Raw genomic sequence first — 57,327 nt, forward strand, 5'->3', positions numbered from 1 at the left:
GACACCCGCCAAGCCGCCCGCCGCTACTTCAAAAACGACACCCACTCCATCGTCGCCAAAACCCTCCAACTCCTCGCCGCCAAGGGAGAAGTCGAGGAGGGCGCGCCGTCGTACGCTATTGACCGCTACAAGCTGCACGACGTGAACGCGGGCACCACTGGCGGAGCAGGCGGAGACGCCTAACACCCCAACAACCCAGATAACAGGGCAGAAAAACGGTTGGCGGCAGTGTTCGTGAAGAACACTGCCGCCAACTGTGTTTGCGATGTAACCGGGAGGGCTCAGGTGCCCAGATTCCTCCGGTCTACGACGAATCCGGTTGCCGCGTTTTCGCGGACTGCGTTGATACCGGCCACGACGGCCTTCAAATTGGGAAACTGTGGCGACACTGCCACAACTGTGCCGTCATCGGCTGTGAGTCGGAACCTGAACGTGTTCGTCCCGGCCTTGAGTATCTCGAAACTGCCCGCCATCTTCCCCTTTTCCTCCACGCATCATTGCATTAGAGCTGATTTGAACAATTCCCTACCGACAATAATGGCCGTCGGAACCTACCAACAGACCTACTGAGGAGTAGTTTGCAACCGATTTTGGTAGATGTCCCGGAAAGCTCCGAGGGAGCTACAGACCGCGTGCATGCCCGCGCGTATCGTGAGGATATGACTGGATCCGGCGTGGCGCCCACTACGGGCGTCCTGCTTGCCGCAGGGGCTGGTACGCGCTTGGGCCGCGGACCGAAAGCGCTGCTCCCCTACCGCGGCCGCACGCTGGTTGAGGTGCTGGCCGATACGCTGTTCGACGGCGGCTGCCGCGAGGTGGTGGTGGTTGTTGGGGCCGAGGCGGACCGTGTTCGAAGCACCACAGATCTACGGACGTACACCGTGGTCGAGAACGAAAACTGGGCCAAGGGCATGGCTGGTTCTTTCCGCGCAGGAATCGAGGCGGCCTCGCCGGGACACAGCATCATGGTGGCTCTGGTGGATCAGCCCGGATTAACCCCGACGGCGGTCAGCAGGTTGCTGGGCAGCCACCGTACAGGCCGGGTCACGGCAGCCGCCTACCCTGACGAAGCAGGCCGCCTTAAGCGTCGGCACCCGGTGATTATCGACGTCGCGCTCCGATCCCAAGCGGCGGAAGCCGCGAATGGTGACACGGGGGCGCGATCGTTCCTCAAGGCGCATCCGGGCTTGGTGGACCTTGTGGATTGCAGTGACCTCTGCTCCGGCGAAGACCTGGATACGAAGGATCAGTTGCACCTGCTGGAGGACTGACTGCGAAGCCGACCACTCTAGGGCCGGTAAATTTGAATCCATGATCCAGATTGCCCTTGACGATCCCACGCGCCCGGATGTCCATCAGCTCCTCAGCGAACATCTGGCGGACATGTTTGCGACGTCGCCTGCAGAGAGCGTGCACGCATTGGACCATTCGGCGTTGTCGCATGAAGCCATCACGTTCTGGACGGCCCGCGAAAACGGTGTGCTGCTGGGATGCGGGGCGCTGAAGGAACTGGCCACTTCTGACGGAGACGGCCGGTCCGGCGAGATCAAGTCGATGCGCACCACCGCCGCTGCCCGTGGGCGCGGAGTAGCCACGCTGATGCTCAAGCACATCGTGGCCGAAGCCGGCCGCCGGGGCTACGAGCGGGTGAGCTTGGAAACCGGGACCGAAGAATACTTTGCCCCTGCACGTCGTTTGTATGCCAGGCACGGATTCACCGAATGCCCGCCCTTCGCCGACTACACCCTGGACCCAAACAGCGTGTTCATGGAACTCGCCGTATCCCCCAAGTAGCCGTCCCACCCAAGTAAGTCGCAGTTAAGCGCATTCTGACGGCTCAAAACGCGCTCAACTGCGACTCAGTTGGGGATCAGGGTGCGGTCCCGGAGGGCAAGGTAGATCTTGTCGCGGGCAATGGGCAGCTCGCCGAAACGAACCCCGGTGGCGTTGCGGATTGCGTTGGCCAAGGCAGCTGCCACAGGGTTGAACGGGCTCTCGCTCATGGACTTGGCGCCAAGGGGTCCAGTGGTGTCGTTCGTTGTTGCGAAATAGACCTCGCTCCGTGGAACGTCCGCGAAGGAGGGGATGTGATACTGCCGCAGGATGTCCGTGGTGACGCGTCCGGCGTCGTCCACTTTCACTTCCTCATACAGCACCGCACCGAGCGCCTGGGTGATACCGCCTTCGATCTGCCCACGGCACTGACGCGGGTTCACCACAACTCCAGCATCTGCGGCCTGCACACTCTGCAGGATCCGCAGCTCCCCCGTTCCCGTATTCACAGCAACCCGGAACCCGTGCACGTTGAAGGCAACTGACCGCGGAGTTCCGCCCCAGTTGCCATCGGTGGCGAGCCGAACGCCCTGCAGGCGGGCGGCGTCGACAATTTCCGTCAGTGGCACCGTACGGTCGCCGCACTGAACAGCCCCGTCCACCAAACGGCAATCGGCCAGCGGTGCCCCCGTCAGCGAAGCCGCAACGGTCTGGATCCTCGTGGCGAGTTCAAGGGCTGCGCCGAGCGTCGCCTTGCCGGCAACCACGGTTCCGGCCGAACCGAACGCGCCGGTATCGTGCTCCACGAGGTCGGTATCGGACTGGCGAACGGTCACCTTTGATGCCGTGGTGGCCAACGCTGTTGCAGCCAACTGCGCATGGACAGTTGTGGTGCCGTTCCCGAACTCCGCTGTACCGACGTCGACGGCGAACCTTCCGTCCGCTTCCAGGCTCACCCTGGTGTGGGCGAAGTGGCCTCGCGGCGGAACGGTATCGATCATGGAGAGCGCCGAGCCCTCACCGACGACCCAGTCGGGGCCGAGGTCCTCCAGCCCAGCGGCCCGGTAACGCTCCTTGCCCCGGTCCAGGGCATCCCGGACCAAGGCCACGCACTGGTCCAAGCCGTAGCTACCGTAGTGGACGTCCTCCTCAGGCTCGGGTGTAGTAGACAACATGTGATCGCCCGGACGGACCATGTTCTTGAGCCGGAACTCCAAGGGGTCCATCCCGATACCGATCGCAAGTTCGTCGATGGCGGACTCGATCGCGAAGATCATCTGGCTCAACCCATACCCCCGGAAAGCACCGGCGGGAACCGTGTTGGTGTAGACGGCCTGGGCGTCCACTTTCTTGTTGACGCATTTATAGACGGCCAACGATTCCCCACAACCGTGGAACATCACGCCGGGCGCATGGTTTCCGTAGGCGCCAGTGTTGGTGATGACGTCCAGTTGAAGGGCGGTCAGGTATCCATCCCGGCTGGCTCCCGCCTTGAGATTGATGGTGAAGGGGTGGCGCGTTGTGGTGGACGTGAACTGTTCGGTCCGGGTGAACTCCACCTGGACCGGCCTACGCAAAGCCAGTGCCGCGAGGGCCACAAGATCCTCGGTGAGGACCTCCTGCTTGCTGCCGAAACCACCCCCGACGCGGCCAGCCACCACGCGAACAGTCTCCTCCGGCAGATTGAACAACCTCATCAGGGTGCGCTTTACCAGGAAAGGAACCTGAGTGGAGGAACGGACAACCAGCCTGCCGTCCTCGTCCAGCCAGGCGATGGACGCGTGCGTTTCCATCGCGACGTGCTGAACCCTTTGCGTCTTGTACGTGTACTCATGGACGAAGTCGGCTGCCGCGAAGCCGTCGGCCACGCTGCCCAGCTCGGCGTGGACCTCTGCCACCACGTTCTCCAGGGGCCGGGAGATTCTGGAGTAAACGCCATCCTTGTCGCCATGGATTGCGGGGGCACCGGTAAGAATGGCCTCCTGGGGCGTGAACACGGGCTCCAAGAGCTCGTACTCCACAGCAAGCGCCCGGGTTCCGGCCTCGGCAGCACCAACGGACTCGGCCACCACAGCAGCAACGCGCTGCCCGATGAACCGCACCACGTTGTCCAGCACGCGGGTGTCATCAGGATCGTCCGTGAAGTGTTCGTGCTGGGCAGTGGAGAACAACTGCGCAGGTGCGTCTTCGTGCGTGAAGACGGCGACGACGCCAGGAACCGCCAATGCCGCGGTCTTGTCAATGGCGACGATCCGCGCGTGTGGATGCGGCGACCTCACGAGCTTGAGATGCAGCAGTCCGGGCAGTTGCTCAGCCGGGACATCCAGGGTGTACCGGGCAGTTCCGGTAACCACGGCTTGACCGGCGGGTGCGGGCACGTTGTCCCCGAGCTGGCCGGGCGTGGCTTCCACAGCCACGGGATGTCCTGCGGCAGGCTGTCCGGCGGCAGGCGATTGTGCCCCGGAAACGTCAGCTCCGGCGTCGTGCTTGTGCCCGCCGCCGTGACCATCAGCATGACCACACACGGCGTCAGCGATGGAGCGGTAACCGGTGCAGCGGCACAGATTTCCCTTGAGGTTGCGGGGCAGGTTGGCACGTTGTTCGTCGTCAAAAGTGGCTGCGGTCATGACCATGCCGGCGGTGCAGAAACCGCATTGGAAACCCTGGGCTTCGAGGAACTGCTCCTGCACAGGGTGAAGGTTTTCGCCGGTGGAGAGACCTTCGATCGTGGTGACGGCTTTGCCCTCGGCGCGGACAGCCGGATAGATACAGCTGTGGACGGGAGTGCCGTCGACGTGCACAGTGCAGGCGCCACAGTCACCGCCGTCGCAGCCCTTCTTAACGCCGAAGTTTCCCTGTTCCCGGAGGAAAGTGCGCAGGCATTGGCCCGGGCGGGGTGTGGCCTGAGAGGCAGCGCCGTTGATCTCAATTGCCATGGGAGGCCTCCTTCTGCGGGTTGTTGTGTGCGGGTTGCGTGGATGGTTGCTGCGAGGTGGCGTGCGGTGGCCAGAAGTCGCCTGACACAACCATCGACTCGCCCAGCAGCTCGGCCCGGATCTCCTCGGCCAGTTTGAACGTCATATCGCGGCGCCACGCGGGGAGCCCATGGATGTCATCGTGGTACAGCGGCCAGGGAATGGAATCCCCGACGGCGTCAGCCAGCATCCCGGCGTCGGGAACCTGCCCGGCGGGGAACCGTAGCTGTACGGGCCTTTTGGTGGAGGCAGTGACGGTGATGATCAAACCGCCATCGGCGTCGAGGCGTCCGATGAGCAGCACGCCGGATCGTCCAAGGTTACTCAGCGACAGACGCCGGAAGGCAACGCGGGCCGAGAGTGCCGCGGCCGGAAGGTGGATGCTCCGGAGCAACTCCCCCGCGGCCAGGACATTCTCCATGTCCCCTACTACGAAATCGGCCACAGGTACACTGCGGCTGCTACCGTCGGGGCTCTGGATGGTTGCCAAGGCGTCGAGCCCGGCACACAACGAAATCATGGGGCCGGCCGGCAAGGATGTGCAGAGGTTGCCGCCCACCGTGGACATGTTCCAAATCTTGAAGGACGCCACAAACGAGTCGCAGCAAGGACGGATCACTGCCAGGCCGGGCCACTCGCGGTTGGCTGTTTCCGCGGACGCCGGCAATGCGTAGAGCTCGGCAACGGTGCAGGTTGCGGCCAACTCGATACCGTCATCGGTTACTGTAATGGCCGGCCAATCCGCTTGGCCCAAATCAAGGAGCCGTTTAAGGACAGTGCTTCCGTAGGAGAAGAGGACAGTCCCTCCGGCAAGCCAGGCATCGCCATCGCGCCATTGCGAAGGATCCGTGGTGGGAACCACGGCCTCGATGGTGTTCATGTCCATGGGTCCTCCTGAGTGAGGTGTTGAGGTGCTGGGTGGATCGGCGCTGGGTGAATGGGTGCCGCGTGAATCGGGCCGGTGCCGTCCTTCAGCGAGGGGAAACCGGTGGCTGTGCGGCCGGGGGCCTTGTGGCCGGGTGCCTTGCGGCCCGTGACTTTGCCGCTGGGGGTTCCCCGCTCGGCGATGATTTCTGCCGTGATGGAGACTGCGACTTCGGCTGGTGTCACTGCGCCAAGGTCTAATCCGATCGGGGAATGCAGGCGTTCGAGCGCTTCGGAGGTCGTGCCCGCCTCGAACAGGGCGTCAACCCGATGTCGGTGGCTGCGACGCGAGCCCATTGCGCCGACGTAAGCCAGGTTTAAGCGAAGCGCTGTTTCAAGCAGGGGAATGTCGAACTTTGGATCGTGGGTCAGGACGCACACGACGGTCCGGGCATCGATTCGCCCCGCCGCTGCTTCGGCTTCCAGGTAGCGGTGCGGCCAGTCTGTGACCACCTGGTCCGCTCCGGCGAAGCGGGTCTGCTTGGCAAACGCAGGGCGGGCATCACACAGGGTGACGTTGTAACCAAGCAACTGTCCGGCCGGGAGCAATGCGGCACCGAAATCGTTGGCACCGAAGATGAGCATTCGCGCGGCCGGCAAACGGCTTTCCACGAACAAGGTGATGGGTTCGGGCTGGGTTATTTCTTCCGGGCCCGCCGACTCCCACCTGTCCACTGTTACCCAGCCATCGATGCAGCCTTCGGGTGCTGCCAGCCGGACCAACCCCGTGCGTCCGCCTTGGAGCAGCGGCTCAACTTGGGCCGCCGCAGCCATCAGGGTGGCGGGATGATCGCCCACCAACCGGGCCAGTTGCGTTGATTCCATGGCGCGGAACCGAACAGGATCATCAACGACCACCGCTCCCCCTCCTCCACCGAGCCTGCGGATGAGGGCCAAGGCCGTGGGTTCGTTTGATACAGCGATGTCCAACAAGGCCATTTCGCCGGAATCGCTACCCAGTGGCTGGATATGGACTTCCAGTTCTCCTCCACAGGTGAGTCCGACGGCGAACGCGTCCTCGGCACTGTAGCCAAAAGACTCAAGGCGTGGGCCGCCGTCGCGCATTGCTTCCAAGGCTGCCTCAACGACGGCCCCTTCCACGCAACCGCCGGACAGGCTGCCCAGGATTTCGCCATGTTCGGAGACCATCATGGAAGTCCCCATGGGGCGCGGGACTGAGCCGCCGGTCCCTACGATCGTGGCCACAGCGCATCGTTGGCCAGAGACCGCAGTCCGCCAGCTGCCCAGTGAAGGCATCAGATCCAGCATGGCAACACGTCCTTTTTCCAGGTGTCCCGGCCAGGTGGCCCCGGCCGGAGCAGTGCGCGATCTTGCCCTCATAATCTCATTTCCAGAAGGTGTTGAGGGGTAGTCGCGGTTATTGAATAAGAGTTCATAGGAACGGGGGCAAGGGCTTCATCTCCCTGCCCCCGTTCCCTGACGGAGCATCAGCACCCGTTCCTGAATCAACAGGGCCGCCGCCCGCCGTCGTGCCTGTTCCGGTGGTGCTGTTCGATCAGGGACCACGACGACGGACGCCTATTCGTGCGGTGGGTGCGGATGGACCGCCGTTCGAAATGCCGGATGTGGACCCGCCGGCGCGGGGTGGGGCTCCGGGCTAGACGCCCATCAAGGCGTTGATCGGGCCACGGGCGAAGTAGATGATGAAGCCCACCGTGACCACCCACATAAGCGGATGGACTTTCTTGGCCTTGCCCGATGCCGCGCTGATCACCGCGAAGGAGATGAACCCGACGCCGATGCCGTTGGCAATGGAATAGGTCAGCGGCATGGTCACAATGGTGAGGAACGCCGGCAACGCGATGGCGAACTTGGTGAACTTGATCTCGCGGATCTGAGCCATCATCATCGCGCCCACCACCACCAGCGCTGCGGCAGCCACTTCCAATGGGACAACCGAAGTAAGCGGCGTAAAGAACATCGAGCCCAGGAACAGCAGGCCAGTGACGACCGAGGCCAGGCCGGTGCGGGCGCCCTCGCCGATTCCTGCTGCGGAGTCGATGTAGACGGTGTTGGATGAACCGGAGGTCCCGCCACCCACCACTGCGCCCATGCCTTCAACGATGAAGGCCGACTTCAGCTTGGGGAACGTACCGTCCTTATGTGCCACGCCTGCGCTCTTGGCCAAGCCCGTCATGGTGCCCATGGCGTCGAAGAAGTTGGTGAACACCAGGGTGAAGACAAGCATGGTCGCAGCCAGTCCGCCAATCCTGGCGAACGAACCAAAGAGGTCGAACTGGCCTACCAGGCTAAGATCCGGGACGGACATCAACTGGCTGGACAGGATCGGCACGTTGAGGTGCCAGCCGCCGGGGTTATCGGCGGTGCCCGGACCAATGTGGAACACGGCCTCGGCTGCAGCGGCGAGGACTGTTGTGGCGACGATGCCAATCAACAGGCCGCCCTGAATCTTGCGTGCCACGAGGATACCCATGACCAGCAATCCGATGATGAAGACGAGAGTTGGGATGGAGGTAATGGAACCATCCGTGCCGAGCTGGACCGGCGGGCCGCCCTTGGTGGGGCGGACAAAGCCGGAGTCGACGAAGCCGATGAAGGCGATGAACAGGCCGATGCCAACGGTGATTGCGGCTTTGAGTTCCTTGGGGACTGCCTTGAAGATCGCCGTCCGGGCACCGGTGGCGCCGAAGAGGACGATCAGGATGCCGTTGATGACCACCAGGCCCATGGCTTCTGGCCATGTGACTTCCTGGATGACCGCGACGGCGAGGAAGGAATTGATGCCCAGACCGGCTGCGAGGCCGAAGGGCAGGTTGGCGACGAGTCCGAAGACGATGGTCATGACGCCGGCGGTCAGGCCAGTAACTGCGCCTACCTGTGCTGCCGAGAGCCAGCCGCCCGCCACATCCACCGGGGCGTTGTCTGCCGAGAATCCGCCCAGGATGAGCGGGTTGAGGATGACGATGTACGCCATGGTGAAGAACGTGACCAAGCCGCCGCGGAATTCACGGGCCAGCGTGGAGCCACGTTTGGTGATCTGGAAGAACTTATCCAGGAAGGAGTTCGACACCGGCGGCTTGCTGTTGCCGGTCGCCGTGTGCTTTGCGTTTGCCGCTGTGGGCTCTGCGCTCTTGCCTCCGTTGGGGAGGAGCGCAGCCTGCTTTTCAGCTGCGGTCTGCATTTCTGCGGGATCCAGAATTGTCATGTCAGCCACCGGGCCCTAGTAGTCGATCCTGGAATCAAGCGTGTTCCATGTGGTGAACGGCTGGAGGGCCGCCGGAGCCTGGGGGTCGCCCAGTTCCAGCTTGGCTACCGGCATCAGCGCGTCCCGGTTGTCGTTCTCGAAGAACTCGTAGAAGACGGCGTCGTCAAAGCCAACGGATGCGGCGTCGTGACGGTCTGCAGCAAAGAACACGCGGTCAACGCGTGCCCAGAGTGCGGAGGCCAGGCACATGGGGCATGGCTCGCAACTGGTGTAGAGGGTTGCTCCGCTCAAATCGAAGGTTCCCAGTTCGTGGCAGGCGTTACGGATGGCCGTGACTTCTGCGTGTGCGGTGGGATCGTTCGTGGCGGTGACGCGGTTGACGCCTTGGAAGGCTTGTCCATCCGCGGTAACAATGACGGCGCCGAAGGGGCCACCACTGTTGAGGACATTGGCTGTTGCCAGCTCAATGGTTGTGGCCAGGAATTGCTCGGCCGTGACGGTTGTACTCATGTTGCGACTTCCTTAGTGCTGAGGAAGCCAGGTGACCTGTTGGGGGCGCTACGGAGCAGAGCTCCAGTTAGCTTGGTTACCAGGCTTCAGCATGTGCGATGAAGGTTAAGTTGCGCCTGGTAGATAGCTTCCCGAAGTCCGGGTGCCCGCCTTTGGCAGTTAGAGCGTAGCACCAGGCTTGTGAGCCGCGCCATAGTTTTTTGAAAATTTAATTTCGTCATACGAAATTGGGGTTGCTGGCCAGATGTGACCGGACGACGCCTGCGAACGTTGACTGCCGCCGTCGTGCATCTTACGCTTTTCGGACCGGACGCACTTGGTGGCTTCCGGCTCCTGGATCAGCAGACAGGGCCTAACTGAGCTGGAACGCGTACACGCCGACCAGACAAGGAACCTGCCATGACCCCTCTTTGGATCAAGAACCCGCTGGGTATCTTCACCGCAAACGACCTCAACGCCGGTGGCGGCCTGGTGGTCTCCGACGGGAAAATCGTGGAGCTCGTGTCTACGGGCGGGCAGCCTTCGTTGCCTTGTTCTGTCTTTGATGCCTCCGCCCACGTGGTTCTGCCTGGGCTCATCAACACCCACCACCACTTCTACCAAACCCTCACCCGCGCCTGGGGTCCGGTGGCCAACGCTCCGCTGTTCCCGTGGCTGCAGAATTTGTACCCCGTGTGGGCACGGTTGACGCCCCGGAGCCTTGAGCTTGCAGTGCAGGTTGCACTGGCGGAGCTTTTGTTGTCCGGCTGCACCACCGCCGCAGACCACCACTACCTCTTCCCCGACGGCATGGAAGACGCCATTGATATTGAAGCAGGCGCGGTGCGCTCCATGGGCATGCGGGCAACACTGACCCGCGGGTCCATGACATTGGGAGAGGACGACGGCGGGCTGCCGCCCCGGACCACGGTCCAGTCACCCGGGACGATCCTTGCGGACAGCGAACGGCTGATTCGTCAGTACCACGAAACCGGTGATGGGGCTTCAATACAGATTGCCCTCGCCCCCTGCTCGCCATTCTCCGTGACCAAAGAGATCATGGCCGAGAGCGCAGCCATGGCCGAACGCTTCGATGTCCGGCTACACACGCACCTTGCAGAGACCATCGACGAGGAAGACTTCTGCCGCTCCATGTTTGGGCTGCGGACCGTGGATTACCTGGAGTCAGTTGGCTGGTTGGGATCCCGCACGTGGCTTGGACACGGCATCCACTTCAACGACGACGAGATCGCCAGGCTGGGAGCCGCGGGCACCGCCGTCGCGCATTGCCCAACCTCCAACATGCGCCTCGCATCCGGGACAGCCCGAGTGCTGGAACTTGAAGCCGCGGGCGTTCCCGTGGGGCTGGGAGTGGACGGATCGGCGTCGAACGATGCTTCCAACATGATCCTCGAGGCCCGCCAAGCGCTGTATTTGCAACGGCTCCGGTACGGGGCTTCCGTCCCTGTGGAGAGAGCACTCGGTTGGGCGACACGCGGGTCCGCCGCCGTTTTGGGCCGCTCGGACATCGGGCAGTTGGCTCCGGGCCTTCAGGCAGACCTTGCCCTGTTCAAGCCCGACGAACTGCGCTTCTCCGGCAGCCATGACCCCGTCGCCGCCTTGCTGCTCTGTGGGGCGGACCGGGCAGACCGCGTCATGGTGGGTGGCCAGTGGCGGGTGGTGGACGGGGAGATCCCCGGGCTCGACGTTGCAGGGCTCATCGCTGAGCACTCGGCTGCGGCCCGGAAGTTGGTGGCGGGGTAGGTTCTGCCCCCCCTTGCGCGAAATCGCCGGAACGCTGCCACTTCACAGGGAACGTTCCGGCGATTTCGCACTTTTCCAGCGATCTCATTGCGGGCCGCAGCAAACGGCCGGAGTCCGCACCCCTTGGATGCAGAAAAGATCCTAGGGGCGCTGGCGGCCGAACACCGGGAGCGCGCGGAGCCAACGGGAGAATCCGCCGGCATTGCGGTCGCAGTCGGCCGGAATGTAGAAGTCCGGATCTGTTGCACCGAAGGGCAGGTACAGCTCCTGACCCGGTGCCGGGAATTCCACGACGTTGTTCGTATCCTTCGAGTCCATCTGTTCCTCCTCTTTCCAGTGCAGCACTTTTCCGTATTTCGGAAAATCTTTATTGCTATGTGAAAAGAATAGGCAGGGCGCCGAGTAGCCGTCAAGACCTGTCCAAGAGGGAACCGGAGTTGCTCCGGTCACATTTGGCTGCTTCATAACGATCACCGGAAACCCATATACACAAGCCGAAATCATGCGCTACTCTCGAATGAGTTCGTGGCGTACGTCACGTAACCTGAGAGCAGCAGGCAGGGTCGTAATGAGCTGGCATCAATGGATGCCGGCTCTTTTTTGTTGGGTCGGCTCCACCAGAAACGCGGTGGAAACACGCGCTTAATTTCATTGATGGAACGTAGGTTCCACCTCACAGAAGTTGGGATATGACCATGAGCAACAACATCGTCCTCGGCGAAAACCAGTACGGCAAAGCGGAAGTCCGCGTCGTCAAGGTCACTCGGGATACTGACCGCCACCACATCGAAGATCTGAATGTCACCTCGCAACTGCGCGGCGATTTCCAGGCGGCACACCTCGAAGGCGACAACGGCCACGTCGTTGCCACCGATACCCAGAAGAACACTGTCTACGCTTTTGCCCGTGACGGCATCGGCTCACCGGAGTCCTTCCTGCTGCGTCTCGCGGACCACTTCACCGGCGAGTTCGAATGGGTAACCGGCGGCCGTTGGGAAGCCGAGGCCTACAGCTGGGATCGCATCCAGGCACACGGCGCGGGACACGATCACAGCTTCGTCCGCAACGGACAAGAGGTGCGTACCGCCGTCGTCGTCCGTGATGGCGCAACCACGCACGTGATTTCCGGCCTCAAGGACCTGACCGTCCTCAAGACCACGCAGTCAGGGTTCGTCGGCTACCCGCGCGACAAATACACCACCCTGCCGGAAACCACGGACCGCATCCTTGCCACCGACGTTTCTGCCCGCTGGCGCTACAACACCAACGTGGACTTGGCAGGCACGGACTTCAACAAGAGCTACGAGGACATCAAGGCCCTCCTGCTGGAAGGCTTCACAGAGAACTACTCGCACGCCCTGCAGCAGACGCTGTTCGACATGGGCAAGAAGGTCCTGGAAGCACACAGCGAAGTGGATGAAATCAAGTTCTCCATGCCCAACAAGCACCACTTCCTGGTTGACCTGAGCCCGTTCGGCCTGGACAACCCCAACGAGGTCTTCTTCGCCGCGGACCGCCCGTACGGCCTCATCGAAGCAACCGTCCAGCGCGACAACACCACGGCCGCGCCCGTTGCATGGAGCGGCATCGCCGGCTTCTGCTAAGCACCGCCCCTAACAAGGCACCACTAACAACGCACCACTAACAACGCACCATCCAGGAGTTTGTGTGCAGGTCCCCCAACGGCCCCCCGCCAAGGCCGGACCTGCACACAAACCCCACCCCAAAACCCAAGATTTTGTTAGCCAGACACAGTTAGCCAGACGAAGACGTCTGCCATGAACCCAGAAAGTCTGCCATGAACACGAAGAAGAAAACCCGCCCTGCGAATACCACCCCTTCGCAGAAGCATCAGCCAGAACGCCCCGAGGACAAGCGCCTCTCCATCGGAAGCACGTTCGCGTACGGCTTCCAGCACGTCCTCACCATGTACGGCGGAATCATTGCCCCTCCGCTGATCATCGGCGCCGCCGCAGGCATGTCCTCGCAGGATATCGGCCTCCTCATCGCAGCCTGCCTGTTCGTTGGCGGCCTGGCCACAATCCTCCAGACGGTGGGCATCCCGTTCTTCGGCTCACAGCTACCCCTGGTTCAGGGCGTCTCCTTCGCCGGCGTCTCAACGATGGTTGCGATTGTCCAAGGCGGCGGGGGCATCCAAGCCGTGTTCGGTTCGGTCATTGTGGCCTCCCTGATCGGCCTGGCCATCACTCCCTTGTTCTCCAAGATCATCAAGTTCTTCCCGCCAGTGGTCACCGGCACGGTCATCACCACCATTGGGCTCACGCTCATGCCGGTCGCAGCAAACTGGGCCATGGGTGGAAACGCCAAGGCCGATAATTACGGCAGCATGGCCAACATCGGCCTCGCCGCAGCAACCATGGGCGTCGTCCTGCTCCTGAGCAAGGTGGGCAACGCCGCGATCTCCCGGCTCTCCATCCTGCTGGCCATGGTCATTGGCACCATCATCGCGTTCGTTGCAGGAATGGCAGACTTCTCCAAGGTTGGCCAGGGCGACATCGTCGCTTTCCCCACGCCCTTCGCTTTCGGTGCTCCAACGTTCGAAATCGCAGCAATCATTTCCATGCTCATCGTCATCCTGGTAACACTGACCGAGACCTCCGCAGACATCATTGCAGTGGGCGAGATCGTCGATACCAAGGTTGACTCCCGCCGCATCGGCGACGGCCTCCGCGCGGACATGCTCTCCAGCGCCATCTCACCGCTGTTCAACTCCTTCACGCAGAGCGCCTTCGCCCAGAACGTTGGACTCGTGGCCATCACAGGCATCAAGAGCCGCTTCGTTGTCAGCGCCGGCGGCCTCATCCTGGTGGTCCTTGGCCTCCTGCCGATCCTGGGCCGAGTGGTCGCAGCGGTTCCGACGCCCGTCCTGGGCGGTGCCGGCGTCGTGCTTTTCGGCACGGTGGCAGCCAGCGGTATCCGCACCCTGGCCAAGGTTGAGTACAAGAACAACATGAACCTGATCATCGTGGCCGCTTCGATCGGTTTCGGCATGATTCCCATTGCCGCTCCGAAGTTCTACGACCAGTTCCCATCCTGGTTCTCCACGATCTTCCACTCCGGCATCAGCTCCGCCGCAGTCATGGCGATCCTGCTGAACATCCTGTTCAACCACTTCAAGGCAGGCAACACGGACAACCAGTCTGTGTTCGTCGCTGGTACGGACCGCATCGTCAGCGAGGAAGACATCAAGTGCCTGAGCGAAGGCGACCGCTTCGAGAACGGCAAGCTGATCGACGCCGACGGCAAGGAAGTCCCGCTCAAGACCTCCAGCGCCTCGGAGCACTAGCTCCCGCCAAAAATGGCAGATGACGGCAGCGTTTCCTTGGGGGACGCTGCCGTCATTTGTCGCCTTGCTTGGAAATCGCCCCGCGCAGAATGTACGACGGCGGCGCTCACCACCGGGCAACACTCACCGTAGGATCAGCCCATGACCGAACAGCTCCCCTGCTTCCGTTCCCTCGCCCTCCGCAAGATACCGGAGCCGGACTACGCGGACGTTTGCCTGGCCACCCTCCCTGAGGGCGCCGGCACGGATCCCAGGGAATGGGCGGAGCGAGTGTTCTCCATCGAGTCGATGCCGCGCTGGGTTGCTTGGGCAATGGGCTTAAGGCAGGCGATCGTGCCCTTGATCGGCATACCCAAAGCACCTAAGAACACCTTCACGGTGAGCGAACAGTCGGGCGAGGAAGCCCTGATCTTTGTCCGGGACAGGCACTTGGATTTCGCGGTGGCGGTTGGAGTCGATCCGGTGACCCGACTGATCAGGGTGACTACCGCCGTCGAGCTTAAGGGGTGGCGCGGAAAGCTGTACTTCGGCGTCGTGCGGCCGGCTCACCCGCTGGTGGTGGACTCGATGCTGCGGAAGGCCACCGGCAAGAAACCTAGTTCTGGTTGAGCTCAGCGGAGATCGCCAACGCTGCCTCGCGCAGCATCGGCACAGCACGGTCGGCAAAGCTCTGGTCCACACGGGTGATGGGCCCGGAAACGGAGATAGCCGTGGGAGTGGGAGCGTTGGGCACGGCCATCGCGAAGCAGCGTACGCCGAGCTCCTGCTCTTCCTCGTCAATGGAGTAGCCGCGCTCACGGATCAGCTTGAGGTCCGCCAGAAGGGAGTCGATGTCGCCGATGCTCTTGGCCGTGGGCGTGGGCATGCCGGTGCGGGCAACAATGCCACGGACCTGTTCGTCGTCGAGCTGCGCCAGGATCGCTTTGCCAACGCCGGTGTCATGCGTGTGGGCGCGGCGGCCAACCTCGGTGAACATGCGCATGGAGTGCATGGACGGTACCTGGGCCACATAAATGACCATGTCGGAATCCAACACGGCCATGTTGGAGGTCTCGCCGAGGCGTTCAACGAGGGTCTTCAGCTGCGGACGCGCCACGGCGCCGAGCTGCTTGCTGGCACCCTCGCCAAGCCGGATGAGCCGGGGGCCCAAAGCGTAGCGGCGATTGGGCAGTTGGCGGATGTAGCCCAATGCCACAAGCGTGCGCAACAGGCGGTGGATGGTGGGCAAGGGCAGGTCCGTGGACGACGACAGCTCGCTCAGAGTGACGTCGCCACCCGCATCCGTGATCAGTTCCAGCAGTTCAAAGACGCGCTCAACGGACTGCACGCCTCCGGAGGCTTTTTCAGCCATTCCCTTGTCTCCAATGACTCAGATTCCGACAACTCTTATCCGCATCGTGAAAAGAATTGCTTAGAACACCCAAGATACAGCACAGCGGGCAAGTGCGCGACGAGACGCAAGATGACCGAGTAAGGGGTTGTGTTTCCACTTGGTAGATAATAATATCCATAATACGAAAACATTCAGTTTGGAACGGCGGCCCGGGAACGGGCCTAACAGGAGGAATTTCAATGGCGAATCCGAGCCCCGGAAACTCGATCACCCTGCGCGTCGCCGCACCGTCCAGCTTCACCGCTACGAGCGAACTGGCAGCAGCCGTCGGCGCAGCCGGTGCCGCAATCACCGCACTGGACGTCACGGAATCCCACCACGAGACGATCGTTGTGGACGTCACCTGCAACACCACTGATGACGACCACGCTGCACGCGTCAAAGATGCCCTGAACGCCCTCGACGGCGTCACCGTCCAGCACGTCTCGGACCGCACCTTCCTCATGCACCTCGGCGGCAAGCTCGAGGTGGTCCCCAAAGTAGCCCTGCGCAACCGTGACGATTTGTCCCGCGCCTACACTCCCGGCGTCGCGCGCGTTTGCCTGGCCATTGCAGAAGACCCAGCCGCTGCCCGCAACCTGACGGTTAAGCGCAACACCATCGCAGTCCTCACCGACGGTTCGGCCGTGCTGGGCCTGGGCAACATTGGCCCCGCCGCCGCCCTGCCCGTCATGGAAGGCAAGGCCGCCCTCTTCAAGCAGTTCGCCAACGTTGACGCCTGGCCGGTCTGCCTGGACACGCAGGACACCGAAGAAATCATCATGATCGCCAAGGCCATGGCCCCCGTCTACGGCGGCATCAACCTCGAAGACATCGCCGCACCGCGTTGCTTCGAAATCGAGAACCGTCTCCGCGAAGAACTGGACATCCCGGTGTTCCACGACGACCAGCACGGCACCGCGATCGTTACCCTGGCCGCCTTGGTCAACGCCCTGCGCGTGGTGGACAAGAAGCTGTCCGAGGTCAAGATCGTTGTCTCGGGTGTCGGCGCTGCCGGCTCCGCCATCATCCAGCTCCTCAAGGCCCAAGGCGCGCAGCACATCATCGCCGCCGGCCGCTCCGGAGCCATCCACTCCGGCGAAAAGTACGGCGACGAGCACCGCAGCTGGATTGCCGCGAACACCAACGAAGAGGGCTTCTCCGGAACCCTGCATGACGCCCTCAAGGGAGCAGACGTCTTCATCGGCGTCAGCGCCCCGCACGTGATCGGCGAGGAGCAGGTTGCTTCCATGGCCGAGAATGCAATCGTGTTCGCCATGGCCAACCCGACGCCGGAAATCGACCCCGTCATCGCTTCCAAGCATGCAGCCGTGGTTGCCACCGGCCGCAGCGACTTCCCGAACCAGATCAACAACGTGCTGGCCTTCCCCGGCTTCTTCCGCGGACTGCTGGATGCTGGAGCATCTGACATCACGCCGAACATGCTGGTGGCCGCCGCCGAGGCAATTGCCAACCGGGTGGCTGACGACGAGCTGAACGCGAGTTACATTATCCCCAGCGTCTTCGATCCCCATGTTGCCGCGGACGTCGCTTCTGCAGTGGCAAATGCTGCGCACGCAAACGCCGCCAGCGCTCTCTAGAAAAGGACACCGCCCCATGGCTATTACAGTCACTGACCCCCGGCCGATCGATCGCGCCGAGGAGATCCTCACGCCCAAGGCACTGGGCTTCATCGAGGAACTGCACAAGCGCTTCGCCGGCACCCGTGCCGAGCTGCTGGAGGCACGCAAGGTCAAGCGCCAGCAGGTTGCGGACACCAGCCGCCTGGACTTCCTCCCGGAGACCCAGGAAATCCGCGATGGCGACTGGAAGGTTGCCGAGGCACCGGCGGCTCTTCGGGACCGCCGCGTTGAGATGACCGGCCCGGCAACCCCGGCCAAGATGGCCATCAACGCGCTCAATTCCGGCGCCAAGGTCTGGCTCGCGGACCTCGAGGATGCCAGCACGCCAACCTGGCCCAACGTCATTGACGCCATCCTTAACCTCCGCGATGCTGCCCAGGGCACCCTGAGCTACACCTCGCCCGAGGGCAAGGAGTACCGTCTGCGCACGGATGCTCCTTTGGCTGTTGTTGTTGCCCGCCCGCGCGGCTGGCACATGGAAGAGAACCACCTGCTGATCGACGGCGAACCTGCGGTGGGCGCGCTGGTGGACTTTGGTTTGCACTTCTTCCACATCGCCAAGCAGCTGCTCCTGAACGGCCACGGCCCGTACTACTACCTGCCCAAGATGGAGAGCCACCTGGAGGCCCGCCTCTGGAACGACGTCTTCGTCTTCGCCCAGGACTTCCTCGGCATTCCGCAGGGCAGCATCCGCGCCACCGTGCTCATCGAGACCATCCCGGCCGCGTTTGAAATGGACGAGATCCTTTACGAGCTGCGCGATCACGCCTCGGGCCTGAACGCCGGCCGTTGGGACTACCTGTTCAGTATCATCAAGTACTTCCGTGATGCCGGCGAAGAGTTCGTCCTCCCGGACCGCGCCACCGTTGCCATGACGGCTCCGTTCATGCGCGCCTACACCGAGCTCCTGGTCAAAACCTGCCACAAGCGCGGCGCCTTCGCCATGGGTGGCATGGCCGCCGTCATCCCGAACCGGAAGCAGCCCGACGTCACCGCTGCGGCCTTCGACAAGGTCCGTGCCGACAAGACGCGTGAGGCAAACGATGGCTTCGACGGCTCCTGGGTTGCGCACCCGGACCTCGTGTCCACCTGCCGCGAAGTGTTCGATTCGGTCCTCGGTGACCCCGCCAACGGTGGAAAGCCCAACCAGCTGGACAAGCAGCGCCCCGAGGTGAGCGTCACGGCTGAGCAGCTGATCGACGTCGCCTCTGCCGGCGGCACCGTCACGGAAGCCGGACTGCGGCTGAACCTCTATGTCGCCGTCGCCTACACGGGTGTCTGGATTTCCGGCAGCGGCGCAGTTGCCATCCACAACCTCATGGAAGATGCCGCGACCGCGGAAATCTCCCGCTCGCAGGTGTGGCAGCAGATCCGCAACAAGTCAGTCCTGGCGGACACGGGCAACACCGTGACCCGCGAACTCGTCACCCGCATCCTCGGCGAAGAGACCGAGCGCCTGCGCATCGAGTTCGGCGACGAGAATTTCAAGGCATACTACGAGCCGGCCTCCAAACTGATCGAGGACATCTGCCTGTCAGACGATTACACCGACTTCCTGACAACACCCGCTTACGAACTGGTGGGCTGAGATGGGCTCATTCTCTTCCTCTGATCTGGCCCACATCGAGTCCCAGCTAGCCGCGACGGACCAGTTGCTTGACCGCAACTACCCCGGCGACGACGGCTCACGCCAACCCATCCACACCGTCTATGTCCCGGCGGACCGCTTCACACCGTCATTTGCGGCGGAGTGGGGCGCCCAGGCGCTCGCGACGGCGGACGCTCACGGTGGCCTGGAAAAGCTCGGCCAGCTGTTGGGCCAGGAGCCTCAACTGGCTGCCGCTGTTGCGGAGCGTGTGGCGGCGAAGCTCTCCTCCGAGCCGATCGAGGACCTGCGCCTGGACTTCGAAGACGGCTACGGGGACCGCGGCGATGAGGCAGAAGACGCCGACGCCGTTGCTGCCGCCAACGCTGTTGCTTCTGCGGTTGCAGCGGGAACCGCTCCTCCGTTCATCGGCATCCGCTTCAAGTGCTTCGAGGCAGCCACCCGTGCCCGCGGATTGAAGACGCTGGACTTGTTTGTGTCCACACTGGCTGAGGCGGGCGAACTGCCTGCGGGGTTGATCCTGACCCTGCCTAAAGTCACCACGGTGGCACAGGTGCAGGCCATGGACTTCGCGGTCTCGCGCCTTGAGGAAGTCCACGGGCTTCCCACGGGGAGGCTCCGGTTCGAGGTGCAGGTGGAAACGCCGCAGCTCATTCTGGGCGCCGATGGAACGTCCCCCGTGGCGCAGCTCCCCCACGTTGTTCCGGGCCGCATCAGCGCCCTGCACTACGGGACCTACGATTACAGCGCTTCACTGGGAATCTCAGCGGAATACCAATCCATGGAGCACCCAGTGGCCGACTTCGCCAAGGAAGTCATGCAGCTCGCCGTCGCCGGAACGGGTATCCGCCTCTCTGACGGTTCCACTAACATCATCCCCGTGGGCGACGCGGTTGAAGACGCCTGGAAGCTTCACGGCCGGCTGGTCCGCCGCTCCCTGGAGAACGGCTATTACCAGGGATGGGACCTCCACGCAGCCCAGCTGCCCAGCCGGTTCTCGGCGTCGTACGCTTTCTACCGTGAAGGCCTGCCCGCCGCGGCTCTCCGCCTCCGCAACTACGTGGAACGCACCGAAGGCGGCGTCATGGACGAACCCGCCACCGCCCGCGCGCTTGCCGGCTTCGTCCTCCGTGGCGTCCAGTGCGGCGCAGTGGGGACCGACGAGGTCAAGGCGCTTGCCGGCGTCGAACTTTCACAGCTGACCGCATTGGCGCACCCGCGGCTCGCGCAACCGACTTCCCACTGATAAGGAGCATTGCCATGGGTAAGTACTACTACCCCCAGGGCGGCCTGCCGCCGCAGACCCACCTCACCACGGAACGGGCGATCGTCACCGAGGCCTACACCGTGATCCCCAAGGGCGTGATGACGGACATCGTCACCAGCAACCTGCCGGGTTTCTCCAACACGCGTTCGTGGATCATCGCGCGGCCGATCTCAGGCTTTGCCACCACGTTCTCCCAGCTGATCGTGGAGATCGGCCCGGGCGGCGGGGCTCCCAAGGCCGAGTTTGAGTCCGGCGTTGAAGGCGTCATCTTCGTCACCAAGGGCCAGGTCAACCTGACCTTGGACGGGGAACTGCACCACCTCGAAGAGGGCGGCTACGCCTACCTCGCTGCCGGCGCGGAGTGGGGCCTGGAGAACGTCTCCGACGACATCGTCTCCTTCCACTGGATCCGCAAGGCCTACGAACGCCTTGAGGGCTTCGAAGCCAAGTCCTTCGTCACCAACGAAAAGGACGTGGAGCCCACCTCCATGCCGGACACCAACGACGTCTGGAAGACCACCCGCTTCACGGACTCCAGCGACCTCGCCCACGACATGCAGGTCAACATCGTCACGTTCCAGCCAGGCGGCGTGATCCCCTTCCCGGAGACCCACGTCATGGAGCACGGCCTGTACGTCCTGGAGGGCAAGGCCATGTACCTGCTCAACAACGACTGGGTGGAAGTGGAAGCCGGCGACTTCATGTGGCTCCGCGCGTTCTGCCCGCAGGCCTGCTACGCGGGCGGTCCGGGCGAGTTCCGTTACCTGCTGTACAAGGACATGAACCGCCAGGTGAAGCTCACCTAGTCCTTGCCTTCGCCGAGATCGCCGGAAAGCTGCCAGTTCGCTGGAGTTTTCCGGCGATTTTGCGTGTGTGGGGCGGTCTCGCGCATGTCCCGCGAACAGGGGCGCGTAAGCAAACCAGCCCGTGGTCTCGTTCAGGCCATTCCATGCCAGGACGCATCCCATAATCACCGCGATCAGGCCAAGCAAAGGCACGACGGCGGCAAAGACTCTGCGGGCAGGCTGCGGTGAGTTGCGTTCCCCAACTTCGCAGTGCTCCCGCATGCGGGCGAGTCTAGCGTGAGCTCGCGCACCCAACTAGGTCGCAGTTAAGCGCGTTTTGAGCTCTCTAAACGCGCTCTGCTGCGACCTAGTTGGGTTTTGCTTTGCCCGGGGCGCCGGAGATTCTGTACGACTCCTGGAGAAGTTCGTCGAGCTCCTCTGCGTCGATGTTCTCCAGCCGGACCAGCAGCAACTTCGGTGATCGTTCGTGATGAGGAGTCCAGAAGTAGGTGTCGGGATCCATCGCTGCCAGAGCTTCGCGCTCATCCGTTTTGACCGTGACAACTCCGGCTTCCCAGATCCGGGCCATGAGGGTCTTGCCAAACCAGGCAGGCTGCCCCCAACTTGGGCGTTCCGTGATGCCGGGCATCCCAAGGCAGATACGCCTGACGTCCTCTTCGGTTGCCATGGTTCACTGTGACACTGGCGTCCGGCAACGGCAAGGAAGGCGTGGACTCCCGCAGACTAGCCTAGGCACATGTTGACCATCGGCAGCACCGTTCTCGGCGTCAATGACATCACCCGCGCCACTGCGTTCTGGCACGCCGCCCTGGGCTATGTTCCACGCGAGCCGGGCGATGACACCTGGGTGATCCTCGTTCCGTCCGCCGGTCCAGGCCCACAGCTCGCGTTGATGCTGAGCGAAACGCCCGTGCAGGAACATCCACGTACGCATCTGGACCTCTATGCGGATGACCAAGCTGCCGAGGTAGAACGGCTGATCTCCCTCGGCGCTCAACGCGTTGACTGGGACCTGTATCCAGAGAATCCGGATTTCGTGGTCCTCGCCGACCCTGACGGCAACCGCTTCTGCGTTATCGACAAAAGTCCGCGATAGCGCCGTCGTCGACTCCTTCGGTGGGGTCTCAAGTCGCCGGAAACATGCACGGTCGGCCGGAATGCTGCCAAGCCGCCGGAGCGTTCCGGCGATCCGGCACAGTTCCCGCGAAGTCGCGGTCGCGCCTTTGGGTAGAGTGCAAGCCATGGACGACAAAGCGACATTGCTCGGTTATTTGCGCCTTCGTAGGGCGGACCTGCTCGGGAAACTTGACGGCTTGGGTGAATACGATGCCCGAAGGCCCCTGACGCCCACGGGCACCAATCTGTTAGGGCTCGTGAAGCACGTGGCGAGCGTGGAGTTGGGGTATTTCGGGGAGACTTTCGGGCGTCCGAGTGGGCGCGAATTGCCGTGGCTTGCCGATGACGCAGAACCGGATTCCGACATGTGGGTCCGGGCATCGGAGAGCCGTGCGGAAATCCTGGAGTTGCACCACTTCTCGGCAGCGCACAGTGATGCCACCATCCATTCCCTCCCGTTGGATGCTCCCGGCGTTGTGCCCTGGTGGTCCGAAGAGAAGCGGAATGTGACGCTCCATCAGATCCTGGTCCACATGTGTGTGGAAACCGCACGGCATGCCGGCCACGCGGACATCATCCGCGAACTGATTGACGGCTCGGCCGGGCAGAGACCTGGGGATCCCAACATGCCTGCCCGCAACTCCGAAGAATGGGCGGGGCACCGCTTCCGCATCGAAGAAGCAGCATTGGAGGCAGATCTCCGCCGCTGAAGACCCAAGCACCGCTCAGCACGCCCCGATGGCATACTACCTAGCCGTCGGGGCGTGCTTTGTCGTTCGGGGGCTGGTGAGGTTGGTCGGGAGCTTGACCGTGGTTTCCTGACCTGGCTGCATGGGAATTTGCCCAAAAACAACGTTATTCAGTTGTAAACATGGAGCTAGAGCGGCAAAGGTGGTCACGAAGCCACCCGCGCCCAGCCCCTCCATGAGCCTCCGGTCACATTTTGTTTACGCGCCAGCCATGGCCTTTTGGTATCCCAAAGCGTAATCTACATCACATTCCTTCATGTGATATTCGCATTCCGCATGATGGAACCATTCACGTGGCAATGAATGAACCTTCAGAGCTCAGTAAGGAGCGCACTGTGGAAAAAGACCTTGCCCAGGGGGCTGCAACACCGCGGACCGGATCCCTGGCGAAACAAATTGAAGGCGCGTACCAGCGGATCGGGGTGACTGGCGCGCACCGCCAGATCGTTTTCATGATCCTGCTGGGAGTGTTCTTCGACGCCCTCGAGCAAAACGCCGTGGGTATCACCGGACCCATCCTGCGCCAGTCGTGGGGACTTGGGGCCACCGAAATCGGCTTGCTGAACACAATGACGTTTACGGCAACCGCGCTCGGACGGCTGGCGACGGGCCTGATCGTCGATAAATATGGCCGGCGGCACATGCTGGTCATCAACCTCATGATCTTCGCCGGCGGTTCATTGCTCTGTGCCGTTGCCCCCAACTACCCCATCCTGGCCGCTGGCCGGTTCGTGGTGGGCTTTGGCCTGGGCGGCGAAATCGCGGTGGCCGTGATCATGATGGCGGAGTTCTTCGCCGCGAAACACCGCGGGACCGCCGTCGGACTTATCAACGTTACGGCAGCTGGCTTGGGCAACATGCTTGCGCCGGCTTTCGGCATTCTTGTCTTCACGCTCTTCGATGGTCCGGACAAGTGGCGCTGGGTGTTCGGCCTGCTCTTCATCCCCGCCCTTTTGGTGATGTTCTTCCGACGCTTCGTCCCCGAAACGCCCCGTTTCCTGGCGTCCCAGGGCAAGATCGACGAAGCAAACATGGTGATCACCCGGCTGGCCCGCAACAAGCTCTCCGGACGCATCAACGATCCCGAAACGTACATCACCGCAGTGCCTGACCCCGTGGTGGCCACGTCATCCGGGCATTGGAAGGACGCGCTGCGCGGCAAACTCCTCAAGCGGACTGTCCTGCTGTGCATCGCCGTCTGCATGTCCTACGCCGCCCAGATTTCGATGCTGACGCTCATGCCCACCATCCTGGTTTCCCGCGGATATGCCGTGAACACCAGCCTCTGGTTCACCCTCATCATGCAGTCCGGCTCTCTGCTGGGCGCGGCCACCGCGGCATATTTGGCCAGCCGTTTGCCGCGCAAAAAGGTACTCACGGCTGCTGCCATCCTCGGTTGCTTGTCGGGGCTGTCCATGGCCTTCCTTGCCAACGAGATTGTGCTGGTGGTGATCTTCGGTGTCCTCTTCAACTTCTCCGTCATCATCCTGAACACCACCATCTGGCTGTTCGCCCCGGAGCTCTACCCCACCCGCACCCGAGGCTTCGGAACGTCGATTATCCTCGCTGCAGGCTCGTTGTCCGGTGGCCTGTTCCCGCTCATCTCCGGAGCAGTCTTTGACTCAGCGGGCCTGCCAGGCATGTTCACCACACTGGCCGTGCTCTTCTGCATCCTCGCAATCGTGGTTCAATTCCCGCCCGAAACCTTCGGCAAGCCGCTTGAAGAAGATACAGAACCCGGCAACGACGAGGAGGCGGCAATTTATGGGCACTGATACTCACCAACCTTCAGCACGGATCGTCCTCCTGGTAAACCCGAACACCAACAGCAGCACCACAGCGATGATGGTGGACCTCGCCAAGGAGACCCTGGAACCTCACGGCCTCGAGGTAATTGGCATCACCGCACCGGCCGGGCCATCCATGATTGTGGATCCCGTCTCGCTGGCTGAGTCGGAGGTACACGTGGCCGAGGCTGTGCACGGGTATCTTTCAGGGCCCGACGGCGGCAGGGTCGCCGGCGTGATTGTCGGCGCCATCGGTGATCCTGGACGCGCACAACTGGCCGGGCAACTGAACATCCCGGTGATCGGCATCGGTCAAGGCTCCGTGCACGCCGCGGCCCACACCGAGGATGGCAAGCTGCGACCTTTTGGCATGGCGACCAGTACTCCATTGCTGGTGGACGCACTGGGCAAGCTCGTGGCGACCCATGGACTATCGGAGCACTTCGCCGGTGTTCGTCTGACGAAGTCCGAGCCACTGACCCTCGCTGCCGATCCTGAAAGGCAATTCCAGGAGTTGGCCGAAGCAGTCAAAACTGCCACTGAGACTGACGGCGCCCAGGCGGTCATCATTGCGGGCGGACCACTGAGTGCCACTGCCCGGCGCCTTGCCGACACGACCGCCGTCGAGATCATCCAACCGATCCCCAGCGCCTGCCAGCTTCTGCTCGGGGAGCTTCCACAGGAAAGTTAGACCCCGCAAACAGGGCCCGACGGCGGTACGCAAGTGCCGTCGTCGGGCACCCCGCATGCGGTGGGCCCACTCCGCAAGGCCGCCGCGCAAACTTGATGGGAAATTGAGCCAAACAAACAGAGTCCTTGATTTTGCCGCGCCACGCTGGAAGCAGACGAAGCACCAATCCAAACGGGTTTCGGCGACGAATATCCAGCAAGAATCACAATGATGTGGGGGAACCAATGGAACAGGCAGCAGCGCTAACCGAGGTGATCGCCGTCAAGGGCATCATCCAGGACCAACACCCCGTGGATTTCCACGCACTGGGTGTCGCAGGATGCATCGACAGGCTTGCTGCGCCGCTTCGACGCTCCGGCGTGACCGTCCACTGGAGCACACCCCACCACGGCATCGAGATCTCGTCCGCATCCGCCGCGCTGCTGTACCACGTAGCCCAGGAGACTTTCAGCAACACCCTGAACTATGCCGACGCCAGCGAACTGACCATCCGCCTCAATGCCGTCTACCACGGAATCCAACTGACGATCATGGACAACGGCAAAGGCTTCGTAATCCACGCCGCCCCCAGCGGCCGCCGCCACGGCTTCGGCCTGCTGCTCATGTCCATTGCAGTACACGACGCCGGAGGGACAGTTGAGATCGACTCCGAGGTTGGGCGGGGCACCAGTGTGAGGGTCACACTGCCACTGGATTGAGTCCAATTTGGGACCTTTTTCAGGCCCCAAAACCATGGATCGGCGGCGTCCGCAGACGTATTCTGTAGCTACTTTTCAGCCTGACATCTCGACGGAATGGCACGAAATGGCGCGGAACAGGGGTCCACGGTTAGGTCTTGGCAAGGTCCTTCTGAGGATCTTCGGGTTTTTCTTCGTGAGCGCCCTCTGCGGGGTGCTGATCTGCGGCTTTATGGTGCCGGTGGTTCAGTTCACCAGCACAACCATGGGCGGTTCCATCGGCTTTTACGAAAGCCTTCCCAGCCAACTGGACGTTGATTCGCCGTCCCTTTCCAGCACCGTGCTTAGTGCCGATGGCCAGCACATCGCCACGTTTTACGCAGAGAACCGGGTCAAGGTACCCCTGGACCAGATGTCCCCCTTCATTCGCCAGGCGATCGTGGCCATCGAAGACAGCCGCTTTTACGAGCATCCGGGAGTGGACGCCCAAGGCATCATCCGGGCGCTGACATCCAACGTGACCAAGGGGACCCGACAGGGCGCGTCCACCCTGACCCAGCAATACGTCACCAACGTGCTGAACGAATCCCGCCTTTCGAAGGGCCGGCCCGAGGATGTGGTGCTCAGCGGGGACAAGACCATGGGTGACAAACTCCGTGAGATCAAGCTGGCCCTGGAGCTTGAGAAACGCTTCAGCAAAGACCAGATCCTTGAGGGGTACCTGAACATCGTGTTCTTCAACCGGAACGCGTATGGCATCGAAGCAGCTTCACGCTACTTCTTCAGCACGTCAGCGAAGGACCTCACTTTGCCACAGGCCGCGCTCTTGGCGGGACTCGTGAACGGGCCAAGCGTCTATGACCCCACGACCGCGCCCGAATCAGCGTTCAGCCGACGAAACATGGTGCTGGACAGAATGCTGGAACAAGGCAAGATCGCCCAAGCCGATCATGACGCGGCAGTCGCTACCCCAGTCGAGCTGAAAATCACTCCTTCCCTTCAGGGCTGCGCTGGCGCCTCCATTGCCATCTACTTCTGCGACTACGTCTCCCACCTGATCCTGAACAATGAGGCCTACGGCGCAACTGTGGAGGACCGCGAACGGCTCCTCTACCGTGGCGGCCTCACCATCACCACCACGTTGGACAGCCGGTTGCAGGCAGCGGCCCAAGTACAAGTGGATGCCTCAGCCGGCGCCAACCCGGACAAGTGGGGCGCTGCCATGACCACCGTGCAGCCGGGCACAGGCAAGATCCTGTCCATGGCCCAAAACACGGTGTTCGTTCCACAGGACGGGAAGTTCGATACCCAGCTGAACTTCAGCGTGGATGCCAAGGACGAAAACGGCAATGACCTCAACGGTGCAGGCGGGTTCCAACCCGGTTCCACCATGAAGCCCTTCATCTTCGCGGAGTGGCTCAACGAGGGCAAGTCGCCCACTGCCGTGGTGGATGCTTCCCGGCGTGTTTACCCGGTTGGCTTCCCCTGGCGATCCAGTTGCGGCAAGGTGCTGGGTGGCTACAGCACGGCGCAGAAGGCGCAAAACCTGGGCGCGGATGATGACCTGCAGAACAACGACGAGGGCTACTACCGCCCCATGCCCATCAACTACGGCCTCTACAACTCCATTAACACCGCCACATTCGCTACCGCAGCTCAGTTGGATTTCTGCGGCATCCAGAAAATGGTGGACGCGGTTGGTTTGCACAGCGGCCTGGACAACGCCCCGATCAACATGCACCAGATCGGCAACCTCCTTGGCTCCATCGGCGTCGCTCCCGTGATCCTGGCGAGCGCCTTCGCAACGTTCGCCAACGATGGCACCTACTGCAAGCCCATCGCCATCACCGACATCAGCGACTCACAAGGCAGGAAATACCCAGCGCAAACCCCTGAATGCAAGGAGACTGTGAAACCGGCCGTGGCCCGGGGAGTGACAGCGGTGCTGCAGGATGTGCTCAAGCTCGGATCCGGCGTCTACATCGAACCCAAGGTCCAGAACCAGGTCCCCGTTGCGGCCAAGACAGGCACCTCCAACAACAACGGCGCAACCTGGGTGGCGGGTTACACCACCCGGCTCGCCACAGCCTCCTTCTTTGGGGATACGACGGCGGGACAACAGCGGGCGGGACAAAACGTCACCATCAATGGCAAGTTCTACAAGTCACTGGACGGCTACATGATTGCCGGCCCACAATGGGCCAACTACATGATGCAGGCCACCGCCCTCTACCCGAGCGGTGCCTTCAACCCGCCGGCGCCCCCGCCTTCACCTGGCCCCAGCACGTCGCCTGCAGCACCTCGCTGAGTGGGTCTGCGTTGCGGGGCCCGATCTGCACGCGCCATTCCCGCGGCCCAGCTGGCAGAAAGACTTTGAAAGCCAGTGATTCCTCCCGCAGACTGGGCCTGTGAAGCCCTTCCTTTTGTTGGCCACCCGAGCTGAAGACGCAGCAGCGGATGACGAGTACCAGGCCTACCTCCGGTACTGCGGGCTCCGGGCTGAGGAATTGGTCCGCGTCAGGTTGGAGGCGGCACCATTGCCAGCAGTTGACTTGGCCGATTATTCCGGTGTGATTGTGGGCGGCAGTCCTTACACCTCCAGCGACCCTTTGGAGGAGAAGAGTCAGGCCCAGCTTCGCGTCGAAGCTGAACTCTCAGCACTCCTGGATCGCATCGTGGCCGAGGACTTCCCCTTCCTGGGTGCCTGCTACGGCGTTGGAACCTTGGGTGTTCATCAGGGAGCCATCATTGACCGTCGCTACGGCGAACCGGTCGGTGCTACGGAGATCAAACTGACCGCAGACGGCGAGCGCGATCCCCTGCTCAAAGGCCTGCCTCACACTTTCGAAGCATTCGTTGGACATAAGGAAGCCTGCAGCCAACTGCCGGACAACGCGGTGTTGCTCGCGAGTTCCGCGGCCTGCCCTGTGCACATGTTCCGCATCAAGAAGAATCTCTACGCCACACAGTTCCACCCCGAACTGGATGTCGATGGCCTCATCACCAGGATTAATATCTACAAGAACGCAGGCTATTTTCCGCCGGACGCTGCCGATGAGCTCATCGAAACCGCCAGGCAAGCATCCGTGACGGAACCGATGAGGGTGTTGAGGAATTTCACGGAACTCTACGCTCGCTAGGGATCTTGCGGGGCCCACTCCGCGCCCCAAGAAAGGGGTTTCTATCAGAGCCTCCCTCGCGCTGCCGTGGCTGGGTAGCGTTGTGATTACTCAGCACATGCCCCCAAACATGATTCATCAATGAGGAGCAATCTTTTGAACCAGGACCCTTTGGCGGTCGAAACCCAGATGTACGCGACACCAGATGAAGGAAAGACCAAGCCAACACCAGCGAAAACCCGGCCAGCGAGCAAGATCCCTTGGGGTGGCCTTTTGGTGCTTGCTGCCGCGGGCTTCACGGCTGTCACCACAGAGCTGCTTCCGTCCGGGCTGCTTCCCCAGATCAGCCGGGACCTGGGCGTGGAGGAATCGGCTGTAGGTTCCCTCACCGCAGCATATGCAGCCGTCATCGTTTTCACGGCCCTTCCCTTGTCCCGGCTCCTGGGCGGGCGGGTCCCACGGAAGACCTTGTTGATCGGGACCGTGCTTGCCTTTGCACTTAGCAACGTCTTGCTGGCCTTGAGCCCAAATCTTGAAGTGGCCATCGTCGCAAGGCTTCTGGGCGGAATTGCCCATGGCATGTTGTGGTCGAGCATGGCGCCCTATGTGGCGCGCATCGTTCCGGCCCACTCGGTGGGCAAGTCCATGGCGGTTGTGTTCAGTGGTACCAGCATCGCGTTGGCCGTCGGGGCCCCGATTGGCACACTCATGGGCACACTCATGACATGGCGGGTTTCTTTCGTGGTCCTGGCCGGGGTTGGAGTCCTTCTGGCGGTTTTGGCGTTCTGGCTCCTGCCTGGAGCGCATGATCCGGGCACCCACAAGACGCCGTCGATCCGGGCAGCGCTCAAGCTACCTGGAGTGATCGCCGTGGCCACCGCTTGGCCACTCTTGCTGCTGGCACACTTCACACTCTTTACTTATGTTGCCCCTTTCCTGCTCGCCTCCGGATTGCCCGAAGCCCTCACTGGCATTTCCCTGTCTGTGGTGGGAATCTCGGGCTTGGTCGGGATCTGGATTGCTGGCCTGACCGCCGATTCCCATCCCCGGCGTTCGGTGATTACCGCCGTCGGGCTTCTTTTGCTTGCCTTCGCGCTGCTGCCGGTTCTGGGCGGCACGTGGGTGGGGGTTTTCGCGCTGATGGTTGCCTGGGGCGTTTCCTTCGGAGCGATCGGCATCTACAACCAGGCGGCGATCCTTCGCGCCGGCGGGGAGCACAAGGACGCAGCCAACGGCCTCACGGTAGTGACCATCCAACTGGGGATCGCCGTCGGCGCCGGGTATGGTGCTTTGGCGCTGACCACTGTTGGGGCTCAGTTGGTGCCGCTGGCCGCAGCGCTGCCAACAGCAATAGCCTTGGCGATCATCATCTCCAGCAAGCGTGGCGGATACCCGGCAGGGCCGCGCGAAAAATGATCGCGCGAGAAGCGCCGGTAACATCCCTGAAACATGCCAGTCACGTGATCTTCACGAACGTGGGGTTTCTGTAACTTACCTGCAACTTAGCTCTTCTGAGTCGGAAACATAGCTCACCGAATATTGATCGGGGGGTAGTGAGGGCCGCGCAACACCGGGCCCGTTTCGGACAGGCTTGATCAGAAGGGAACGCAGTGGAGATCTCTGCGCAACACGTCTGGCTGATGTTGTCATCGGCAATGGTGCTTTTCATGACTCCGGGCCTTGGCCTGTTCTATGGCGGCATGACCCGCGCCAAAGCAGCGCTCAACATGATCATGATGAGCTTTATCTCTGCAGGCATTGTGGGCGTCGTATGGGTCCTGTGGGGTTACTCGATGACCACCGGCGACGGTTTCCTGGGCCTGTTCGGCAACCCTTTCGCGCACTTTGGCCTTCAGGACCTCATGGGTTCGCCCGACCTCCTCAAGGTAGTCTTCGCCGCTACCTTCGCCATCATCACCGTGGCACTCATCAGCGGCGCCATCGCCGACCGCGCCAAGTTCAGCGCCTGGGCACTCTTCGTCCCCATCTGGGTCACCGTGGTCTACTGCCCGCTGGCTTACATGATCTGGGGCGGGGGCTTGATGAGCCCAGGTGGAGCCGTCACGCAGATCTTCGGCCAGGTGATCGACTTCGCTGGCGGTGCCGTAGTTGAGGTCAGTTCAGGTACCGCCGCTTTCGTCCTCGCATTGATCGTGGGAAAGCGTCACGGATTCGCCAAGGACCCCAACCACCGCCCCCACAACGTCCCGTTCATCATGATCGGCGCAGCAATCCTCTGGTTCGGGTGGTTTGGCTTCAATGGCGGTGCCGCAACCACTGTTGAGCAGGCAGGCCTGATCTGGGTCAACACCCTGGTGGCTCCGGCCGCGGCGATGCTGAGCTGGTTGGTCACGGAGAAGATCCGCCACGGACACCCGACATCGTTGGGCGCAGCTTCCGGTGTCGTTGCCGGCCTGGTGGCCATCACCCCTTCCTGCGCCAACATCACCCCGCTCGCGGCCCTTGGCCTGGGACTCGTTGCTGGTGCCGCCTGTGCCGTGTTTGTGGATCTGAAGTACAAGTTCGGTTTCGATGATTCCCTTGACGTCGTGGGCGTGCACTTCGGCGCCGGCGTGATCGGCACGCTTTCCCTTGGCTTCGTTGCCTTCCCCACGGAAGGCGCGGCCGGTGGCCTCTTTTACGGCGGCGGCGTGCAGCAGCTCGTGGCACAGACAGTTGCCGTACTGCTCACCATCGCCCTCTCGGGCTTGGGCACCCTGCTGATCGGCCGCGCTATTCACAAGACCATCGGCTTCCGCGTGGCCCACGAACACGAAGTCACCGGAGTGGACCTCACCCAGCACGCAGAATCGGCCTACGAGTTTGGCCTCACGGCCCATGGGCACTTCCGCCAGCAGCAGGCACACCTGTCGTCGCTGATCAAGGGTGGACGCAAAGAGTCGGAGCAGGCAAAGGAAGACAGCTTCGCCTAGCCGCATTGATTGGGTGGGTGATGCAGCAGAAATCCATCGTCCTTGTCAGCCGAAACCGTTCCAGAGCCGCTGCCACCACGTTCGCTTGATTGGTTCCTCCGGCTCCGGCTCAGGTGGAGCCGCAGCCCGCCGCTCGCGCCAACGTTCCAGATCGGCGTCAACATCCCGCAGCTTGGTGATCACTGGAGGCCCACCCTGAAGTTGGCGTCTGGCCTCAATGACGCGCTTGTTGAAGTCCTCAAGGATGTCGCGGGCTTGCTTCTCCGTGTACTGCTGATCCAGCTTCGCGTCGAGTTCAGCGTCCTCGATCCGTAGGAGAATGGCTGGCGGGCCGATCCCGCTGAGTCGCTCACGCTGGATCAGACCTTTGACCCACCAGTCCGGGTCATAGTGCTCCCCCAGGCCCGGGATCGGCTTGCCAGCGTATTTGAGGTTGTCGAATTTGCCCTGGTTCATGGCGTCCCGGATCAAATATTCGACCCGCGCGGCATCGTCCACCTTCCGGCGTTTCTCCCGCTCCTCCGCCTCGGCCGCCTCGAGCTCTGCGTCTTCCTCGGCATTACCGCCCCACGAGCGGACGGCCCGCAATTCCGCGCCCCGCTCGAGTTTCCGCCTGAAGGCATTGTTCTCGGCGTTCACGTTTCGCCACCTCCTCGCACGGCAGTCCTCTCCTGCCGGAAATCGTGGTTCCGGCTCCAGTATTCCGCACTTTGCTGGGACACGGGGAGGGCTGAGCGCTACTCTCGATCCAAATACCCACACACGAAGGGCCGCGCGTGACTACCGTTTCCAATGCATTCATTCCGGTCTCGGACCCGGGCCGGGCCGCCAAGTGGTATTCGGAACACCTGATGCTTCGGACTGTCACCGTTTCGGAGTGGTCGGCAGTTCTAACGGGCGACGGCGGTGCCACAGTTACGCTGATGGGTCCGCTCAGCGGGATCGCGGCTGAGCCCGGGCTGGCATGGGCGACCTGCGGTTTCCTGGTGGAGGACCTCACAGGCATGCGGGATAGCTTGCTCAGGAATGGACACGGCGTGTCAGTGGTGGAGGGCGATCCGGACACCTGCCTGTTCTTCACAGTCCGGGACCTCGACGGGAACGTCCTGCTGCTCACGGACAGATAGGCTCCCTCGTTCCAGGAACGCCGCAGCCCGGTGGGTCCAGGAACGCCCCAACCTCGTAGGTCCACGAGCCCCTTTGAAAACCGGACGCCCCGACACGCCGCAGGTAAACGGCGTGTCGGGGCCAGTGCCACCTCAAAGCAGGTCATGAAGCAACGCAGGCAACAACGCAGGCTAGTGAACGGCCATGCTCGGATCCAGCTGCTCGATGCCCTCTGGAGTAACAAGGACCACCCGGGCCGTGCAAATGTCGTAGAACAAGCCCGTGGCCTGCACTTGCCCGGATACCAAGGCCGGCCCAGTGACTGGGTGCTCTTGGAGTTTCTGGAGCTGGACAGCGACGTTCACCATGCTTAGCTGGTCGAGGCGGCTGTAGCCTTCAGCTTCGGCAGCAAGGGCAACCGGATGACCGTCCAACAGGGTGCGGTAGCTCGGCCGGGCGTGCTCCAGCCAGGCATCGAAGCCCCCGCCCAAGGCTGCGGGCGCACCCTCAGCGTCGGCAATAACGGCCTTCATCGCGCCACAGTTGGAGTGGCCGCAGATCACGATCGAGTCCACGGACAAGCCCTTGACGGCGAATGCCAGTGCCGAGTCGATCGAGGCATCCCGGCCGTCAGGGCACACTACGTTGCCAATATTCCGCAGTGTCAGAAGGTCCCCGGGGCCGCTGCTGGTGATGAGGTTTGGGTTGACCCTCGAGTCGACGCACGCAACAAACAGTGTGTCCGGGTTCTGCCCCTCGGTCAGATCCTGCACCAGCGGGCGAACCTTATCCGCGTAGCGTCGATGGTATTTGTCGACGCCAAGGAGGATCGACCGCAGCGGAAGCTGCCCGCCGTCGTCGTGCTGCCAGGAGGTCCTGGGCGGCAGCGGGAATTCGCGTGGATCCTGACGCTGGGGAGTGTTATCCGCGGCGTCGGTGAAAGCGGTGGTTCCGTGTTCCTCCAAAACCACCGACGCGCCGGTGGAACGGTGTTGCGTCTGCCAGGCGACCAGCGCCTCGCGGAAAGCGTGATCGAGGTAATCGGCGTTGAGTTCAACCACTGCGTCCTGGCCTTCGGGCACGGAGTGCAGGACGCGGTTCAGTCGAGGGAGGGCGAAGAAGCTGCAGGACCCGGCGATCGTGACGCGCCACGGCAGCTGCTCCCCGGCAGGAGCATGGGCATGGATCTGGGCACGGAGTACCCGCCACAACACGCAGAGCGCCGCGAGTGCGAGGCCGATAATGACGCCTTCGAGCAGGTTGAGTACAACTACGCACGTCAGCGTGACCACGTAGACCAGGAGGTCGCCGGTGCGGAGGCTGGTTTTGATGTCGGCGACCTTGATGAGCTTGGCGCCGATGACGAGCAACAGGCCTGCGAGCACGGACAGCGGAATCAGCTGGATGAGACCGGCGAACAGTGCCGAGAACACCAGAACCCACACGCCGTGCAGGATGGCGGACGCCCGGCTCGCGGCGCCGGCCTCAACGTTGGTGGCGCTGCGGACGATCACGCCCGTCACCGGGAGGCCACCGAGCATTCCCGAGACCATGTTGGCCGAGCCTTGTCCCACGAGTTCGCGGTTGAGGTTGGTGCGCGTGCCTGCGTGCATCTTGTCCACCGCGACCGCAGACAGCAGCGATTCGATGCTTGCGATCAGAGCTACCGTGATGACTGCCATGGCGGCGGCGCGCCAGTTGCCGTCGGGCAAGCTCGGCAGGGCAACGGCGTCGAACAGCGAACCGCTGAAGCTGATGCGCTCGACGCTGGGCGCAACTGCTGCAGACAAAGCGGTGACAGCGACCACCGCCGCAAGCGGGCCGGGAATCTTCTGCACTGCGGTGGGCAGGTATTTCCAGGCAAGGAGGATGGCCACGACTGCGAGGCCGAGAAGGGCGGAGTGCAGCTCGACATTGGTGATGGCCGCAGGAAGTGCGGTCAGATTTTCGACGGCGGACCCAGCCGCTTGGCCGCCGAGCAGCACATGCAACTGCTGCAGGATGATCGTGATGCCGATGCCGGCCAGCATCGCTTTGACCACCACCGGCGAAACTGCCAGCGCGGCCCTGCCTACGCGGCTGATACCCAGCAACAACTGCACGACGCCGGCGGCCGCGGTAATAGCGCACGTCACCTGCCAGCCGAACTCATCAACGAGGCCGGCGACGACGACGGTCAGTCCGGCGGCGGGGCCGCTCACCTGCAGTGGCGAGCCGCCCAGGCTGCCAGCGACAATGCCTCCGACGGCTGCTGCGATAAGTCCGGCCATGACGGGCGCTCCGGAGGCGGCGGCGATGCCGAGCGAGAGTGGAAGTGCAACGAGGAAGACGACGAGGGATGCGGGGAGGTCGGCTCCGAGGTTGCTGAGGAAGCTGGGTTTGGTTGCTTTGCCCCGGCTTCCGGGCGGGCTGTGGGAGTCCGTGGAGATGGAAGCGGAGTCGTTTGGCTGCGGCACTGGAATTTCCTAAGGTTCGGGAACACTGACTTCTCCAGCGTAGGAATGTTGTCACGTGCAATGACAAGATGATGTGATTCTTGTGACAAAAGTTGTGAACAGGCAGCGTCATGTGGCGACCAATGGGAACTTCTGCAGGGAGTGGGATCGTTGAGGACTCCATGTGCGCGGACATAGTCTGAAGCAATGGATGAAGAAACCCGCACAGTGGACGAACACAGCACACGGGGCTCGTAAGTCACCGGCAACGAGTTCAATCGGGATACCAACTACATCGAGGACCGGATCACCCGCGACGGCACTCCCGGACCCAACGGTGAACCCGGCTGGCCGGTAGAGCCAGGCAGATACCGGCTGATAGCAGCCCGGGCCTGCCCGTGGGCCAGCCGTTCGGTCATCGTCCGCAGGCTTCTGGGCCTGGAGCACGTCATCAACCTCGGACAGCCGGGCCCTATTCACGACGCCAGGTCCTGGACCTTTGACTTGGATCGTGAGGGAAAAGATCCAGTACTGGGAATCGAGCGGCTACAGGAGGCGTACTTCCGCCGCTTTCCGGACTATCCCCGCGGCAGAGATACCTCGTGGGTGATTCCATCACCGAGGCGGACGTCAGGCGGTGCACCACCCTGGCTCGCTTTGATGCGGTCTACCACGGGCACTTCAAATGCAATCGAAACAAGCTCAGCGAAATGCCGGTGCTATGGGCATATGCCAGGGATCTGTTCCAAACGCCGGGTTTCGGGGACACGATCGACTTCGTCCAGATCAAGCAGCACTACTACATAGTGCATGATGACATTAATCTCACACGCATCGTCCCTGTGGGCCCGGACCTCTCCGGTTGGCTGACCCCGCACGGAAGGGAATCGCTTGGCGGGCACCCGTTCGGTGACAGAACTCCGCCAGGGCCGGTCAAGGCCGGCGAGGAAGTGGCTGCCGGCCACGGTGCCGCCTAACCGGCGGCAGCCTTCGGCCCATCTGATCGGAACCCACCTGACCCCGTCACTGACGAAGGCCAGCCAGCGCCCCTTCCACCGCAGCAATCGCCGCAGCCGTGATCTGCTCCCGCTCACCTGAGCCGTCCACCATCACCAGGATTCCGCGTTGCGTGTACGCCGTCACCACAGGCTGCGTCTCGTCCCGGTACAGCTCCAGCCGGCGCTGGATCACGGGTTCAGTGTCGTCGCTGCGGCCCTGTTCCTGGGCCCTTTGAAGCATGCGGGCAACGAGCTCGGCATCCTCCACTGTCAGCACAACAACCACTTCGAGCGTCTGTTGTTTTGCGGCCAGAATCTCATCAAGGGCGCCGATTTGGATGACAGTCCGCGGGTAGCCGTCCAGTAGAAACCCGTTCCCTGTATCGGCGTCCTCCAGTCGCTGACGGAGCATAGCCGTAGTGACGTGGTCAGGAACAAACTCGCCCCGGTCCATGTACTCGCCGGCTTCTGCACCGAGCTCCGTCTTGTCCCGAACATGTGCACGGAAAAGGTCTCCCGTAGAGATCGCGGGGATCGAGAAATGCCTGGCGATCACTTCCGCCTGCGTGCCTTTGCCGGAACCTGGAGGGCCCATGATGATCAATCGCGCCATGACACAAGTCCGTTTCAAGAGGCGGCCGGGACTTAAACGATACGCCGACGACGGCGCGACACTCCCGCCGTCGCCGGTTTTTCTTGCCGACCGCTCCTGGCGTCAGGCGTTGACTGGCTCGGCCAGCAGCGAGTCGATCTGGCCGATCGCTTCCCGCAGCCCTTCCTCCATGCCCATGTCCGACATCTTCTGAAGCTGTTCTTCAGAGTCAAAGCGCGTGGACATGGTCATGCGGGTGCGGTCACCAACGGGCTCGAGCTTGACGGTGGCGTGGGCAGCTCCGTGCTCCTCCACGGGGACGCCCTGTTCGTCGGCAAATCCGTAGTCGAATTCCAGGCGGTCCGGGGCGTTGATGGTGGTGAACTGCCACCAGCCGCGGGCCTTTGTGCCGTCGGGCACCGTCATGTAATAGGCGGCCTTGCCTCCGGGGGTGAAATCGTGGGTTTCGAATGTGGCCGGCACAGTGGGCGGTCCCCACCACCGTTCGAGCTGGCGCGGATCCTCCCAGATTTTCCAAACGCGCTGGACGCCGGCATCGAACTCGGCAACGACCGTGAGGCTCAGGGCCTCGGCATTCTTGTCCACGCTGACAACAGTCATGGCAGATCCCTTCCTAATCTTCAGCGAGAATTTCGGCGATCCGGCTGGCACGCTGCCGCCAGATCATTTCGTATTGATCCAACAGACGCCGGGCTTTTTGCAGTCCATCACGATTCCCCCGCACGATCTGCTCCCTCCCACGCTTCTCCTTGGTCACCAGGGAGGCCCGTTCCAGGACCGCGACATGCTTCTGCACGGCCGCGAAACTCATGATGTAGAGCGCAGCCAACCCGGACACCGAATACTCCCCGGACGTCACCCTGGCCACGATGTCCCGCCGAGTGCCATCTGCCAACGCTTGGAACAATCGGTCGAGTTCCACCTCGTCGGAGGGTGCTGAACTGAGCTGATCTACAACCATTTGGTTGTACGATATCGCCGGGATGGAGCGATGTCAACGGTTTTCAGTGATCATCCCGCGGTCACCTCTTGCGACGGAGGACCCCCGGAGGTAAGTTTTTGAAACGTACCAAAGAAAGCGCTTTCCGGACCTTTAGGTGGAACCGAACATGACTCAGCACGCCCCGATCACGTGGCTCGACGGCGAACCGCCCGCCACACTAAGCGGCGGGACAACGTGGGGGATGCCCTTTCCACGGGGTACCGTACAAGGCCCGGAAGAGCTGTCCGTTTTCGATGCCACCGGCGAGGCCATCAACGCCCAAACCTGGCCGCTCGCCACTTGGCCGGACGGCTCGCTCAAGTGGGCGGGCGTCGCGATCGGCGCCACCGATCAGCCGTCGCCGGCCTACAGCGTCACCACCAATAGCAGCACCGCGCACCCACCGGAAGAGCACGACGGCGGCCCGGCAGCCGCCGTCGAACGCTCACCTGAGGTGACAGTCACCGAAACGGAAGAGTCCGTAACGGTCTCCACCGCGACCTTGGAGATGGTGCTCCCCCGGTCGGGCCCCACCCTGTTCAGTACGCTGACACGCAACAGTTCCGTGGTGGCGAAGGACGGCAGACTCGTGAGTCTGCTCCAGACCGGGTTGAGCGAGGGAGTCGGCAGCACAACTCGCGGAGGTTTCACTGGCCACGTCACGTCCGTAACGGTGGAGCAGCACGGCCCTGTTCGGGCAGTCGTGCGTCTGGATGGCCGCCATCGGGCTGACCTGAGCGAAAGGGAATGGCTTCCGTTCACCGTCCGCTTCTACTTCCATGCCGGCGCGCGGAGCATCCGGATGATGCATTCGTTCATTTGGGACGGCGAGGCTGACAAGGACTTCCTCGGCGGGCTGGGCGTCCAGTTCAGCGTCCCACTCGAAAGCGAACTACACGATCGTCACGTTCGGATCGCCGGTGCGGACGCAGGCTTTCTCGTGGAAGCGGTCCGCGGTTTGACGGGCCTGCGACGGGATCCGGGCCAGGCCGTACGCCAAGCCCAAATTGCCGGGGAACCCACGCCGCCGCTCAACGAATGGAGCCCGCTGGTTTCCGAACGGCTGCATCTCATCCCGTCCTGGAACGACTACACCCTCACGCAGCTGAGCGCCGACGGCTTTGAGTTGCGGAAACGTACCGCTCCCGGCCACGGCTGGGTGGGCATTTCCGGCGGCACCCGTTCCGCGGGCTTCTGCTCCCTGACTGACCTGCGGGGCGGATTCGGGATTGGCGTGCGGGATTTCTGGCAGTCGCATCCGGGCCAGCTGGACATCCGCGGCGCAGCAACGTCCGAGGCCACGATGACGGCTTGGCTCTACTCCCCTGAGGCCCAGCCAATGGACCTCCGTTTCTACCACGATGGCCTCGGTCAGGACACCTTTGAGGAACAACTCGAGGGCTTGGAGATCACCTACGAGGATTACGAGCCCGGCTTCGGCAACCCCACCGGCATCGCCCGCACCCATGAGCTGACCCTGTTCGCCTACGATGCAACACCCTCTACTGAAGGCCTCGCCGCCGATGCCCTGTCGGCGTCCACTCCCCCGCTTCTGCAACCATCCCCCGAGTACCTGCACGCCGCCGGTGTCTTCGGCGACTGGTCACCCGTGAACCGCAGCACTCCGGCCCGGGCAGAGCTGGAAGACAAGCTGGATTTCCTGTTCGACTTCTACCATGGCCAAACGGAACAGCGCCGCTGGTACGGGTTCTGGAACTACGGCGACGTCATGCACACCTACGACTCGGACCGGCATGTCTGGCGGTACGACGTCGGCGGTTACGCCTGGGACAACTCGGAACTCTCGCCCGATCTGTGGCTCTGGTACATGTATCTCCGCTCCGGCCGCGCCGACGTTTTCCGCTTCGCTGAGGTCATGACCCGCCACACCGGTGAAGTGGACGTCTACCACCTCGGCCCTTGGCGCGGTCTGGGCTCGCGGCACAACGTGCAGCACTGGGGTTGCAGCGCCAAGCAGTTGCGCATCAGCACCCCGACCTACCGACGCTTCTACTATTACCTGACCGCGGATGAGCGCACCGGCGATCTCCTCACCGAACTCGTGGACAGCGACCAGAACTTCCTGGGACTGGACCCCGTCCGCAAAGTACGTCCCGACGCCGATACCTACCGCCCCGACCGCGGCGCCTTGGGCGTCGGGCTCGGCACAGACTGGGGCTCGCTCGCGGCCACCTGGCTCACGGACTGGGAACGCACCGGAAACCCCCGCTCACGCGACCGCCTCTTGGGAACCATGGCCGATATCGGCGCCCTGAAATATGGATTCCTCACAGGCGAGGCGCTCTACGACCTCGACAAGGGAAGGTTCGACGCCGGCAGGGAAGTCATCAGCGTCTCGCACCTGAGTGCCGTGTTCGGTTTGGTGGAAATCTGCAGCGAACTGATCAGCCTGGTGCCGGATGCTTCATTCGAGAAAGCCTGGATGCAATACTGCCGGCTGTTCCTGGCTTCACCGGAGGAGCAAGCCGCCGAAGTGGGGCAGCCCTTGACAGGCATCTACTTGACACAGGCGCACAGCCGGCTCACGGCCTACGCCGCAGCCCGATTGGGGGCACCGGACTTGGCGGAGCTGGCGTGGGAGAGCTTTGCCCAAGGCGGGGAGAACCTGAACCATGCCGAAGCCTTCACCTTGAAAAAGATCCTCCCGCCGCATGTCCTTCAACCAGTGGACGAGGCCCCCACTGTTTCCACCAACGACACCGCCCAGTTCGGCCTGGCCGTCATCCAGAACCTGGCCCTCATCGGAAGTGCGTTGCCCGGGGAGGAGGTCCCGGCGTCGTAAGTCCTGTGGTTTATAACCCGCGTTACCGCCGCAAGCGGGCGATGATCACCCCGCAAACCAGGTCAGGAAGCCCGGCCTTAGGAGCTCGACCGCGGATGCATGATCCGCATCTGGTCCCATGTGCGCTCGGAGGCAGCGATGTTCTGGTTCGAGCGTTCGCGGTCCAGGGAGGCAAGTTCGACGGCGATCGCCTGGACCGCGGCCACCGCACCTGTCAGGGACGGGAAGAAGCCGGCACCTTCGGTGGGCACGACGATCCGGTGCTGGGCGTGCACGGCCACAGGTGAGCCGGCGCTGTCAGTGATGGAAACGATCGGCGCCCCTATGTTGTGGGCAATATCGACGGCGCGAATGGTGCTGTCGTAAACCCTCCAAAGGCTAATGGCGATGACGAGGTCCTCGGCACCCAACCGCGCGATGGCATTTGTCAGGGCAGCGACGTCGGCATCGAGGAGTCGGACGTTGTAGCCGGCGATGATTGCGTTGTGCTCCAAGGCCTTGCCCGGGATGGCGTAGCTTCCTGCCGCCACAATGAAGGTTTGCCGCGCGCTGGCGATGGCCTTCGCAATCTGGTGGATTGCATCTGCGTCCAACGTCCGTTCAAAATGGACCAAATTCGCGCGATCCGTGGAGACCGCAGCCTGTGCAGGACTACTGATGTGCCCGTTGTGCTCAGCGGCAACTTCCACTGCGCTCAGCGATGCCAGGAAGCGTGACCTGAGCTCGAACTGGAAGTCTGCCCAGCCCTTGAACCCCAGTGTTTGAGCGGTTCTTGTCACCGTGGAGGCGTTCGAAGCGGCTGCTGCAGCAATGTCACTCACAGACCCGTAGGAGGCAAGGCGCGGCTGCGAGCGCAGGATTCCAACCACCTGCATCTGGCGTGCTGCAAGCTTCCGGCCCTGGACACGGCTATCGAGCCACTCGGTCAACGTTGACGAGTCGAAATCTTCTTCCACCTATTGACCTACCTCACACTTTCGCCGTACCTTCGATACATCGCATCTGCACAGACTTGTGCATATTCCTAAAAATGTACAACTTGGCCCACTTTGGCAGGAATCACCATGTCTCTCACAGCACGCCTGGATCGTCTGGCTCTCAGTCGACCACACTACAAGCTTCTCCTCATCGGAGGCCTCGGCTACTCATTCGACGGCATGGACGGCGCCGTGGTCGCGTTCCTGCTCCCTCGAATCCAGGAATTGTGGGGCCTCAGCAATGCCAGCCTCGGCCTGGTAGGTTCGGCCGCCCCGTTGGGCTTCTTCTTCGGCGCGATCCTCTCGGGATGGATGGGCGATCGATTTGGCCGTAAGAAGGTCATGTTGTGGGCACTCGCCTTCTACTGCCTGATGTCAGTGGTTGCAGCCATGGCTCCCAGCTTCGAGGTCTTCCTGATTGCACGGATCTTTGCAGGATTGGGGGCAGGCGCAGAGAGCGTCATCATCGCTCCGTTCCTGTCAGAGTTCATTCCCCCGAAGCGTCGCGGTTGGTTCATTGGAACCCTTGCCGGCTTCTTCTCCTTCGGCTTCGTGGGCGCTGCGTTGATTGGCCGGTTCATCGTGCCGATGGGCGAGGACGGTTGGCGCTGGGCCCAGGTTGTCACGGCCATACCTATCCTTCTCCTGCTGTGGTGGCGCCGCAGCCTGCCTGAATCGCCGCGCTTCCTTATCAGCCGTGGCCGCGTAGCCGAAGCAACAGAGGTGGTGGAGCGCTTTGAACAGAGCGTCGTCAAGGCCACCGGCAAAGACCTCGCTTCCTTGCCTCCGGCCCAGGAGGAGATCGCCAAGCATGAGCAGAAGATCAGCATCTGGAACGCCCTGAAGTTCATGTGGTCAAAGGCCATGCGCCGTCGGACGGCCGTCATCTGGCTGATCTGGTTCGTGATCACCTTCTCCTATTACGGCTTCTTCTCGTGGATTCCCACGCTGCTGGTGGGCCGCGGCATCACTGTAACCAAGAGCTTTGAATACTCGATCATCATTTACCTGGCGCAGATTCCGGGCTACTTCTCGGCAGCATGGCTGTGCGACCGGATCGACCGCAAGAACACCATCGCCCTGTATCTGGCAGGATCAGCCCTCAGCGCGTTCTGGCTGAGCCAGTCCAATGATTCCGGCATGATCCTGGTGGCCGCCGCAACGTTATCCTTCTTCCTGAACGGTACGTATGCCGGTGTTTACGCCTACACTCCGGAGCTCTTCCCCACCTGGATGCGAGCCACTGGCGTTGGCCTGGCCAGCGCCGTTGGTCGCATCGGCAGCATCCTCGCACCATCCATCATCGGCATCTTCTCAGTGGCCCTCGGTTTCGGCGGGGTGTTCACCATGACCACGGTGGTGTTGACCATCGGAGTGCTGGGCGTCGTGATCTTCGGAGCCTCGACCGCGGGCAAGTCTTTGGAGGACATCAACGCGCGTGCTGAACATGATCCGGCTCCGGCAGGAAAGGGACAGCAATGAGTTTCCTGGCAACGGACGCAGTATTTCGGCAAACATTCGACGCCATGCGCCAGGATCCGGGCGTCATTCTCTTCACCGCCCTCCAATGGGTCCCGCAGCGATCCGGCCTCCGGCGCCTTTTCACAAGCCATCCCGACGAGTATCCAGTGGGCGCCGAGAAAACCGTGGAGATCTCGCCAGGGTGGCTGGGAACGGTTATCGACGACAAGAAGCCCTTCCTCGCCCCGGATCTTAGGGGCCTCCGGGAAGTTTTCACGGACTCCGGACTCATCCAACAACTCGGCTGTGGTGCGGTCATCAACGTTCCCGTCCTCGGCCCCGACGGCAACGTGGTGGGTGTCCTCGCCATGTTGGACGCAGAAGGCCGGTATACACCGCAAAGTGTGGAAACCGCCGTCGAGGTCGTCAACCGTAACCTTGCTGACCTCGTTGAGGCCTTTGCAGCCCACCCCACCGAAGTCCCCGCAGCCACCGAAGTCCCCGGGAAGGACACCGTCTAAATGAGTACCACCCCAGAAACCGAAGCCACCGACCAGCAGGCGCCCGCCCTTGTCATTCGCAACGCAAGCGTCCTTGATGTCCAGACAGGCACGTACTCCACAGCCGACGTCGTGAGTGTTGAGGGGAAGATCAGCAGCGTCAGCCCCGACGCCGAGACGCCTTCCGGCGCCCGCGTGATTGATGGAACCGGAAAGTTTGTCATCCCGGGGCTCATTGACGCGCACGTCCACGTGGTTGCGTCCAGCGCTGACTTCCGCTCGCTGACCTGGACACCGGCATCGTATGTGTACGCACAGACGGCCCGGATCATGGGACAGATGCTGCGCCGCGGTTTCACCACCGTCCGGGACCTATCCGGCGCCGATTTTGGCCTGGCGATGGCTCAGCAGGAAGGACTGCTCGAGGGTCCGAAGATCCACTTCTGCGGCCACGCCCTGAGCCAGACCGGCGGACACGGCGACATGCGGCTTCCCGGCGAAGACCACGATCCCAATGGCCGCGGGTGTTGCGGAATCGGTCGCGTGGCCGACGGCGTTGACGCAGTCCGGGCAGCCGCTCGCGACGAGATCCGCAAGGGCGCCCACCACATCAAGATCATGGCGTCCGGTGGAGTCTCCTCCCCCACGGACCGCATCGATTCCACTCAGTACTCCATGGAAGAAATGCGTGCCGCAGTGGAAGAAGCCGAAGCCGCCAACCGCTACGTCGCCGCCCACGCCTACACGGCCCGCGCCATCAACCGCGCACTCGAAGCCGGCGTCCGCTCGATCGAACACGGAAACCTCCTCGACGACGAGAGCCTCAAGCTCTTCATCGAGAAGGACGCCTTCCTGGTTCCCACGCTCGTCACCTACTGGGCGCTTAAGGAAGAGGGAAAGGAATTCGGGCTCACCGAGGAGATGTGGGCCAAGGTGGATTCAGTATTAACCAGCGGACTGGAAGCCATCTCCCGAGCACATGAAGCCGGCGTGAAAATGGCATTCGGCTCGGACCTCCTGGGCGGCATGCACCGCCATCAGAACGAGCAGTTCAGGTTGCTCGGCAAGGTTCAACCAGCCATCGACGCCATCCGCTCAGCAACCACGACGGCGGCCCTGCTGCTTGACCGCGAAGGTGAACTAGGCGTGATCGCGCCTGGCGCGGACGCGGACATGCTGGTGTTGGGCGCCGACCCTGTGTCGGACATCGCGGTACTGGCAGACATCTCGGAACATTTGGAGTTCCTGATCCAGAACGGTCGGGTGATCTCGTAGCACTCCGGCAGGTATTGGGAACCTCTGGTTACCACGCTCAAAGCTCGATATTGTAAGTGTGCTGACAATATCGGTAGCGAGTCAGAGGAGGACATTGTGACCACGAAAGTCAACAAAACCATCATGGTCAACGTTCCGGTGAGTACGGCATACAGACAGTGGACGCAGTTCGAGGAATTCCCCCGCTTCATGGGTGGAGTGGAACGCGTGACGCGGCTGAGCGATGACCGCCTGGAATGGGTAGCCGAAATCGCTGGCGTCCATCGCCGCTGGGAAGCAAAGATCGTTCAGCAGGACGTGGACCGTGCTGTGGCATGGGCCGCCGTCGAAGGTGCCAAGAATGCCGGCTGGGTGGACTTCAAGGAAGCCGGGCCAAGCCAGACGTCCTTGCATCTCTCACTCGAATACGAGCCTCACGGCGTCCTTGAATTCCTCGGCGACAAACTGCATGTGGTTGAAAGGCAGGCGGAGTCGGACTTGAAGAAGTTCAAGGAGTACATCGAGAAGAAAGCACCGGAACCGGATGCTGATATGGGCACCACGGGGACTTCGACTACAACGGGGGCCACAGGCACAGCGGCCAGCACCAGCGCGGCAACCGGGGCCGCAACAGGACCCACAACCGGCGCTGGCACTGATACACCCGGCGACGTCCCGATCGTAGATCCCATCACGCACGCCTTCGATCAGACCAATGGCCTGGCAGATCTGGACGGCGATTCCGACGAGACAGCGGACAGCGATACGCGCAGCGCCGAGGAACGGAAGGACGACAACGGCTTCGGCCCGGGCTACATCCCACCGATGGGTGGGCTGCCCGGCCAGCGGTAGAGGCCACCCGCACGAAACAAACAACCAGTGCCGCCCGGATCACCACGATCCGGGCGGCACTGCTGTTTAGGCGGCGTTCCTGTTAATCGGCGCCGTTACTTCTGGCCGACATAGACGACGGCGGGCATCGCCGGAGTCTGCATACCCTCGCCGATGTAGAAGCTCGGGTGCGGCGGCTGGTTGTAGGCCACGTTCTCTCGGGCGACGGCAGTGCGGTACACGGTGTCGTGCATCAGGGTCCGCAGCCGGACCTCGGTGGGAGCCGTGGTGGTGTAGATGCGCAGCTCGGTGCTGTCCGCGGACGGCCAGGCAATCTCTTCACGCCAGTCCCCCAGGATGTCGGCCTGGATGGACGGGTTTCCCTTGGTGGTGTTGTTGCTGCGGGCCCCGTCGGCCGTCAGGAGCCGGTCACTCTGCTCAGTTTCCCAATTCCACTTTGAGATGGTGGGTACGCCACGGGATACCGTTGCGTCGTAGTCGTGGTCCACAATCCCGCGCAGGAGATCGCCATCCCACCAGGCCAGGAAGTTCGCGGCTGGAATCTTCTCCGCGATCAGCTCTCCCTTGGCGGACATTAGCTGGCCCACGGGCGAATCCCAGGCAGCGCTGCCGCCGACGGCCCAACCTTCAGCGCCGGCGTACCGGGGATCAATGTCCCCTGCAGCTCCGCGCCCTGTGTCCTTGATGGCCGGGATGCTCCAGAGGACCTCACCTGTAGCAGCGTCCCGGAAAGTGGCGCCCCTGTTTCCGCTCTGGCTCATGCTTTCGTGGACAGCGAAGGTTTCAAGGCCGGGCCGGGATGGATCAAGGTCGCTGGTATGAATCGCGTCGCCGTGGCCCAACTTCGTGTTGTAGAGCGCCTGGCCGTTGTCATCGATGGTCATGGAGCCAAAGACGAACTCGTCCTTGCCATCCTGGTCCACGTCAGCGACGGAGAGGTTATGGTTGCCCTGCCCCTTGTACTCGTCACCGGCCAAGTTGGAATCGAACGTCCACCGTTTTACAAGCTTCCCGTCCACGAAGTCGTACGTCACCAGGACAGTGCGGGTGTAGTAGCCCCGGCTGAACATCATGGAGGGGTGTTCGCCGTCGAGGTAAGCCACGCCAGCAAGGAACCGGTCCACGCGGTTGCCGTAGTTGTCGCCCCAGCTGGAGACGGTACCGCGCTCGGGCGCGTACGCAACGGTATCCATGATGGTTCCGGTTTCGCCCTTGAAGACTGTCAGGAATTCCGGACCGGACAGGACATAACCGGCGCTGTTGCGGAAGTCGGCGTCGGCGTTTCCGATCACCGTGCCCGCCGCGTCGCGGGTGCCGTCTGCCGTCTTGAACGAGACCTCGGACTTGCCATCGCCGTCGAAGTCGTACGCCAAAACCTGGGTGTAATGAGCACCGGCGCGGATGTTCCGTCCGAGGTCGATGCGCCACAGCTTGGTGCCGTCCAGCTTGTAGGCATCGACGTAAACGTTGCCCGTGTAGCCGGACTGTGAGTTGTCCTTGGCGTTGGACGGCGCCCACGTCTGAATGACCTCATACTTGCCCTCGCCATCGAGGTCGGCCACCGTCGCATCGTTGGCCGAGTAGGTGTAGGCCTTGCCGTCCGGGGTCACACCGTCGGCGGGCTTATCGAGTTTGATGGCCAGGTAGTTCTGCGCCAGCGGCTTGACCGACTCGGTCAATTTGTCCTGCCCCTGGCCATCTCCAACTGTCTTAATGACGTAACTGGATTCCGCCGTTCCGTCCGGGTCCACGAACATCGTGGCATTGCGGATGGGCTCGTCGGTGATGCTGACGCCGTCGCGCAGCACCTGGAAACCGATGCTGTCCTGGTCCAGGCCGAGCATGCGCCAGCTCAGGGTGACGCCCTGGTCCGTCAAGACAGCGACAGGTGCGCGGTCCAGGTTTTCGACCTGACGCTTGAGTGTCGGGGCGGCCTTTTCGGCAGGCACGACGGCGGGAAGGCCGGTTTGCTGTGACAGGTCGGCCTGGGCTGGAGCTGCCTGAGCCAGCGGAAGACCCGTCAGCGCGATGGCTGCCGCCGCCAGGGAAGCCGAGGCCGCCAAGGGGACCGCCCTGAGCGTACGGCCGCTGGCACTGCGAAAGGAACACTTCATGGGGTAAACCAAAGAACATCTCCTTTGATGCTGGGCGGCAGGGGATCTGCCGCCTTCCAATTTGGAACGTTTCACTCAATGGCAAAGCGCGTGGCTTTCTCATTGAGTTTGGGGTGAGAAAACGCTTTCCGCCTCAAGGTTTACCAGCGGCAAAACAGGTCAGTCAAGAGTTTGACAGAAGTTGACTGCCCAGAGCCCTTGGTTCCTGACCTTCTTTGGTCGAGCGGTACTCCCACAGCAGCAAGGGGTAGCGTTCCAATGGAGTGGTCCACCCATGAAAGGAACATCATGAATACCTGGCTCATCACTGGCTGCTCCACCGGACTCGGCCGCGCGCTGGCCCAAGCCGTGCTCGCAGGGGGCGATAACGCCGTCGTCACCGCCCGCGACGTCTCCAAGCTGCAGGAGTTGACCGCTGAATTTCCGACGACGGCCCTGGCCGTAGCGCTCGATGTCACCGAGCAGTCGCAGGTAGAAGCCGCCGTGAAGCAGGCCGAGGACCGGTTTGGCGCGGTGGACGTTCTGGTCAACAATGCCGGTTACGGTTACCGCGCAGCCATTGAAGAAGGCGACGACGGCGACGTCCGGGCGCTGTTCGACACCAACGTTTTTGGTCCGGTCGCCATGATCAAGGCTGTCCTGCCTGGAATGCGCTCCCGCCGATCCGGTGCGATCGTGAATATTTCCTCCATCGGCGCCCGGATCTGCCCGCCCGGTTCGGGCTACTACTCAGCGTCGAAGGCTGCGTTGGAGGGCCTGTCCGGTTCGTTGCAGAAAGAACTGAAGCCTCTGGGGATCTCCGTGACAGTGGTGGAGCCCGGGGCGTTCCGGACCGACTTTGCCGGGCGTTCGCTCACCCAGTCGGCGCAGGCAATTGAGGACTACGCCGAGACGGCCGGTAAACGTCGCAAGGAAAATGACACCGTCCACGGCACCCAGCCCGGCGACCCGGACAAAGCAGCAGAGGTGATCATCGCCGCCGTCGAAGCAGCTGAGACGCCCGCCTTCCTGCTGCTGGGTGCCGATGCCGTTTACGCATACGGTGCGGTGGAGGAAGCCCAGCGCGCCGAGGTGGATCGTTGGCGCGAGCAAAGCATCAGCACGGGTTACACGGAGTAACGTCCAACGTGTAATCGGTCACACTTGGCCGGATCAGCTTGTCAATCGCGGTAGGCAGCATGAACCATGAATGAGGGAATTCGTTCCCATACAAGCTGAATCAGCAATCCTCACCGACGAGGATGCGGCCCCTGCGAAGAAGCTTGGGGCTGTTAACGGCCTGAGTGAAAGTACTGACAATGACGACACATACTGACTCCATCACGCTGAAAATCTGGGACAAGTCGGCAATCGACCACACCATCGACGCCGCCATCCGGGATCTTTCCCCTCGCGCCGCTGCAGAAAACTGCGGCATTGCAGTAACGCTCAGCGGACCGAAAACCTTCACCGTCAGCCTGAGCCGCTAAGCAGCTCAGGCTAACCACAAGAGGACGACGCCGGGACCTCCCGGCGTCGTCCTCTTGCGTTTTCTGCATCCTGAGGCGCCATCAGGGAACTCCTGATCAAACCTTGAGACTTCCTTGATGCTTTGCGGGCAGGTTTCTTGCGCTTGCGTTGGAACTCTAAGTGAAACACCACTTCTAGTTTCGAACGGAGGGATCCCAGCATGCATCGGGGCGTCAATTCAGCGACAACTCCTGCACCACGAGGATCCCACCGTGCCCCTGGTGGTGTGGTCACGGTCCTGGTCCCGGCACACAACGAATCCGCAGGCATTACCGAAACCCTTATCTCGCTGAACAACCAGACCCGCCGCCCTGATCGCGTGATCGTGGTGGCCGATAACTGCACTGACGACACTGAAGATCTCGCTTTGGCCCAAGGCGTCGAAGTCTTCCACACGGTCGGCAACAAGGATAAGAAGGCCGGTGCCCTGAACTTCGCCCTGGGGCAGTTTCTTCCCGGAGCCGATCCCGAAGACCTGGTTCTGGTGCAGGACGCCGATTCGCAGCTCGCCCCGGACTTCATCGAGAATGCCACCAACAACCTCCTCAAGGACGAACTGCTGGGCGCCGTGGGCGGAGTGTTCAGCGGTGGACCCGGAGGCGGATTCGTAGGACACCTTCAGCGAAACGAGTATGCCCGCTACGCCAGGGATGTGAAGCGCCTCCACGGCAGATGCCTGGTAGTCACCGGGACTGCGGCGCTATTCCGCATTAAGACCCTTGGGGACGTCGTCGCAGCACGGTTGAACGGTACGCTTCCTCCCGGAAACGGCGAGGGTGGCGTCTACGATACCTCGGTGCTGACCGAAGACAACGAACTGTCCTTCGCACTCCTCACCCTCGGATACCGCATAGCTTCACCATCAAACTGCACGCTGGTCACCGAAGTCATGCCGACGTGGCGGGAACTATGGTCGCAGCGGCTCCGCTGGAAGCGCGGAGCCGTGGAGAACTGCGTGCAGTACGGGTGGACCAAAGTGACCAGGGCCTACTGGGGGCGCCAGTTCCTCTCCATGCTCGGCGTCCTGGTGACCCTGGCATATCTCGGGTCCATCGTTTTTGCCCTGACCACTGGAATGGGACTGAATCTCCACCCATTCTGGCTCGCCGTCACCTGCATCTTCGTCCTGGAACGCATAGTAACTCTGCGTTTCCGGGGCTGGAGGTACATGTTGCTTGCCGCAACCATGTACGAAACCGTCATCGACGTTTTCCTCCAGGCAGTCCATGCCAAGGCCTACCTGGACGCCGCACTCAACAGAAAGAAAGTTTGGTAAACGACTCATGTACAACAACCCAGCAGGATCCGCAGGCGCAGCAATTGCAGGAGGAGCCGGTTCCGGCACTCTTGCCATGACCGGCGCCGGGGACCTCTTCTGGTTCGCACTGGCCGCTTTCGCCATGCTGGCCCTTGGCCTGGCCATCAAGAGGATCGTCCCGGTCCGCGCGCAGAGAAACTAGCGCGTAAAGAGAAACCAGCAAGACCAGCAAACCCGCAGTTGTGTCGGATCACGCCCCCAGCGCGACACAACCGCGGGTTTGTTGTTTAACCCCGGCCGTTCCTTAACTTACGAGTGCCGTGTTGGCGGAATACTTGGATACCGTGGTGTACCCGGCCTTCGTTCCTGTAACCCTCACTCGCATGGTGGCTCCTTGGTCGGCCCCCACAAGAACGTAGGTCTTGGCTGTTGCCCCTGTGATCGCCACACCGGAGCGGTACCACTGGTACGTCAGTGTGGTTCCCGAGGTCCACGTTCCCGGGTTGGCCGTCAGCGTGGAGCCAACGGTGAGCGTCCCCGTGACGGTGGGAGTGGGTGCCAGCAGCGTACCGGCCACCACGGCAGCCGTGGGCGCCGATTCCTTGGTGGTAGTTGCGTAGCCCGCCTTCGTGCCCGTAACCCGGACGGTCAAGGTGGCACCTTGATCCGCGGCTGTAAGGACACGGGTGGGCGCTGTTGCACCAGCGATGGCCGTGCCGTTCTTGGACCACTGATAGGTCAACGCAGTTCCGGTGGTCCACGCCCCTGGATTGGCAGTCAGCGTTGACCCAACTGCCGCCGTTCCGGAGATCGTAGGTGTTGGGGCCGTCAACGGGATCCCTGGAACAAACGAGAAATCACGAATGGTCACGGATTCAGGCGCCACATGGGCAGCATCACCGCCACCACCTCCGGTAACCCACAGGTTGAAGTGGATCTGTTCGTTGGCCGGAAGTGGAACGGTGGAGCCTTGCAGGACCGTTCGCTTCAGCAACGTTCCCCCGTAGCCTTCCCCGGCAAACGTCTCGAAGGTGAGCTTGCCTGGTTCCCAGACCATCCTGTGGGTGAGGATCGGGGCATTGGTGACATCGAACGTGACCGTGTTGTTGCCCTGCCCAGGTGGCAGTGTGGCATCAAACCAATAGCCGTGGCCTTGGGTGACAGGCCAGTTCTGGCCATAGGCAGCTCCGCCTCCCCAAGCGGACGCCTCGCAGAGGTCGATCTCGGTGTAGCCAGGTTCGGCCGCGGGATCATAGGTGAAGAGGCAACCCCAGACCACCTCCTTCTGGAGCGCGCTCACGTCCTTTTCCACAGTGGTGCTGTACGTTCCGTAGCCGAACCCCTCACGCGTGGACTGGAACTCTGCACCCTTGGGAGCCGAGCCGGTTGGGTTGGTGATGGACAGTTTGACGTACCCGTTGGCGTCCGGGTTGCTCACGTTGTTGGCGTCCCAACTCGCGTTGTACATCGGGGCCCCACCCCAGAAACGCTTCTGCCAGTTCAACCCCTTCCAGGCGAAGCTGCCCACAGGGCCAGGATCCTCAGCCATGGGGGTTGTATCGGCCGCGTGTGATGGGCCTGTTCCAGCAAGCATTGATAAGCCCACCGCCAGCGCGACGGCCAAACCTGCTGCTTTTATTCGCCCATGCGGAATGAGCCCTACTGACCATGCCATAGCCGTGTCCTCCATTGATGCGCCCAGACTCGTCGTCGGCAAAAACCGGCGACCGCAAAGACGTTCCACCCCCACGAGGAACGTGCAGTTCCTCGATTATCAAGTAGTCGTGGGTCCTTAGGAAGGGAATTGAAGAACCAAAATGGGCGATATGCCATCAATTGGATAACCGCAGCGTGGCCGGGAGTAATCTTGGCTTTGTCCGTTCATTTCGCGTTCAAATCACGACGTCGGGAGGCCACATCACGATTCGCAGCGCTGGAATCCTGCTTTACCGACAAGGTTCCACTGGAGAGTTGGAGCTTTGGATTGCCCACATGGGTGGACCTTTTTGGGCGCATAAGGACGAACACGCGTGGTCAATTCCCAAGGGTGAATTCCTTGAGGACGAAGACCCGCTGATTGCTGCCCGTCGCGAATTCACCGAGGAAATTGGGACTCCACCGCCACCAGGCGACTACGAGCTATTGGGGGTTTTCAAACAGCCCTCCGGCAAACTCATCACTGCCTTCGCAGCAGAAGCGGATTCCTTCCAGCCCGATGAGATCGTCAGCAACACCTTTCCCATGGAGTGGCCCAAGGGTTCCGGCTCTATCAAGGAATTTCCGGAGATAGACGACGCCCGGTGGTTTGAACAAGCCACAGCCCGGAGCAAGCTCGTCAAGGGGCAACTGCCCATTGTGGACGCTTTGGTCCGGCACCTTGGCGGGAAAGCCCTTTAGAGCCGGCCAGCCAGCAGGAACTAGGCGCCCTTTTTGGTAACAAATTGCCGAATCCAGTCAATGGTCTCCGGGTGGTCAAGGTGCAGGCCATGACCCGCCCCGGGAACCCTTACCAATACCGAACGGCAGATGTGCTCGCGCAGGAGCGCAGCGTTGCGTAACGGGGTGAGCGCGTCCTCGGTGCCATGAATTATCAGAGTCGGGGCTTTGATATCGCCTAGCCGGCTCCATGCATCGTGCTCACGACTGGCCTTGAAATGACGTGCCTTGGCCCAGGCTGAAGCGTGGGAGGAGAAGAAGGTGTGAACGGCCTCCGGATTGTTGCGCGCCCAGTCCTCATCAAAAAAGAGCGGTACCAAGCGGTCCTTCTCCCCGCTGACCAGTGCCTGCATGGCAGCCTTGTCGGGGTCCGTACCCTCACCTGGCCACCTTCCTCCGCTGGTGGCGGCCAAGACCAGCGTTCGGACTTTCTCCGGGTAGTCGATGGCAAACCACTGCGCTACCCGTCCACCCATGGAGTGACCGTACACGTGTGCTAAATCAACGCCCGCAGCTTTGAGGACCTCGGCTGCATCTGCGGCCATCAGCCTCGTGGTGTAACGGCCGGCCTCACCCTTGCTGCTGCGGCCTATGCCCCGGTGATCGAAGCGGATGACGCGGTGAGAGCGGGACAGGAGCTCCGCCGTCGGGCCCCAACCGTCCATGGCGGTCGCTTGGCCGGCAATCAACAGCATTGGTTCGCCGTCGCCTTCGGAGGTCCAGGCGAGTTGAGCGCCATCAGGGGCCACGGCAAAGTTCACCGTGCCACTGTATCTTCAGGGGCGGCGCCGGCGCTGTGGCGTACGGCATAGGGCGCTGCCGTTCCGAGCCTGAAGGCATTAGCGTTGAATGATGACCGCTGAGTACAGGTACGACGTCGAGGTGCTGCACCTTTTGGTGTCGCCAGCGCACGCCTATTTTGGCCGCGCCCGAGAAGGCGCCGCGGATGTTCCGACGACGGACGCTGAGCGGGCCGAGCTTGTTGCCGGCAAGGGCATCGTGGGTGACAGGTTCTTCGGCAAAGCCGCGCACATGGATGCGGCGGTGACCCTGTTCGCGATGGAGGCGCTCGAGGCGATTGCCTCCGAGCTGGGCGCCGGGCCACTCGACCCATTGATGACCCGGCGAAACGTGGTGCTTCGCGGGGCCGAGCTGGCTCCCTTGCTGGGCCATGAATTCACTCTGGAATCCGGCGGGGATTCCGTGCGGCTGAAGGCAGGGAGGCCAGCACACCCTTGCGCTTGGATGGACCAGATGCTGGCACCGGGGGCACACAGGGCGATGCGCGGCAGGGGTGGGGTTCGCTGCCAGGTGATCTCCGGAGGATTACTCCACAGAGGTCCGGCTGTGTTGGTGAGTCCTGTGCCGTTGAACCCTTCCCGGGCAGGAGAGGCAACGGTGCTCCGGCCCTCCCGGCTTCCCTAATTTCCACGGCTTCCCAAAACCGAAGGCTCACACCTCTTCAGCCGCTGGCGCCGCAAACTGCGCCTCATAGAGCCGTGAGTACGCCCCGCCCGTAGCAAGCAACTCAGAATGGGTCCCCTGTTCCACGATCTGCCCGGATTCCATCACCAGGATGAGATCGGCGTCGCGGATGGTGGAGAGCCGGTGCGCGATGACAAAGCTGGTCCGGTCCGAGCGCAGCGCGTTCATGGCTTTCTGCACCAGAACCTCGGTACGGGTATCCACCGAGCTGGTGGCTTCATCGAGGATCAGGACCGATGGACGGGACAAGAAGGCGCGGGCGATCGTGAGGAGCTGCTTCTCGCCGGCGGAGACGTTGCCGCCTTCGTCGTCGAGCACTGTGTCGTAGCCCTCGGGAAGGGAACGGACGAACCGGTCCACGTAGGTGGCCTGGGCAGCTTCAAGGATCTCGGGTTCGGACGCTGTGGGCCGGCCATAGGCGATGTTGTCGCGGATAGTCCCGCCGAAGAGCCACGTATCCTGCAGGACCATGCCCATCCGCGAGCGCAGTTCCTGCCGGGACATGGAGGCGATGTCCACGCTGTCGAGGGTTATGCGTCCTGCGTCCAGTTCGTAGAAACGCATCATGAGGTTCACCAGGGTGGTCTTGCCGGCACCGGTTGGTCCAACGATGGCAATGCTTTGGCCGGGCTCTGCCACCAGGCTGAGGTCCGTGATGAGTGGCTTGTCGGGCAGGTACCGGAAGGACACATTCTCAAACACGAGCCGTCCACGCGCTGTGCCCCTGGACTCAGCGGAATCAGGTTCCGGGGATTCCTCTTCCTCATCCAGCAGGTCGAACACGCGTTCCGCCGAGGCAACGCCGGATTGGAGCATGTTGGCCATGGATCCGAGTTGCGCCAACGGCATGGTGAACTGCCGTGAGTATTGGATGAAGGCCTGCACGTCACCCAACTGCATTGCGCCCGAGGCCACCTGCAGACCGCCCACCACGGCAATACCCACGTACACCAGGTTTCCGATGAACGTCATGGCCGGCATGATCAGGCCACTCACGAATTGCGCTCCGAAGCTTGCCTGGTACAGCTCGCGGTTCTTGGCCCGGAATTTCTCCTGGACTTCGTTTTGCCGGCCGAAGACCTTCACGAGTGCGTGACCGGTGTACGTTTCCTCAATCTGCCCGTTGAGTTCGCCGGTGTTTTTCCATTGTGCGACGAACAGTTTCTGCGAGCGCTTGGCGATCACTACCGTGGTTCCCAGGGTGAGCGGGATGGTCACCAACGCGATGACGGCCAGCAACGGTGAGAGCAGGAACATCATCACCAGCACGCCCAGCACGGTCAGCAGGGAGGACACCACCTGGCTGATGGATTGCTGGAGGCTTTGGGAGATGTTGTCGACGTCGTTGGTCACCCGGCTGAGCAGCTCGCCGCGCTGGATGGAGTCGAAATAGCGCAGCGGAAGCCTATGGATCTTCGCTTCGATCCGCTCACGAAGGCGATACACGGTCCGCTGCACGACGCCGTTGAGCACGTACGCCTGCATCCAACCGAACGCTGAGGCCAGGACATACAGCGCCAGCACCCAGAGCAACACGGAGGACAGTGCACCGAAGTCGATTCCGATGCCGGGTGTCAGGTCCATGGCGCTCAGCATGTCGGCCTTGTTGTTCTCGCCGGAGGCGCGCAGGCCAGCGATCACTTGGGCTTTGGAAACCCCTGCGGGCAGTTGTTTGGACACGACGCCGGCGAAGATGAGGTTGGTTCCCTCGCCGAGCAGCCTGGGCCCGATCACCGACAAAGTCACACTGACCACCGCGAAAACCAGGACCAGCGTCAGCCAGAACCGCTCAGGCCGCAAGGTGCCCAGCAGCCGCCGGGCCGAGGCACCGAAGTTGGAGGCTTTCTCCGCCGGAATGCTCATGCCAGCGAACGGACCGCCACGTCCAGGCCCCATCGGTGGCCGCTGTGGCCCGCGTTGACCAGCTGTCATGGCGCTCATGCCGCCTCCTCCGCCGCCAGCTGGGAGGACACGATTTCCCTGTACGTTTCGGAACTCTCCAACAACTCATCATGCGTTCCCTGCCCAACGATCCTGCCGTCGTCGAGCACCAATATCTGGTCCGCGTCCGCGATGCTGGAGACGCGCTGGGCGATGATCACCAGCGTGGCGCCGTTGGTGTGGTGTTTAAGGGCCTGCCGCAGGCGGGCGTCGGTAGCGGTGTCCAGCGAGGAGAACGAATCGTCGAAAATGTAGAGCTCCGGCTGTTTCACCAGTGCCCGGGCAATGGCCAGGCGTTGCCGCTGCCCGCCGGAAACGTTGGTGCCGCCCTGCGAGATGGGCGCATCCAATCCACCTTCCATCTCTTCAACAAAGTCCCGCGCCTGGGCCACTGAAAGGGCCTGCCATAGTTCGTCG

52 protein-coding genes and 1 pseudogene (1 of these 53 only partly in view) are annotated in these 57,327 nt (G+C 62.3%); 33 read left to right on the plus strand and 20 right to left on the minus strand.

Annotation, left to right across the window (positions count from 1 at the left end):
• Positions 1–183 (plus strand): hypothetical protein (locus ABIE18_RS17555; RefSeq protein ID WP_499723914.1); only part of this gene is annotated, 183 nt, incomplete at its 5' end.
• A 98-nt stretch (positions 184–281) separates the two neighbouring features.
• On the opposite strand, the gene ABIE18_RS17560 is transcribed toward ABIE18_RS17555, so the two are convergent.
• Positions 282–473, minus strand: coding sequence for a YegP family protein (locus ABIE18_RS17560; RefSeq protein WP_223934473.1), 192 nt, complete (start codon positions 471–473; stop codon positions 282–284).
• A gap of 159 nt (positions 474–632) precedes the next feature.
• On the opposite strand from ABIE18_RS17560, the gene nboR reads away from it, so the two are divergent.
• Positions 633–1,271 (plus strand): nicotine blue oxidoreductase, encoded by a 639-nt coding sequence (gene nboR / locus ABIE18_RS17565; protein ID WP_499724075.1) that lies wholly within the window; start codon positions 633–635, stop codon positions 1,269–1,271.
• Positions 1,272–1,311: 40 nt separating this feature from the next.
• Positions 1,312–1,794, plus strand: coding sequence for a GNAT family N-acetyltransferase (locus tag ABIE18_RS17570; RefSeq protein WP_499723915.1), 483 nt, complete (start codon positions 1,312–1,314; stop codon positions 1,792–1,794).
• Between the two features lie 65 nt (positions 1,795–1,859).
• Here the strand turns inward: ABIE18_RS17570 and ABIE18_RS17575 are convergent, their stop codons facing one another.
• The 5 genes from ABIE18_RS17575 to ABIE18_RS17595 form a co-directional block, all read right to left on the minus strand.
• The gene (locus tag ABIE18_RS17575; RefSeq protein ID WP_499723916.1) at positions 1,860–4,709 is read right to left on the minus strand and encodes a molybdopterin-dependent oxidoreductase; all 2,850 of its coding nucleotides are present in this window, start codon (positions 4,707–4,709) and stop codon (positions 1,860–1,862) included.
• Positions 4,699–5,634: an FAD binding domain-containing protein gene (locus ABIE18_RS17580; protein ID WP_499723917.1), complete on the minus strand. Its 936-nt coding sequence runs from the start codon at positions 5,632–5,634 to the stop codon at positions 4,699–4,701. The genes ABIE18_RS17575 and ABIE18_RS17580 overlap by 11 nt, the downstream gene beginning before the upstream one ends.
• On the minus strand, positions 5,625–6,941 hold the full coding sequence (locus ABIE18_RS17585; protein WP_499723918.1) for an XdhC family protein: 1,317 nt from the start codon (positions 6,939–6,941) through the stop codon (positions 5,625–5,627). The genes ABIE18_RS17580 and ABIE18_RS17585 overlap by 10 nt, the downstream gene beginning before the upstream one ends.
• A 349-nt stretch (positions 6,942–7,290) precedes the next feature.
• Positions 7,291–8,868 carry an NCS2 family permease gene (locus tag ABIE18_RS17590; protein WP_499723919.1) on the minus strand — a complete coding sequence of 526 codons (1,578 nt, stop codon included), beginning with the start codon at positions 8,866–8,868 and terminating at the stop codon, positions 7,291–7,293.
• 6 nt (positions 8,869–8,874) lie between these two features.
• Positions 8,875–9,369 carry a nucleoside deaminase gene (locus tag ABIE18_RS17595; protein WP_499723920.1) on the minus strand — a complete coding sequence of 165 codons (495 nt, stop codon included), beginning with the start codon at positions 9,367–9,369 and terminating at the stop codon, positions 8,875–8,877.
• Positions 9,370–9,768: 399 nt separating this feature from the next.
• Between ABIE18_RS17595 and ABIE18_RS17600 the strand changes: the two genes are divergently transcribed.
• Entirely contained in the window at positions 9,769–11,112 is a 1,344-nt protein-coding gene (locus ABIE18_RS17600) for an 8-oxoguanine deaminase (RefSeq protein WP_499723921.1), read from the plus strand.
• A 141-nt stretch (positions 11,113–11,253) separates the two neighbouring features.
• On the opposite strand, the gene ABIE18_RS17605 is transcribed toward ABIE18_RS17600, so the two are convergent.
• Positions 11,254–11,430, minus strand: coding sequence for a hypothetical protein (locus tag ABIE18_RS17605; RefSeq protein WP_216926482.1), 177 nt, complete (start codon positions 11,428–11,430; stop codon positions 11,254–11,256).
• A 371-nt stretch (positions 11,431–11,801) separates the two neighbouring features.
• Between ABIE18_RS17605 and pucL the strand changes: the two genes are divergently transcribed.
• The 3 genes from pucL to ABIE18_RS17620 all read left to right on the plus strand — a co-directional run bounded on the left by pucL (position 11,802) and on the right by ABIE18_RS17620 (position 15,028).
• The gene (pucL, locus tag ABIE18_RS17610; RefSeq protein WP_224088890.1) at positions 11,802–12,716 is read left to right on the plus strand and encodes a factor-independent urate hydroxylase; all 915 of its coding nucleotides are present in this window, start codon (positions 11,802–11,804) and stop codon (positions 12,714–12,716) included.
• Between the two features lie 194 nt (positions 12,717–12,910).
• Positions 12,911–14,419 (plus strand): nucleobase:cation symporter-2 family protein, encoded by a 1,509-nt coding sequence (locus tag ABIE18_RS17615; RefSeq protein ID WP_499723922.1) that lies wholly within the window; start codon positions 12,911–12,913, stop codon positions 14,417–14,419.
• Positions 14,420–14,560: 141 nt separating this feature from the next.
• Positions 14,561–15,028: a DUF2867 domain-containing protein gene (locus tag ABIE18_RS17620; protein ID WP_499723923.1), complete on the plus strand. Its 468-nt coding sequence runs from the start codon at positions 14,561–14,563 to the stop codon at positions 15,026–15,028.
• Here ABIE18_RS17620 and ABIE18_RS17625 read toward each other — a convergent pair.
• The gene (locus ABIE18_RS17625; protein ID WP_216926486.1) at positions 15,015–15,770 is read right to left on the minus strand and encodes an IclR family transcriptional regulator; all 756 of its coding nucleotides are present in this window, start codon (positions 15,768–15,770) and stop codon (positions 15,015–15,017) included. The two genes, ABIE18_RS17620 and ABIE18_RS17625, sit on opposite strands and share 14 nt — an antisense overlap.
• A 221-nt stretch (positions 15,771–15,991) precedes the next feature.
• On the opposite strand from ABIE18_RS17625, the gene ABIE18_RS17630 reads away from it, so the two are divergent.
• The 4 genes from ABIE18_RS17630 to ABIE18_RS17645 are packed head-to-tail and all read left to right on the plus strand — an operon-like array spanning position 15,992 to position 21,113.
• Positions 15,992–17,392 (plus strand): NAD-dependent malic enzyme, encoded by a 1,401-nt coding sequence (locus tag ABIE18_RS17630; RefSeq protein WP_499723924.1) that lies wholly within the window; start codon positions 15,992–15,994, stop codon positions 17,390–17,392.
• Between the two features lie 16 nt (positions 17,393–17,408).
• A complete protein-coding gene (gene aceB / locus ABIE18_RS17635) occupies positions 17,409–19,022 on the plus strand; it encodes a malate synthase A (protein WP_499723925.1) in 1,614 nt (537 codons plus the stop codon).
• A gap of 1 nt (position 19,023) precedes the next feature.
• Positions 19,024–20,286, plus strand: a complete 1,263-nt coding sequence (locus ABIE18_RS17640) for a DUF6986 family protein (protein ID WP_499723926.1) — start codon at positions 19,024–19,026, stop codon at positions 20,284–20,286.
• A gap of 14 nt (positions 20,287–20,300) precedes the next feature.
• A complete protein-coding gene (locus tag ABIE18_RS17645; RefSeq protein ID WP_363933814.1) occupies positions 20,301–21,113 on the plus strand; it encodes a bifunctional allantoicase/(S)-ureidoglycine aminohydrolase in 813 nt (270 codons plus the stop codon).
• 346 nt (positions 21,114–21,459) lie between these two features.
• Here the strand turns inward: ABIE18_RS17645 and ABIE18_RS17650 are convergent, their stop codons facing one another.
• Positions 21,460–21,780 (minus strand): MmcQ/YjbR family DNA-binding protein, encoded by a 321-nt coding sequence (locus ABIE18_RS17650; protein WP_499723927.1) that lies wholly within the window; start codon positions 21,778–21,780, stop codon positions 21,460–21,462.
• A 69-nt stretch (positions 21,781–21,849) separates the two neighbouring features.
• Between ABIE18_RS17650 and ABIE18_RS17655 the strand changes: the two genes are divergently transcribed.
• The 9 genes from ABIE18_RS17655 (at position 21,850) to ABIE18_RS17695 (ending at position 32,185) form a co-directional block, all read left to right on the plus strand.
• A complete protein-coding gene (locus ABIE18_RS17655) occupies positions 21,850–22,209 on the plus strand; it encodes a VOC family protein (RefSeq protein WP_442016167.1) in 360 nt (119 codons plus the stop codon).
• Positions 22,210–22,354: 145 nt separating this feature from the next.
• Positions 22,355–22,939 carry a DinB family protein gene (locus ABIE18_RS17660; RefSeq protein ID WP_499723928.1) on the plus strand — a complete coding sequence of 195 codons (585 nt, stop codon included), beginning with the start codon at positions 22,355–22,357 and terminating at the stop codon, positions 22,937–22,939.
• A 374-nt stretch (positions 22,940–23,313) separates the two neighbouring features.
• On the plus strand, positions 23,314–24,753 hold the full coding sequence (locus ABIE18_RS17665; RefSeq protein ID WP_499723929.1) for an MFS transporter: 1,440 nt from the start codon (positions 23,314–23,316) through the stop codon (positions 24,751–24,753).
• Positions 24,743–25,456, plus strand: coding sequence for an aspartate/glutamate racemase family protein (locus ABIE18_RS17670; RefSeq protein ID WP_499723930.1), 714 nt, complete (start codon positions 24,743–24,745; stop codon positions 25,454–25,456). Before ABIE18_RS17665 ends, ABIE18_RS17670 begins: the two co-directional genes overlap by 11 nt.
• Before the next feature lie 224 nt (positions 25,457–25,680).
• Positions 25,681–26,154, plus strand: coding sequence for a sensor histidine kinase (locus tag ABIE18_RS17675; protein WP_499723931.1), 474 nt, complete (start codon positions 25,681–25,683; stop codon positions 26,152–26,154).
• Between the two features lie 106 nt (positions 26,155–26,260).
• The gene (locus ABIE18_RS17680) at positions 26,261–28,441 is read left to right on the plus strand and encodes a transglycosylase domain-containing protein (protein WP_499723932.1); all 2,181 of its coding nucleotides are present in this window, start codon (positions 26,261–26,263) and stop codon (positions 28,439–28,441) included.
• A gap of 100 nt (positions 28,442–28,541) precedes the next feature.
• Positions 28,542–29,273 carry a glutamine amidotransferase gene (locus ABIE18_RS17685; protein WP_499723933.1) on the plus strand — a complete coding sequence of 244 codons (732 nt, stop codon included), beginning with the start codon at positions 28,542–28,544 and terminating at the stop codon, positions 29,271–29,273.
• A 168-nt stretch (positions 29,274–29,441) separates the two neighbouring features.
• Positions 29,442–30,668 (plus strand): MFS transporter, encoded by a 1,227-nt coding sequence (locus tag ABIE18_RS17690; protein WP_499724076.1) that lies wholly within the window; start codon positions 29,442–29,444, stop codon positions 30,666–30,668.
• A 194-nt stretch (positions 30,669–30,862) separates the two neighbouring features.
• Positions 30,863–32,185, plus strand: coding sequence for an ammonium transporter (locus tag ABIE18_RS17695; protein WP_499723934.1), 1,323 nt, complete (start codon positions 30,863–30,865; stop codon positions 32,183–32,185).
• Between the two features lie 45 nt (positions 32,186–32,230).
• Here the strand turns inward: ABIE18_RS17695 and ABIE18_RS17700 are convergent, their stop codons facing one another.
• The gene (locus ABIE18_RS17700) at positions 32,231–32,824 is read right to left on the minus strand and encodes a DnaJ family domain-containing protein (RefSeq protein ID WP_499723935.1); all 594 of its coding nucleotides are present in this window, start codon (positions 32,822–32,824) and stop codon (positions 32,231–32,233) included.
• Positions 32,825–32,961: 137 nt separating this feature from the next.
• Between ABIE18_RS17700 and ABIE18_RS17705 the strand changes: the two genes are divergently transcribed.
• Positions 32,962–33,312 (plus strand): VOC family protein, encoded by a 351-nt coding sequence (locus ABIE18_RS17705; protein WP_499723936.1) that lies wholly within the window; start codon positions 32,962–32,964, stop codon positions 33,310–33,312.
• Positions 33,313–33,483: 171 nt separating this feature from the next.
• On the opposite strand, the gene ABIE18_RS17710 is transcribed toward ABIE18_RS17705, so the two are convergent.
• Complete coding sequence (locus tag ABIE18_RS17710) at positions 33,484–35,748, minus strand: SulP family inorganic anion transporter (RefSeq protein WP_499723937.1); 2,265 nt, start codon at positions 35,746–35,748, stop codon at positions 33,484–33,486.
• Positions 35,749–35,934: 186 nt separating this feature from the next.
• Here ABIE18_RS17710 and ABIE18_RS17715 point away from each other — a divergent pair.
• Positions 35,935–36,704: pseudogene (locus ABIE18_RS17715) on the plus strand (glutathione S-transferase C-terminal domain-containing protein).
• Between the two features lie 46 nt (positions 36,705–36,750).
• On the opposite strand, the gene ABIE18_RS17720 reads toward ABIE18_RS17715, so the two are convergent.
• The 3 genes from ABIE18_RS17720 to ABIE18_RS17730 all read right to left on the minus strand — a co-directional run bounded on the left by ABIE18_RS17720 (position 36,751) and on the right by ABIE18_RS17730 (position 38,299).
• Positions 36,751–37,338, minus strand: coding sequence for an adenylate kinase (locus ABIE18_RS17720; protein WP_499723938.1), 588 nt, complete (start codon positions 37,336–37,338; stop codon positions 36,751–36,753).
• 102 nt (positions 37,339–37,440) lie between these two features.
• Entirely contained in the window at positions 37,441–37,938 is a 498-nt protein-coding gene (locus tag ABIE18_RS17725; RefSeq protein ID WP_499723939.1) for an SRPBCC family protein, read from the minus strand.
• Positions 37,939–37,951: 13 nt separating this feature from the next.
• Positions 37,952–38,299 carry an ArsR/SmtB family transcription factor gene (locus ABIE18_RS17730; protein ID WP_499723940.1) on the minus strand — a complete coding sequence of 116 codons (348 nt, stop codon included), beginning with the start codon at positions 38,297–38,299 and terminating at the stop codon, positions 37,952–37,954.
• A gap of 148 nt (positions 38,300–38,447) precedes the next feature.
• On the opposite strand from ABIE18_RS17730, the gene ABIE18_RS17735 reads away from it, so the two are divergent.
• Positions 38,448–41,123, plus strand: a complete 2,676-nt coding sequence (locus ABIE18_RS17735) for an exo-rhamnogalacturonan lyase family protein (protein WP_499723941.1) — start codon at positions 38,448–38,450, stop codon at positions 41,121–41,123.
• A gap of 77 nt (positions 41,124–41,200) precedes the next feature.
• On the opposite strand, the gene ABIE18_RS17740 is transcribed toward ABIE18_RS17735, so the two are convergent.
• A complete protein-coding gene (locus ABIE18_RS17740) occupies positions 41,201–42,079 on the minus strand; it encodes a MurR/RpiR family transcriptional regulator (RefSeq protein ID WP_477513815.1) in 879 nt (292 codons plus the stop codon).
• A 108-nt stretch (positions 42,080–42,187) separates the two neighbouring features.
• Between ABIE18_RS17740 and ABIE18_RS17745 the strand changes: the two genes are divergently transcribed.
• The 4 genes from ABIE18_RS17745 (at position 42,188) to ABIE18_RS17760 (ending at position 46,167) form a co-directional block, all read left to right on the plus strand.
• Positions 42,188–43,582: an MFS transporter gene (locus tag ABIE18_RS17745; RefSeq protein ID WP_498699006.1), complete on the plus strand. Its 1,395-nt coding sequence runs from the start codon at positions 42,188–42,190 to the stop codon at positions 43,580–43,582.
• Positions 43,579–44,082 carry a GAF domain-containing protein gene (locus tag ABIE18_RS17750; protein WP_499723942.1) on the plus strand — a complete coding sequence of 168 codons (504 nt, stop codon included), beginning with the start codon at positions 43,579–43,581 and terminating at the stop codon, positions 44,080–44,082. Before ABIE18_RS17745 ends, ABIE18_RS17750 begins: the two co-directional genes overlap by 4 nt.
• Positions 44,083–45,336, plus strand: coding sequence for a metal-dependent hydrolase family protein (locus tag ABIE18_RS17755; protein WP_499723943.1), 1,254 nt, complete (start codon positions 44,083–44,085; stop codon positions 45,334–45,336).
• Positions 45,337–45,432: 96 nt separating this feature from the next.
• Positions 45,433–46,167 (plus strand): SRPBCC family protein, encoded by a 735-nt coding sequence (locus ABIE18_RS17760; RefSeq protein ID WP_499723944.1) that lies wholly within the window; start codon positions 45,433–45,435, stop codon positions 46,165–46,167.
• A gap of 95 nt (positions 46,168–46,262) precedes the next feature.
• Here the strand turns inward: ABIE18_RS17760 and ABIE18_RS17765 are convergent, their stop codons facing one another.
• Complete coding sequence (locus ABIE18_RS17765; protein WP_499723945.1) at positions 46,263–48,281, minus strand: rhamnogalacturonan lyase; 2,019 nt, start codon at positions 48,279–48,281, stop codon at positions 46,263–46,265.
• A 288-nt stretch (positions 48,282–48,569) separates the two neighbouring features.
• Here ABIE18_RS17765 and ABIE18_RS17770 point away from each other — a divergent pair, with 288 nt between their 5' ends.
• The 4 genes from ABIE18_RS17770 (at position 48,570) to ABIE18_RS17785 (ending at position 51,250) form a co-directional block, all read left to right on the plus strand.
• Entirely contained in the window at positions 48,570–49,400 is an 831-nt protein-coding gene (locus tag ABIE18_RS17770) for an oxidoreductase (protein WP_499723946.1), read from the plus strand.
• A gap of 179 nt (positions 49,401–49,579) precedes the next feature.
• Positions 49,580–49,750: a hypothetical protein gene (locus tag ABIE18_RS17775; protein WP_216926503.1), complete on the plus strand. Its 171-nt coding sequence runs from the start codon at positions 49,580–49,582 to the stop codon at positions 49,748–49,750.
• 200 nt (positions 49,751–49,950) lie between these two features.
• Entirely contained in the window at positions 49,951–51,066 is a 1,116-nt protein-coding gene (locus tag ABIE18_RS17780; RefSeq protein ID WP_499723947.1) for a glycosyltransferase family 2 protein, read from the plus strand.
• A gap of 7 nt (positions 51,067–51,073) precedes the next feature.
• Positions 51,074–51,250, plus strand: a complete 177-nt coding sequence (locus ABIE18_RS17785; RefSeq protein ID WP_431116652.1) for a hypothetical protein — start codon at positions 51,074–51,076, stop codon at positions 51,248–51,250.
• 102 nt (positions 51,251–51,352) lie between these two features.
• On the opposite strand, the gene ABIE18_RS17790 is transcribed toward ABIE18_RS17785, so the two are convergent.
• A complete protein-coding gene (locus ABIE18_RS17790) occupies positions 51,353–52,597 on the minus strand; it encodes a hypothetical protein (protein ID WP_499723948.1) in 1,245 nt (414 codons plus the stop codon).
• Between the two features lie 368 nt (positions 52,598–52,965).
• On the opposite strand from ABIE18_RS17790, the gene ABIE18_RS17795 reads away from it, so the two are divergent.
• Positions 52,966–53,445 carry an NUDIX hydrolase gene (locus ABIE18_RS17795; protein WP_499724077.1) on the plus strand — a complete coding sequence of 160 codons (480 nt, stop codon included), beginning with the start codon at positions 52,966–52,968 and terminating at the stop codon, positions 53,443–53,445.
• A 20-nt stretch (positions 53,446–53,465) separates the two neighbouring features.
• Here the strand turns inward: ABIE18_RS17795 and ABIE18_RS17800 are convergent, their stop codons facing one another.
• On the minus strand, positions 53,466–54,245 hold the full coding sequence (locus ABIE18_RS17800; RefSeq protein WP_499723949.1) for an alpha/beta fold hydrolase: 780 nt from the start codon (positions 54,243–54,245) through the stop codon (positions 53,466–53,468).
• A gap of 91 nt (positions 54,246–54,336) precedes the next feature.
• On the opposite strand from ABIE18_RS17800, the gene ABIE18_RS17805 reads away from it, so the two are divergent.
• Positions 54,337–54,909, plus strand: a complete 573-nt coding sequence (locus ABIE18_RS17805) for an MOSC domain-containing protein (protein WP_499723950.1) — start codon at positions 54,337–54,339, stop codon at positions 54,907–54,909.
• Between the two features lie 27 nt (positions 54,910–54,936).
• Here ABIE18_RS17805 and ABIE18_RS17810 read toward each other — a convergent pair whose 3' ends face one another.
• On the minus strand, positions 54,937–56,910 hold the full coding sequence (locus ABIE18_RS17810) for an ABC transporter ATP-binding protein (protein WP_499723951.1): 1,974 nt from the start codon (positions 56,908–56,910) through the stop codon (positions 54,937–54,939).
• Positions 56,907–57,327: the end of an ABC transporter ATP-binding protein gene (locus tag ABIE18_RS17815; RefSeq protein ID WP_499723952.1), read on the minus strand. The gene runs 1,313 nt beyond the window's last position; the window shows 421 of its 1,734 coding nt (coding positions 1,314–1,734); the start codon falls outside the window, past its right edge; it ends in the stop codon at positions 56,907–56,909. The genes ABIE18_RS17810 and ABIE18_RS17815 overlap by 4 nt, the downstream gene beginning before the upstream one ends.

This window comes from Arthrobacter sp. 2762 (assembly GCF_040548745.1).
Taxonomy (GTDB): domain Bacteria; phylum Actinomycetota; class Actinomycetes; order Actinomycetales; family Micrococcaceae; genus Arthrobacter.

Bases quoted from the DNA above. Each gene is read 5' to 3' on its own strand.
- ABIE18_RS17560 (WP_223934473.1), bottom strand. From the start codon at position 473: ATGGCGGGCAGTTTCGAGATACTCAAGGCCGGGACGAACACGTTCAGG.
- ABIE18_RS17570 (WP_499723915.1), top strand. From the start codon at position 1,312: ATGATCCAGATTGCCCTTGACGATCCCACGCGCCCGGATGTCCATCAG.
- ABIE18_RS17575 (WP_499723916.1), bottom strand. From the start codon at position 4,709: ATGGCAATTGAGATCAACGGCGCTGCCTCTCAGGCCACACCCCGCCCG.
- ABIE18_RS17580 (WP_499723917.1), bottom strand. From the start codon at position 5,634: ATGGACATGAACACCATCGAGGCCGTGGTTCCCACCACGGATCCTTCG.
- ABIE18_RS17585 (WP_499723918.1), bottom strand. From the start codon at position 6,941: ATGCTGGATCTGATGCCTTCACTGGGCAGCTGGCGGACTGCGGTCTCT.
- ABIE18_RS17595 (WP_499723920.1), bottom strand. From the start codon at position 9,369: ATGAGTACAACCGTCACGGCCGAGCAATTCCTGGCCACAACCATTGAG.
- ABIE18_RS17600 (WP_499723921.1), top strand. From the start codon at position 9,769: ATGACCCCTCTTTGGATCAAGAACCCGCTGGGTATCTTCACCGCAAAC.
- ABIE18_RS17605 (WP_216926482.1), bottom strand. From the start codon at position 11,430: ATGGACTCGAAGGATACGAACAACGTCGTGGAATTCCCGGCACCGGGT.
- pucL (WP_224088890.1), top strand. From the start codon at position 11,802: ATGACCATGAGCAACAACATCGTCCTCGGCGAAAACCAGTACGGCAAA.
- ABIE18_RS17615 (WP_499723922.1), top strand. From the start codon at position 12,911: ATGAACACGAAGAAGAAAACCCGCCCTGCGAATACCACCCCTTCGCAG.
- ABIE18_RS17620 (WP_499723923.1), top strand. From the start codon at position 14,561: ATGACCGAACAGCTCCCCTGCTTCCGTTCCCTCGCCCTCCGCAAGATA.
- ABIE18_RS17625 (WP_216926486.1), bottom strand. From the start codon at position 15,770: ATGGCTGAAAAAGCCTCCGGAGGCGTGCAGTCCGTTGAGCGCGTCTTT.
- ABIE18_RS17630 (WP_499723924.1), top strand. From the start codon at position 15,992: ATGGCGAATCCGAGCCCCGGAAACTCGATCACCCTGCGCGTCGCCGCA.
- aceB (WP_499723925.1), top strand. From the start codon at position 17,409: ATGGCTATTACAGTCACTGACCCCCGGCCGATCGATCGCGCCGAGGAG.
- ABIE18_RS17640 (WP_499723926.1), top strand. From the start codon at position 19,024: ATGGGCTCATTCTCTTCCTCTGATCTGGCCCACATCGAGTCCCAGCTA.
- ABIE18_RS17645 (WP_363933814.1), top strand. From the start codon at position 20,301: ATGGGTAAGTACTACTACCCCCAGGGCGGCCTGCCGCCGCAGACCCAC.
- ABIE18_RS17650 (WP_499723927.1), bottom strand. From the start codon at position 21,780: ATGGCAACCGAAGAGGACGTCAGGCGTATCTGCCTTGGGATGCCCGGC.
- ABIE18_RS17655 (WP_442016167.1), top strand. From the start codon at position 21,850: ATGTTGACCATCGGCAGCACCGTTCTCGGCGTCAATGACATCACCCGC.
- ABIE18_RS17660 (WP_499723928.1), top strand. From the start codon at position 22,355: ATGGACGACAAAGCGACATTGCTCGGTTATTTGCGCCTTCGTAGGGCG.
- ABIE18_RS17670 (WP_499723930.1), top strand. From the start codon at position 24,743: ATGGGCACTGATACTCACCAACCTTCAGCACGGATCGTCCTCCTGGTA.
- ABIE18_RS17675 (WP_499723931.1), top strand. From the start codon at position 25,681: ATGGAACAGGCAGCAGCGCTAACCGAGGTGATCGCCGTCAAGGGCATC.
- ABIE18_RS17680 (WP_499723932.1), top strand. From the start codon at position 26,261: ATGGCGCGGAACAGGGGTCCACGGTTAGGTCTTGGCAAGGTCCTTCTG.
- ABIE18_RS17690 (WP_499724076.1), top strand. From the start codon at position 29,442: ATGTACGCGACACCAGATGAAGGAAAGACCAAGCCAACACCAGCGAAA.
- ABIE18_RS17720 (WP_499723938.1), bottom strand. From the start codon at position 37,338: ATGGCGCGATTGATCATCATGGGCCCTCCAGGTTCCGGCAAAGGCACG.
- ABIE18_RS17725 (WP_499723939.1), bottom strand. From the start codon at position 37,938: ATGACTGTTGTCAGCGTGGACAAGAATGCCGAGGCCCTGAGCCTCACG.
- ABIE18_RS17730 (WP_499723940.1), bottom strand. From the start codon at position 38,299: ATGGTTGTAGATCAGCTCAGTTCAGCACCCTCCGACGAGGTGGAACTC.
- ABIE18_RS17735 (WP_499723941.1), top strand. From the start codon at position 38,448: ATGACTCAGCACGCCCCGATCACGTGGCTCGACGGCGAACCGCCCGCC.
- ABIE18_RS17745 (WP_498699006.1), top strand. From the start codon at position 42,188: ATGTCTCTCACAGCACGCCTGGATCGTCTGGCTCTCAGTCGACCACAC.
- ABIE18_RS17750 (WP_499723942.1), top strand. From the start codon at position 43,579: ATGAGTTTCCTGGCAACGGACGCAGTATTTCGGCAAACATTCGACGCC.
- ABIE18_RS17755 (WP_499723943.1), top strand. From the start codon at position 44,083: ATGAGTACCACCCCAGAAACCGAAGCCACCGACCAGCAGGCGCCCGCC.
- ABIE18_RS17765 (WP_499723945.1), bottom strand. From the start codon at position 48,281: ATGAAGTGTTCCTTTCGCAGTGCCAGCGGCCGTACGCTCAGGGCGGTC.
- ABIE18_RS17770 (WP_499723946.1), top strand. From the start codon at position 48,570: ATGAATACCTGGCTCATCACTGGCTGCTCCACCGGACTCGGCCGCGCG.
- ABIE18_RS17775 (WP_216926503.1), top strand. From the start codon at position 49,580: ATGACGACACATACTGACTCCATCACGCTGAAAATCTGGGACAAGTCG.
- ABIE18_RS17780 (WP_499723947.1), top strand. From the start codon at position 49,951: ATGCATCGGGGCGTCAATTCAGCGACAACTCCTGCACCACGAGGATCC.
- ABIE18_RS17785 (WP_431116652.1), top strand. From the start codon at position 51,074: ATGTACAACAACCCAGCAGGATCCGCAGGCGCAGCAATTGCAGGAGGA.
- ABIE18_RS17790 (WP_499723948.1), bottom strand. From the start codon at position 52,597: ATGGCTGAGGATCCTGGCCCTGTGGGCAGCTTCGCCTGGAAGGGGTTG.
- ABIE18_RS17805 (WP_499723950.1), top strand. From the start codon at position 54,337: ATGACCGCTGAGTACAGGTACGACGTCGAGGTGCTGCACCTTTTGGTG.
- ABIE18_RS17810 (WP_499723951.1), bottom strand. From the start codon at position 56,910: ATGAGCGCCATGACAGCTGGTCAACGCGGGCCACAGCGGCCACCGATG.